The 50,344-nt window shown below is 70.9% G+C and carries 50 protein-coding genes, 2 tRNA genes and 1 pseudogene (1 of these 53 only partly in view); 24 read left to right on the top strand and 29 right to left on the bottom strand.

Features of this window, described 5'->3' with window-relative positions; genetic code table 11:
- Positions 1–609 precede the first annotated feature (609 nt).
- A pseudogene (locus ISG29_RS21895) lies at positions 610–1,671 on the top strand (recombinase family protein); the annotation flags it as partial.
- A 646-nt stretch (positions 1,672–2,317) separates the two neighbouring features.
- On the opposite strand, the gene ISG29_RS18390 reads toward ISG29_RS21895, so the two are convergent.
- From ISG29_RS18390 to ISG29_RS18350, 9 genes are all read right to left on the bottom strand, one after another.
- Positions 2,318–2,393, bottom strand: a tRNA-Ala gene (locus ISG29_RS18390).
- A 71-nt stretch (positions 2,394–2,464) separates the two neighbouring features.
- Positions 2,465–2,641, bottom strand: coding sequence for a DUF1059 domain-containing protein (locus tag ISG29_RS18385; protein WP_194504905.1), 177 nt, complete (start codon positions 2,639–2,641; stop codon positions 2,465–2,467).
- Positions 2,611–3,495 (bottom strand): histidine kinase dimerization/phospho-acceptor domain-containing protein, encoded by an 885-nt coding sequence (locus ISG29_RS18380; protein WP_194504904.1) that lies wholly within the window; start codon positions 3,493–3,495, stop codon positions 2,611–2,613. Before ISG29_RS18380 ends, ISG29_RS18385 begins: the two co-directional genes overlap by 31 nt.
- Before the next feature lie 47 nt (positions 3,496–3,542).
- Complete coding sequence (sepX, locus tag ISG29_RS18375) at positions 3,543–4,460, bottom strand: divisome protein SepX/GlpR (RefSeq protein ID WP_194504903.1); 918 nt, start codon at positions 4,458–4,460, stop codon at positions 3,543–3,545.
- A gap of 61 nt (positions 4,461–4,521) precedes the next feature.
- Positions 4,522–5,136, bottom strand: coding sequence for a GNAT family N-acetyltransferase (locus ISG29_RS18370; protein WP_194504902.1), 615 nt, complete (start codon positions 5,134–5,136; stop codon positions 4,522–4,524).
- Entirely contained in the window at positions 5,133–5,627 is a 495-nt protein-coding gene (locus tag ISG29_RS18365; protein ID WP_328829790.1) for a MogA/MoaB family molybdenum cofactor biosynthesis protein, read from the bottom strand. Before ISG29_RS18365 ends, ISG29_RS18370 begins: the two co-directional genes overlap by 4 nt.
- On the bottom strand, positions 5,624–6,112 hold the full coding sequence (gene moaC, locus ISG29_RS18360) for a cyclic pyranopterin monophosphate synthase MoaC (protein WP_194504901.1): 489 nt from the start codon (positions 6,110–6,112) through the stop codon (positions 5,624–5,626). The genes ISG29_RS18365 and moaC overlap by 4 nt, the downstream gene beginning before the upstream one ends.
- Positions 6,112–7,344, bottom strand: coding sequence for a molybdotransferase-like divisome protein Glp (gene glp, locus ISG29_RS18355; protein ID WP_194504900.1), 1,233 nt, complete (start codon positions 7,342–7,344; stop codon positions 6,112–6,114). Before glp ends, moaC begins: the two co-directional genes overlap by 1 nt.
- A 13-nt stretch (positions 7,345–7,357) precedes the next feature.
- Positions 7,358–8,740, bottom strand: a complete 1,383-nt coding sequence (locus ISG29_RS18350; protein ID WP_194504899.1) for a UTP--glucose-1-phosphate uridylyltransferase — start codon at positions 8,738–8,740, stop codon at positions 7,358–7,360.
- 23 nt (positions 8,741–8,763) lie between these two features.
- Here ISG29_RS18350 and ISG29_RS18345 point away from each other — a divergent pair, with 23 nt between their 5' ends.
- Complete coding sequence (locus ISG29_RS18345; protein WP_194504898.1) at positions 8,764–9,357, top strand: 5-formyltetrahydrofolate cyclo-ligase; 594 nt, start codon at positions 8,764–8,766, stop codon at positions 9,355–9,357.
- On the opposite strand, the gene ISG29_RS18340 is transcribed toward ISG29_RS18345, so the two are convergent.
- The gene (locus ISG29_RS18340) at positions 9,332–11,974 is read right to left on the bottom strand and encodes a penicillin acylase family protein (protein ID WP_194504897.1); all 2,643 of its coding nucleotides are present in this window, start codon (positions 11,972–11,974) and stop codon (positions 9,332–9,334) included. The two genes, ISG29_RS18345 and ISG29_RS18340, sit on opposite strands and share 26 nt — an antisense overlap.
- Positions 11,975–12,070: 96 nt before the next feature.
- Here ISG29_RS18340 and ISG29_RS18335 point away from each other — a divergent pair, with 96 nt between their 5' ends.
- The 3 genes from ISG29_RS18335 to ISG29_RS18325 all read left to right on the top strand — a co-directional run bounded on the left by ISG29_RS18335 (position 12,071) and on the right by ISG29_RS18325 (position 13,631).
- Entirely contained in the window at positions 12,071–12,454 is a 384-nt protein-coding gene (locus ISG29_RS18335; RefSeq protein ID WP_194504896.1) for an FmdB family zinc ribbon protein, read from the top strand.
- Positions 12,455–12,517: 63 nt separating this feature from the next.
- Positions 12,518–13,186, top strand: a complete 669-nt coding sequence (locus ISG29_RS18330; protein WP_194504895.1) for an RcpC/CpaB family pilus assembly protein — start codon at positions 12,518–12,520, stop codon at positions 13,184–13,186.
- A gap of 97 nt (positions 13,187–13,283) precedes the next feature.
- Positions 13,284–13,631 (top strand): MscL family protein, encoded by a 348-nt coding sequence (locus tag ISG29_RS18325; protein WP_194504894.1) that lies wholly within the window; start codon positions 13,284–13,286, stop codon positions 13,629–13,631.
- 82 nt (positions 13,632–13,713) lie between these two features.
- On the opposite strand, the gene ISG29_RS18320 is transcribed toward ISG29_RS18325, so the two are convergent.
- Together ISG29_RS18320 and ISG29_RS18315 are read right to left on the bottom strand one after the other, a co-directional pair.
- Positions 13,714–13,893 carry a hypothetical protein gene (locus ISG29_RS18320; RefSeq protein ID WP_207793323.1) on the bottom strand — a complete coding sequence of 60 codons (180 nt, stop codon included), beginning with the start codon at positions 13,891–13,893 and terminating at the stop codon, positions 13,714–13,716.
- Entirely contained in the window at positions 13,890–15,059 is a 1,170-nt protein-coding gene (locus tag ISG29_RS18315) for an LCP family protein (protein ID WP_328829784.1), read from the bottom strand. The genes ISG29_RS18320 and ISG29_RS18315 overlap by 4 nt, the downstream gene beginning before the upstream one ends.
- Positions 15,060–15,551: 492 nt before the next feature.
- Here ISG29_RS18315 and ISG29_RS18310 point away from each other — a divergent pair.
- Positions 15,552–15,624, top strand: a tRNA-Arg gene (locus ISG29_RS18310).
- A gap of 32 nt (positions 15,625–15,656) precedes the next feature.
- On the opposite strand, the gene ISG29_RS18305 is transcribed toward ISG29_RS18310, so the two are convergent.
- Complete coding sequence (locus ISG29_RS18305; RefSeq protein ID WP_194504892.1) at positions 15,657–16,679, bottom strand: amidohydrolase family protein; 1,023 nt, start codon at positions 16,677–16,679, stop codon at positions 15,657–15,659.
- Between the two features lie 94 nt (positions 16,680–16,773).
- On the opposite strand from ISG29_RS18305, the gene ISG29_RS18300 reads away from it, so the two are divergent.
- Complete coding sequence (locus ISG29_RS18300; protein ID WP_207793322.1) at positions 16,774–17,523, top strand: TetR/AcrR family transcriptional regulator; 750 nt, start codon at positions 16,774–16,776, stop codon at positions 17,521–17,523.
- A gap of 47 nt (positions 17,524–17,570) precedes the next feature.
- On the opposite strand, the gene ISG29_RS18295 is transcribed toward ISG29_RS18300, so the two are convergent.
- Positions 17,571–18,731, bottom strand: coding sequence for an epoxide hydrolase family protein (locus tag ISG29_RS18295; RefSeq protein ID WP_207793321.1), 1,161 nt, complete (start codon positions 18,729–18,731; stop codon positions 17,571–17,573).
- A gap of 108 nt (positions 18,732–18,839) precedes the next feature.
- Here ISG29_RS18295 and ISG29_RS18290 point away from each other — a divergent pair, with 108 nt between their 5' ends.
- Entirely contained in the window at positions 18,840–19,466 is a 627-nt protein-coding gene (locus ISG29_RS18290; protein WP_194504890.1) for a TetR/AcrR family transcriptional regulator, read from the top strand.
- A 75-nt stretch (positions 19,467–19,541) separates the two neighbouring features.
- On the opposite strand, the gene ISG29_RS18285 is transcribed toward ISG29_RS18290, so the two are convergent.
- On the bottom strand, positions 19,542–20,717 hold the full coding sequence (locus ISG29_RS18285; protein WP_194504889.1) for a saccharopine dehydrogenase family protein: 1,176 nt from the start codon (positions 20,715–20,717) through the stop codon (positions 19,542–19,544).
- Positions 20,718–20,775: 58 nt separating this feature from the next.
- Positions 20,776–22,431 (bottom strand): DUF3500 domain-containing protein, encoded by a 1,656-nt coding sequence (locus ISG29_RS18280; protein ID WP_194504888.1) that lies wholly within the window; start codon positions 22,429–22,431, stop codon positions 20,776–20,778.
- A gap of 154 nt (positions 22,432–22,585) precedes the next feature.
- On the opposite strand from ISG29_RS18280, the gene ISG29_RS21765 reads away from it, so the two are divergent.
- Positions 22,586–24,034, top strand: coding sequence for a HupE/UreJ family protein (locus ISG29_RS21765; protein WP_194504887.1), 1,449 nt, complete (start codon positions 22,586–22,588; stop codon positions 24,032–24,034).
- A gap of 37 nt (positions 24,035–24,071) precedes the next feature.
- Here ISG29_RS21765 and ISG29_RS18270 read toward each other — a convergent pair whose 3' ends face one another.
- Complete coding sequence (locus ISG29_RS18270; RefSeq protein WP_194504886.1) at positions 24,072–24,752, bottom strand: hypothetical protein; 681 nt, start codon at positions 24,750–24,752, stop codon at positions 24,072–24,074.
- Between the two features lie 77 nt (positions 24,753–24,829).
- Positions 24,830–25,231, bottom strand: coding sequence for a helix-turn-helix domain-containing protein (locus tag ISG29_RS18265; RefSeq protein WP_194504885.1), 402 nt, complete (start codon positions 25,229–25,231; stop codon positions 24,830–24,832).
- 165 nt (positions 25,232–25,396) lie between these two features.
- Between ISG29_RS18265 and ISG29_RS18260 the strand changes: the two genes are divergently transcribed.
- Both ISG29_RS18260 and ISG29_RS18255 read left to right on the top strand, forming a co-directional pair.
- Positions 25,397–25,666, top strand: coding sequence for a DUF2277 domain-containing protein (locus ISG29_RS18260; RefSeq protein WP_194504884.1), 270 nt, complete (start codon positions 25,397–25,399; stop codon positions 25,664–25,666).
- Between the two features lie 25 nt (positions 25,667–25,691).
- On the top strand, positions 25,692–26,552 hold the full coding sequence (locus tag ISG29_RS18255; protein ID WP_328829777.1) for a Sir2 family NAD-dependent protein deacetylase: 861 nt from the start codon (positions 25,692–25,694) through the stop codon (positions 26,550–26,552).
- Here the strand turns inward: ISG29_RS18255 and ISG29_RS21395 are convergent.
- A complete protein-coding gene (locus tag ISG29_RS21395; RefSeq protein ID WP_194504883.1) occupies positions 26,529–26,963 on the bottom strand; it encodes a hypothetical protein in 435 nt (144 codons plus the stop codon). The two genes, ISG29_RS18255 and ISG29_RS21395, sit on opposite strands and share 24 nt — an antisense overlap.
- A gap of 205 nt (positions 26,964–27,168) precedes the next feature.
- On the opposite strand from ISG29_RS21395, the gene ISG29_RS18245 reads away from it, so the two are divergent.
- The 4 genes from ISG29_RS18245 to ISG29_RS18230 are packed head-to-tail and all read left to right on the top strand — an operon-like array spanning position 27,169 to position 30,684.
- Positions 27,169–28,131: an ABC transporter ATP-binding protein gene (locus tag ISG29_RS18245; protein ID WP_194504882.1), complete on the top strand. Its 963-nt coding sequence runs from the start codon at positions 27,169–27,171 to the stop codon at positions 28,129–28,131.
- A complete protein-coding gene (locus ISG29_RS18240) occupies positions 28,128–28,913 on the top strand; it encodes an ABC transporter permease (protein ID WP_194504881.1) in 786 nt (261 codons plus the stop codon). The genes ISG29_RS18245 and ISG29_RS18240 overlap by 4 nt, the downstream gene beginning before the upstream one ends.
- Positions 28,910–30,064: a sensor histidine kinase gene (locus ISG29_RS18235; protein WP_207793320.1), complete on the top strand. Its 1,155-nt coding sequence runs from the start codon at positions 28,910–28,912 to the stop codon at positions 30,062–30,064. The genes ISG29_RS18240 and ISG29_RS18235 overlap by 4 nt, the downstream gene beginning before the upstream one ends.
- Entirely contained in the window at positions 30,061–30,684 is a 624-nt protein-coding gene (locus tag ISG29_RS18230; protein WP_194504880.1) for a response regulator transcription factor, read from the top strand. The genes ISG29_RS18235 and ISG29_RS18230 overlap by 4 nt, the downstream gene beginning before the upstream one ends.
- An 84-nt stretch (positions 30,685–30,768) precedes the next feature.
- Here ISG29_RS18230 and ISG29_RS18225 read toward each other — a convergent pair whose 3' ends face one another.
- Positions 30,769–31,455 carry a metal-dependent transcriptional regulator gene (locus ISG29_RS18225; protein WP_194504879.1) on the bottom strand — a complete coding sequence of 229 codons (687 nt, stop codon included), beginning with the start codon at positions 31,453–31,455 and terminating at the stop codon, positions 30,769–30,771.
- 98 nt (positions 31,456–31,553) lie between these two features.
- Here ISG29_RS18225 and ISG29_RS18220 point away from each other — a divergent pair, with 98 nt between their 5' ends.
- From ISG29_RS18220 to ISG29_RS18210, 3 genes are read left to right on the top strand one after another with little or no spacing between them, the layout of a single operon-like run.
- Positions 31,554–32,918 (top strand): cryptochrome/photolyase family protein, encoded by a 1,365-nt coding sequence (locus ISG29_RS18220; protein ID WP_328829773.1) that lies wholly within the window; start codon positions 31,554–31,556, stop codon positions 32,916–32,918.
- Between the two features lie 46 nt (positions 32,919–32,964).
- On the top strand, positions 32,965–34,572 hold the full coding sequence (locus ISG29_RS18215) for a glycoside hydrolase family 13 protein (RefSeq protein ID WP_207793319.1): 1,608 nt from the start codon (positions 32,965–32,967) through the stop codon (positions 34,570–34,572).
- Positions 34,573–34,583: 11 nt separating this feature from the next.
- Positions 34,584–35,516 carry an alpha/beta fold hydrolase gene (locus ISG29_RS18210; RefSeq protein ID WP_194504877.1) on the top strand — a complete coding sequence of 311 codons (933 nt, stop codon included), beginning with the start codon at positions 34,584–34,586 and terminating at the stop codon, positions 35,514–35,516.
- Positions 35,517–35,554: 38 nt separating this feature from the next.
- Here ISG29_RS18210 and ISG29_RS18205 read toward each other — a convergent pair whose 3' ends face one another.
- Genes ISG29_RS18205 through flgN form a run of 5 tightly spaced genes read right to left on the bottom strand, consistent with a single transcriptional unit; the run spans position 35,555 to position 40,696 of the window.
- The gene (locus ISG29_RS18205) at positions 35,555–37,117 is read right to left on the bottom strand and encodes a helicase HerA-like domain-containing protein (protein ID WP_194504876.1); all 1,563 of its coding nucleotides are present in this window, start codon (positions 37,115–37,117) and stop codon (positions 35,555–35,557) included.
- Between the two features lie 22 nt (positions 37,118–37,139).
- On the bottom strand, positions 37,140–37,586 hold the full coding sequence (locus ISG29_RS18200) for a MarR family winged helix-turn-helix transcriptional regulator (RefSeq protein WP_194504875.1): 447 nt from the start codon (positions 37,584–37,586) through the stop codon (positions 37,140–37,142).
- A 24-nt stretch (positions 37,587–37,610) separates the two neighbouring features.
- Entirely contained in the window at positions 37,611–39,281 is a 1,671-nt protein-coding gene (locus ISG29_RS18195; protein ID WP_235960337.1) for an MDR family MFS transporter, read from the bottom strand.
- A 55-nt stretch (positions 39,282–39,336) separates the two neighbouring features.
- Positions 39,337–40,251 carry a hypothetical protein gene (locus ISG29_RS18190; protein WP_194504874.1) on the bottom strand — a complete coding sequence of 305 codons (915 nt, stop codon included), beginning with the start codon at positions 40,249–40,251 and terminating at the stop codon, positions 39,337–39,339.
- A 4-nt stretch (positions 40,252–40,255) separates the two neighbouring features.
- On the bottom strand, positions 40,256–40,696 hold the full coding sequence (gene flgN / locus ISG29_RS18185; RefSeq protein ID WP_194504873.1) for a flagellar export chaperone FlgN: 441 nt from the start codon (positions 40,694–40,696) through the stop codon (positions 40,256–40,258).
- Positions 40,697–41,056: 360 nt separating this feature from the next.
- On the opposite strand from flgN, the gene ISG29_RS18180 reads away from it, so the two are divergent.
- Positions 41,057–41,941, top strand: a complete 885-nt coding sequence (locus ISG29_RS18180) for a sigma-70 family RNA polymerase sigma factor (protein ID WP_328829769.1) — start codon at positions 41,057–41,059, stop codon at positions 41,939–41,941.
- A 272-nt stretch (positions 41,942–42,213) separates the two neighbouring features.
- Here the strand turns inward: ISG29_RS18180 and ISG29_RS18175 are convergent, their stop codons facing one another.
- A complete protein-coding gene (locus ISG29_RS18175) occupies positions 42,214–42,936 on the bottom strand; it encodes an SDR family NAD(P)-dependent oxidoreductase (RefSeq protein WP_194504872.1) in 723 nt (240 codons plus the stop codon).
- Between the two features lie 98 nt (positions 42,937–43,034).
- Between ISG29_RS18175 and ISG29_RS21120 the strand changes: the two genes are divergently transcribed.
- Positions 43,035–43,880: a LysR family transcriptional regulator gene (locus ISG29_RS21120; protein WP_194504871.1), complete on the top strand. Its 846-nt coding sequence runs from the start codon at positions 43,035–43,037 to the stop codon at positions 43,878–43,880.
- A gap of 67 nt (positions 43,881–43,947) precedes the next feature.
- On the opposite strand, the gene ISG29_RS21390 is transcribed toward ISG29_RS21120, so the two are convergent.
- On the bottom strand, positions 43,948–44,331 hold the full coding sequence (locus ISG29_RS21390; RefSeq protein ID WP_194504870.1) for an iron chaperone: 384 nt from the start codon (positions 44,329–44,331) through the stop codon (positions 43,948–43,950).
- A gap of 33 nt (positions 44,332–44,364) precedes the next feature.
- Here ISG29_RS21390 and epsC point away from each other — a divergent pair, with 33 nt between their 5' ends.
- From epsC to ISG29_RS18150, 3 genes are read left to right on the top strand one after another with little or no spacing between them, the layout of a single operon-like run.
- The gene (epsC, locus tag ISG29_RS18160) at positions 44,365–45,252 is read left to right on the top strand and encodes a serine O-acetyltransferase EpsC (RefSeq protein WP_207793318.1); all 888 of its coding nucleotides are present in this window, start codon (positions 44,365–44,367) and stop codon (positions 45,250–45,252) included.
- A 49-nt stretch (positions 45,253–45,301) separates the two neighbouring features.
- The gene (gene cysK / locus ISG29_RS18155; RefSeq protein WP_194504869.1) at positions 45,302–46,219 is read left to right on the top strand and encodes a cysteine synthase A; all 918 of its coding nucleotides are present in this window, start codon (positions 45,302–45,304) and stop codon (positions 46,217–46,219) included.
- A gap of 13 nt (positions 46,220–46,232) precedes the next feature.
- Entirely contained in the window at positions 46,233–47,258 is a 1,026-nt protein-coding gene (locus ISG29_RS18150) for a CobW family GTP-binding protein (protein ID WP_194504868.1), read from the top strand.
- A gap of 173 nt (positions 47,259–47,431) precedes the next feature.
- Here the strand turns inward: ISG29_RS18150 and ychF are convergent, their stop codons facing one another.
- Both ychF and ISG29_RS18140 read right to left on the bottom strand, forming a co-directional pair.
- On the bottom strand, positions 47,432–48,508 hold the full coding sequence (gene ychF / locus ISG29_RS18145; protein ID WP_194504867.1) for a redox-regulated ATPase YchF: 1,077 nt from the start codon (positions 48,506–48,508) through the stop codon (positions 47,432–47,434).
- A gap of 181 nt (positions 48,509–48,689) precedes the next feature.
- Positions 48,690–50,174, bottom strand: coding sequence for a SulP family inorganic anion transporter (locus ISG29_RS18140; RefSeq protein ID WP_194504866.1), 1,485 nt, complete (start codon positions 50,172–50,174; stop codon positions 48,690–48,692).
- A 149-nt stretch (positions 50,175–50,323) separates the two neighbouring features.
- Here ISG29_RS18140 and ISG29_RS18135 point away from each other — a divergent pair, with 149 nt between their 5' ends.
- Positions 50,324–50,344: the beginning of a MerR family transcriptional regulator gene (locus tag ISG29_RS18135; protein ID WP_207793316.1), read on the top strand. Its footprint extends 414 nt past the window's final position; the window shows 21 of its 435 coding nt (coding positions 1–21); its start codon is at positions 50,324–50,326; its stop codon lies off the right edge, out of view.

Raw genomic sequence — 50,344 nt, 5'->3', positions numbered from 1 at the left:
TATCTATCCGAGGAGTCCATGGCCCTGCTCGCCGACACCATGGATACTGAACACCGTGCCGCCATCAACAGCGGCGAGTAGGGCACCGAGGACCACCTCAAAGCCCACCACCCAACGGGGCTCTGTCACTGCGGCTACGCACGACGACGTCGAGGAACGCACGCGTTGCCGTCAAGCGTTACCGGCAAACGACAGCGAGACCACAAGTACTGGCGACATGCAAGAACCCCCGATGCCTACGGCAACGGGGGTCAGCGTGATGAATTCTTCTGGTGGCTCCTCCCAGATTCGAACTGGGGACACAAGGCTCTTCAGATCGTCTCCGACCCCTGTTGAAACACTCCCGACCCCCGTCGTACGAGCCCTATGGTCACGTACGAGACGCATGATCCTCGGACACGTTGCCGTCAACGGTTGCCGTCAGAATCTCGCAGCGCCAGCACACGAGGTCGAGCACCACGCGCCTGAATCTCGGCTCGATCAACTGGTGGCCGAGCGCGAAGCGTGGCGGGCAGCCCTCACAGCGATCAGACTGCGCGAACTCTAGCTCTCCCAGCGACTACTCCCTGCCACTCAGCTCGATGAACAGGCAGGTGGAGACCGTGCCGCATGAGCTTCCTGAACCGATTCCTGTCCCGTCGCCGAGGAGGTCACCTCATGTCCCAGCCCGTCTATGACCCAGCGCCACTCGCAGTGGCGTACCTACGGGTCTCCACCAAGGACCAGGCCAGCCGCGGTGGCCTCGCCGAGGGACTGTCCATCCCGGCTCAGCGCTCCGCGATCAAGGCCAAGGCCGACGCCATCGGAGCACAGATCGTCTGCGAGTTCGCCGACGCTGGCGAGTCCGGCCGCTCCGCCGACCGGCCCCAGCTGCAGGAGATGTTGACCTACCTGCGGGAGAACCCCGTCGACATCGTGCTGGTGCACAAGATCGATCGTCTCGCCCGCAGCCGAGCCGACGATGTGACCATCAACATGGCCATCCGCCAGGCCGGCGCCCGGCTGGTCTCGGTCACCGAAAACGTCGACGAGACACCTCAGGGGCAGCTCGTGCACGGCATCTTCTCCGCCGTCGCCGACTTCTACAGCCAGAACCTCGCCCAAGAGGTCGTCAAGGGCATGGAGCAGAAGGTGCGCAGCGGCGGCACCCTGAGCCGCGCCCCAATCGGCTACCAGAACATCCGCACCACCGTTAACGGCGCCGAAGCCCGCCAGGTGCAGATCGACGACGACCGCGCCGACCACGTCCGCTGGGCCTTCACCACCTACGCCGACGACCCCGACATGACGCTCACCCGGATGACCGAGCTGCTGGCCGAGCGCGGCCTGACCATCCGCGCCACCGCCAAGCAGCCCGAGCGGACCCTGCAGCGCAGCCACGTCCACCGGATGCTGACCAACCGCTATTACCTCGGCTACACCACCTTCCGCGGCGTCGAGTACCCCGGCAACCACCAGCCCCTCATCCCCGAGGACACGTTCCAGCGCGTCCAAGACAAGCTCGATCGCAACCGCGGTGGCGGCAACCGCGAGCGCAAGCACCTGCACTACCTCAGCGGCACCGTCTACTGCGGCGTGTGCGGGTCCCGGATGATCTACAGCGTCAACACCGGACGACGCGGCACCGCCTACGAGTACTACCTCTGCGCCGGACGCCAGACCAAGACCCGCAAGTGCCACATGCCCGCCCTGCCCGTCGAGCGCGTCGAGAAGGTCGTCGAACAGACCTGGCGAGCCGAGCATGCCGTCTGGCGCACCGAGGCCCTGCCCGCCATCCGCGAACGCCTCACCGAACACCTGCGCGCCATCCGTGATGACACCGCCCGCAACACGCTCACCTTGCAGCGGCAGATCGACAAGGTGCAGCGCGATCGCTACAAGTGGGCCGAGAACGCCATGGACGGCGTCGTGCCCGCCGATATCGCCCGCGAGAAGCAAGCCGCGCTCGCCCGCCAACTCGTTAATCTCGAAGCCGAGCTCAAGGCCTTTGAGGCAGCCGGCATCGACACCGACGCCACCCTCGAGCGGGTCATCGATCTGATCAGCGACCCAGCCCACGCCTACGCCGAGTGCAACCCCGGCCTGCGTCGCACCTACAACCAGGCCTGGTTCACCCGGATCTACATCGACGCCATCCCCGAGGACCGCCACCGACCGCTACGGGCCGATGCCGAGCGGACGATAATCGCCGACGCACTCGAGGCCAGCCGCGTCCTCACCGTCGCCGAACTGAGAAACGAAACAGCGAGCCCCGAAGGACTCGCTGTTGTCAGTTCGCTCCCGCTTCCCCGTGCAGGGGGTTTGATTAGTGAACCTTTGGTGGAGCTGAGGGGATTCGAACCCCTGACCTTCTCATTGCGAACGAGACGCGCTACCAACTGCGCCACAGCCCCAGTGCGCCCGAGGGCGCGGAGCGCAACGCTAGCACCAGGGTCGGCGAGGGCCGAATTCGGCCGCGGCGCACTCAGCAGGCGACGATGCGGCTCTCGACCTGGGCGAGCACATCGGGTGTGATCTCGTGCAGGTCGTGGTCGGCGGAAGCGTGGCCGGCGACCTCCGCGAGCAGCGCTTGCCTCGTATCGTTCTCGAAGCGGGCGCTGCAGCCGGGCATCACGTCGCCACAGGCGAGCTTGAAAGGCATGGAGGATCCTCGGGAGTCGGTGCGGAGGCGTCCGGAGCCACGAGACGGACCCAGAATACGGTGGTGGTGTCGTCCTGCTCGACGCCGATGGTGCCGCCGTTGGCGACCACCAAGGCACGCGCCAGGTAGAGCCCGACAGTAACCCCGGTGGAGTCGTCGTTGTGGTCGAATGGCTCGAAGAGTGCGGTGAGCAGCCACGGCGGGATCGGCGGGCCGCGCCGCACCACCTTCACCTCGACCATCGAGTCACCCGGCTCGACCTCGATCGTGCGGCGTGCGGGTTCCACCAGGCCGGCGGCGTCCCACAGGTCGCGCAGCACCCGGGCCAGCATGCCGCGGTCGCCCACGACCTCGACCGCGGCGTCCATCGCCTCGATGCAACCCAGCGGGAGCCCGTCGACCAGGCTGCCGACCCGACTGACCTGCGGCGTCACGCTGAGCCGCCCCAGGGCCGCGGTCGCCAGGTACTGGGCGTCGTCGACGCGGTGCGAGAGCACCTCCAGGGCGTTCACCAGCCGGGTCACGGCGGTCACGGCACGCTCAGCGGGCACTTCACCCTCGGCGAGCATCGAGGCCCAGCCGCGAGCCCGCGCCAGCGGCGTGCGCAACTCGTGCGAGAACGCAGTGAGAAAGCGGTCGCGCTGCGCCGCCACCAAGTCGTCGGGGCGGTTGGTCAGGTGCGCGGCGCCGGCCTCGATGAAGCCGCCGACCCACCGGTCCAGCAGCGCCTGCTCGAACCCCAGACGCTCGGCCACCTCGGGTGATGTCTCACCGGCCAGGACAGCCAGCACGGCGACGACGCGCGGATCCTCGGGCGCGGACCACCCGCCCGGCAGCACGCTCGGCTTCTCCACTGACCCTCCCGCGAAGGCCAGAGTACGCGCGCCCTTGCGGCCAGGTCTCAGGATCCGCTGGCGCGGCGCTGGTCGTCCTGCTCGCCTCGATCTGGCTTCTGCCGCTGGGCGTCCGCCTCGCGGGCGAGCGCGGCGTCGGCGTCGGTGCGCCCGGAGGTCCACACGCCGGTGGAGTCGAGGTCGATGGTGCGCACCGTGCGGCGGGCCGCCCGCGGCTTGGTGACATAGGTGGGCAGCTGCACCGGCAGCGGATCCCACAGACCCTCCTGGTCGGCGGCCTCGGCGTGCGCCCGGGCCTGCGCCTGCTGGGCGGGCGCGGCCTCGTGGGCCGCGGGCGCCTCGGCCGCCAGCGGTGCCTTCACGGCGGGCACGTCGGCGGTGCGGTCGTCGTCGTGACCACGACCGGGCCCGGACGGCGGGGTCGCACCCGGCCGCACGATGTCACCGGTGTCGGTGATCGCCGGGCCGGGGATGCGGGCCAACGGGCCCGCGAGCCCGCGCTCTCGCCGCACCATCAGCCGGCAGGCGACCAGCCAGGCCACCAGCATCGTGACCGGCACCGCGAGGTACCACCAGTGCACGACCGAGAGACCCGCGAGCAGCGTGACGGCGACGATCGCGCCCAGCAGGGCGAGCAGCACCCTGCGGCGTTTGCGAGCGGCCCGGTTGGCGGCCTCGCGACGCTGGTCGGCGGTGAGAACCCGCGGCGCGGGCGCCTCGACCGCCTCGGAGGAACCGGCCTTACGCTCCACGAGCGGCACCGACGTACGGCGCCCAGGCGTCACGACCAGCCGCGAGTCGGAGCGGTTGAGCGGCTCTCGCCGGGCCAGCACCCGCATCGTGTGCGAGAAGCGGTCGACCGACCGGCTGCGCACGACCTCGTCGTGGTGCTTGATGGCCTTGGGGACCAAGTAGACGGCCCAGGCCACGGCTAGGGCCACGAAGATCAGCGCGCTCAGGTCCACGGGTCACAAGGCTAGGCCCGCTACCGCACGCCGCTCCGGATGTAAACCCGTGTGTCGCGGATCAGTCAGGAGAGCCGGGCAGCCGGGCGACCATCCGACCCACACCCAGATCCTCCTTCGTGATGGCGAACAACCGGTGGTCGCGCCAGTCGCCGTCGATGTGCAGGTAGCGCGGCGCGTATCCGATCTCCCTGATGCCCAGCTTCTCGACGACTCGCAGGGAGTTGGAGTTCTCGGGCCGGATCGCGATCTCCAGGCGGTGCAGCCCGAGCCGGGAGAAGCAGTGGTCGATCACGAGTGCGACGGCCAGCGGGGTGATGCCACGACCGGCGTAGCGGCGGTCGAGCCAGTAGCCGACGGACGCCGACCGCGCGGAGCCCCCGACCACGTTGTTCACCGTCACCTGACCGGCGAACCGACCGTCGACCTCGACGACGAACGCATAGGTGGTGCCGCGGCGGGCCTGGCGCCGCAACTGCCAGACCAGCCGGGCGAACGACATCGGTCGGGGGTGGTCACCCGGCGGCGGGGTGGCGTCCCACGGGATCAGCCACGCGGCGTTCGCCTGCCGCGACCGGCGCCAGGCGGTGGCGTCGGAGTAGCGCAGCGGCCGCACCCGCAGATCGCCGGCCCGCAGGATGGCGGGCCAGGCGCCGGGCGCGAGCCGGGTCGTCAATGGTCGCTCCCCACGATCTGCTCCGCGGCGTGCACGACCACGTCGGCCAGCACCAACAGCCCGTCCTTGACCCCACCCCGCGAGCCGGGCAGGTTCACCACGAGGCACTCCCCCGCGACTCCGGCGACCCCGCGAGACAGCATCGCCGTCGGGATGCCCTGCTTGACGCCGTGGGCGCGGATCGCCTCGGCGATGCCCGGCACCTCGCGATCGAGCAGCGGACGCGTCGCCTCGGGCGTGCGGTCGGTCGGCGTCAGGCCCGTACCGCCCGTGGTGAGGACGACGCGAGCACCCGCCGCGACCGCGGCACCGATGGCCTCGCCGACGGGAGCACCGTCGGGCACGACGGCCGGGTCACCGACCGTGAACCCCCACTCGCGCAGGGCGTCGACGATCAGCGGGCCGGTCGTGTCGTCGTACACGCCGGCCGCAGCGCGGTTCGAGGCCACGACAACTGCGGCAGACAGCCCGTGGGCGTCGCCGCTGCTCACGGTCGGGTCCAGTCGCCGGAGCGGCCGCCGGACTTCGCCTCGACCCGCACATCGGCGATCACCGCTGCCTTGTCGACGGCCTTGACCATGTCGATCACCGTGAGCGCGGCCACCGAGACGGCCGTGAGGGCCTCCATCTCGACGCCGGTGCGATCGGTGGTCCGCACGGTCGCGGTGATCTCGACCGCGTCGTCGGCGACCTCGAGGTCGACCTCGACGCCGGAGATCGCGAGCGGATGACACAGCGGGATCAGCGCCGGCGTCTGCTTGGCGCCTTGGATGCCCGCGATGCGCGCGACCGCGAGAGCGTCGCCCTTCGGCACACCCTCGCCGCGCAGCAACCCGACGACCTCGGCGGAGACGAGCACCCGACCGGACGCGGTCGCGGTGCGGGCGGTGACCGCCTTCTCCGACACGTCGACCATGCGCGCGGCGCCACGCTCGTCGACGTGGGTCAGGCGGGGTGCATCCTGCGACGGGTCCATCAGTGACCGCCTTCGAGCCCGCTGTCGAGCGGGATGACGTCGACGCTCGACCCGGCGTCGAGCGAGGTGGCGTCCTCGGGCACGACGACGAGGCAGTCGGCGTTGGCAAGGTCGCCGACCAGGTGCGACCCGGCGCCGCCCACGGGCGTGACCGTGCCCTCGTCGGGCTCGAGGTGGCCGCGCAGGAACTGGCGGCGACCGGCGGGCGAGCCGACCCGATGGGTCAGCCGCGCCCGCACGACGGGGCGCGAGGCGGGCTCGAGGCCCATCATCGTGCGCAGCGCGGGAAGCACGAACATCTCGAAGGAGATGTAGCTCGACACCGGGTTGCCCGGCAGCGTGAAGATCAGCGTGTCGTCGTCTCCGACGCGACCAAAACCCTGCGGCTTGCCCGGCTGCATGGCCACGGGCCCGAACCACACGGTGCCCAGCGGGCACAGCGCCTCCTTGACGACGTCGAAGTCGCCCATCGACACCCCACCCGAGGTGACCACGACGTCGGCGCGCACGAGCTGGTCCGACAGCGCGTCGAGGAACGCCTTGGGCTGGTCGGGCACGATGCCGACCCGGTAGGCGATGGCTCCGGCGCGACGCGCGGCCGCGGCCAGCAGGTAGGAGTTGCCGTCGTAGATGGAGTCGTGGCCCAGGGGGTTGCCGGGTTCGCGCAGTTCCGAACCGGTGGAGAGGATGACCACCCGCGGCCGCGGACGCACCGCGATGCGCGCCCGGCCGGCCGAGGCGAGCAGTCCCAGGTGCCGTGGACCCAGCACGGTGCCGCGCTCGATCAGCAGGTCGCCGACCGAGACGTCGTCGCCGGCGCTGCGCACGTGCTGGCCCTCGTCGGGCGCGGCGTCGATGCGCACGTGCGCCACGCCCCGGTCGGTCCACTCGTACGGCACGACTGCGTCGGCGCCGCTCGGCATCGGTGCGCCGGTCATGATCTTGGCGGCCGTGCCGGGCGGCAGCGCGAGCAGCTGGGCGTTGCCCGCGCCGATCTCGCCGACCACCGGCAGGTGCACCGGTGACTCCTCGGTCGCGGTCACGACATCCTCGCGACGCACGGCGTAGCCGTCCATCGAGGAGTTGTCGAAGGGCGGCAGCGCGACGTCGCTGACGACGTCCTCGGCGGCCGCGAGACCGAGGGCGTCCATGATCGGCTGGGGGTAGGCGGGCAGGGGCTCGACTGCGGCGAGGATGCGTTCGAGGTGGGCGTCGACCGAGATGGGGTCCATGGGGCGGCCGGCGTCAGTCGGCCGAGGTGAGCACGGTGCCGGGCGCGACGCGGTGGCCCGCCTCGCCCTCGACGGTGACGTCGCCGACGATCTCGACCCCGGAGCCGAACGTCACGTCGCCGTTGACGCGCAGCGAGCTCGCCTTGCGCAGCGACGGGGCGCCTTCGGGGAAGTGCTTGTCGAAGTCGCCGACGAGTTTGTAGTGCGCGGGGTCGAGGTCGATGAACGGCACGTCGTGGCCGGCCTGGTCGAGCACGAAGTCGTCACCGAGGTCGTAGACGTCCGATCGCAGCACCAGCAGGTCGTTGGTGGTCTTCACCGGCACGAAGCGAGTCCGCTCGACCTCGATCAGCCGAGCACCCTCGAACACCTCGATCGCCGAACCCATCGCGGTCTCGACCTGGATCACCTCCGGCGAGGACTTGTCGCCGGGGTCGACGGTCTTGGTGTTGCGGATGAGCGGCAGCCCGAGGATGCCCTCGCGCTGGTCGAGCACCGTCTTGAGCGAGGCGAGGTCGATCCAGAGATTGTTGGTCGAGCAGTACCGGTGCCGCTCGAGGTCGGCCAGGGCCTCGGCGTCCTCGGGCAGGGTCTGCGCCGTCTCGCGCAGCACCAGCCGGCCGTCGGCCTTGCGGCGCGCGAAGTGCCCGCCCTTGCGGTCCGACGCCGTGCGCCGCACCGCCTCGATCGCGAACGGCGCGCCGCTCTCGGCGAACCAGCCGGCGAGCTTCGGGTCGGGCACGGCGCACAGGTTGTCGGAGTTCGACACGAAGACCCGCTCGTAGCCGGCCACGATGAGCTCGTCGAGCAGCCCCGTGCCGCGCAGCGCGGTGTAGATGTCGCCGTGACCCGGCGGGCACCACTCGAGGTCGGGATCCTTCGGCCAGCTCGCCGGGCTCAGGTCGGAGGCCAGGAGCTTGGGCTCCTTGTTCTGGAGGAACTCCAGCGGCAGCCCCTCGACCGGCAGGTCGGCGTAGCGCGCGAGCGCGGCCATCGTGTCGTCGGAGGTGCGGAAGCTGTTCATGAACAGCAGCGGCAGGGTGGCGTCGTAGGTGGTGCGCAGGTGCAGCACCTGCCGGGCGATCAGGTCGAGGAAGGAGAGCCCGCGACGTACGCACAGCAGCGACTTGGCGCGGTCCATGCCCATCGAGGTGCCCAGACCGCCGTTGAGCTTGATGACGGCGGTCGTGCGCAGCGCGGCCGCGGCGGCCTCGTCGGGAACCTCCAGGTCGGCCAGGCGCTCGATGTCGACCGGCTCGATGGCGGACTCGGGGATCATCCCCGTCTCACCGTGCTCCAGCAGCCGGTAGTAGTGCGCGAACGTGTCGATCGCGACCTCGTCGACTCCGGCGTCGGCCATCTTCGCCCGCGCCGCCTTCAAACCGGGGGAACCCATGCCGGCGATCGTAGGCTCCCGACGTGGGCTCCGCGCAAACTCCTGCCAAGACGGCCGTGCGGGACCGACTGCTCACCACCCGGCGTCGGCGTCCACTGGCCGAGCGCAACCAGGCGTCCGCCGCGCTGCGCGACGTGGTACTGGCCGCCCCCGAGGTGCGGGGCGCCGCGACCGTCGCTGCCTATGTGTCGGTGGGCACCGAACCCGGCACCGGCCTCCTTCTCGACGCCCTGCTCCGGGCCGGACGACGCGTGCTACTGCCGGTGCTGCTCCCCGACGGCGATCTCGACTGGGCCGTGCACACCGGCGACCGCGACCTCGTCACGGCATCTCGCGGGCTGCTCGAGCCGCGCGGACCCCGTCTCGGTCCCGAGGCCGTGGCCACCGCAGACGTGGTGCTGGTGCCGGGAGTCGCGGTCGACGCCGAGGGCTTGCGCCTCGGGCGCGGGGGCGGCAGCTACGACCGGGCGCTGGCCCGGGTGCCCGTCGGCACGTTCACGTGCGTGCTGCTCTACGACGACGAGCTGGGGGTCGAGGTGCCGGGTGAGCCCCACGACCGCCGGGTGCTGGCCGCCGCGACGCCGTCGGGCGTCATCCGGCTGGCGGACGGAGGGTGAGCGTCTCCCGTCCGGCGTCGGCGAGCGCGGAGCGGCCGAAGAGGAACGGGAGCATCTGGCCGGCGGCGTAGAGCGGGGTCTGGTCGTCGTAGTGGTCGGACTGCTCGTGCCCGGAGACGCCGGTGAGGTCGATCCAGACCGAGGCGTCCCAGTCGCCCGGCGTGGCGACCATCCGCATCGACGGCGCCGTGGTCACGGTGAAGCCTCGGGTCGCGTCCCAACCGGTGGCGTCGACCGAGCCCGGCCCGCCGCCGAGACCGCCGCCGTCGCGGTCGAGCAGGTCGTGGGCGGTGTCACCGAGCAGCCCCTCGGTCGGCGGCAGCGCCGAGGTGAGCTCCAGCCGGTGCTGGTGCCCCCAGGTCCAGTTCTCGGCGTCCCGCGCCTGGAGCCGGGTCAGGTCGTCGCGGGCCGCGAGCATGGCGGCCCGCACGATGTCGTCGCGGCGCTCGACCTGGAGCGTGTCGACGTCGTCCCACCACGGATCGTTCGGGCGGGCCAGGAGTCCTTCCATCGCGGCGTACCAGCGCTCGCCGCCGTCGGGGCGCGCGGCCGAGTACGCGGGCTCGGGCAACTGGTCGTCGAAGGTCCGGGCGAGCAGTTCTCGCCACACGGCGTTGAAGTACGCCGCCGCGGCCGACTGCTCCCCCTCGGCCGGCTGCGAGAGATCCCAGTCGGCCAGCAGCCGCTGCCCGTCCTGCTCGTATCCGGCCGGCAGGTCGACGTCGAGCAGCACCGGCAGCAGGGCCGAGGCGAACGGGCTCTGGGTGTCGGTCTGTATCGCGACCATGTCGTCGACGTCGAGGTCGTCGCGTCCCTCGAGCAGGTCGGCGATGCGGCGGGCTCGGTAGGCGGGGTCGGGGTCGGCGGTGAGCAGATACGGGTAGTCGTCGCCCACGGCGCGCTGGTTGGCCGCCACGACCACGCCGTCGGCCGGGTCGGTCACGAACGGCAGCGCCGAGTACGGCACCGGGTCGTCGGCCCAGACGTTCTCCGGGCGCCACCCCGCCTGCGGCCGGGTGCCGTCACCCGACAGCCGCACCGGGATGTCGCCGGCCGCCTGGTAGCCGATGTGACCTTGCGCGTCGGCCCAGACGATGCTCTGGCCCGGGGAGGCCCACGACGCCGCGGCGCGACGCACGTCGTCGCCATCGGTCGCGAGGTCGAGCCCCAAGATGGCGTCGAGGGTGGCCGACGGACGCAGCCCGGCCCACGACACCGCGACGCCCAACTCCTCGGCGCCGGCCTGGGATCCAGCTTCGGTCGGCAGCGCGGCACCAGCGTCGGGCAGCACGTCGGTCACCAGCGGGCCGTGGCGGGTAGCGCGCACGGTCACGGAGACGTCGGGCCCGTCCGCCACCTGGATCCGCTCGGTGCGCTCGCGCAGCGGTCGCCAGCGGCGCCCGACCTGAACGCGGTCGCCACGAAGACGCTCGACGAAGAGGTCGGTGACGTCGGCGTCGAGATCGGTCAGGCCCCAGGCGACGTCGGCATTGTGGCCGATCATCACGCCGGGAAGGCCCGGCGAGGAGAAGCCCGCGACGTCGAGCGGGCAGGAGCGCGAGACCGTCTCGCAGTGCAGCCCGATCTGCATCCACGGCCCCGGGATGCTCGTGCGCAGGTGCGGGTCATCGGCCAGCAGCGGCTTGCCGGAGGCGGTGTGGTCGCCGGAGACCACCCACGAGCCGCTGCCCACGCCGTCGCCCCGGCCGACGGTCTGCGGCAGTCGGTCGAGGGCACGACCCGCCCGCGTCACCGCCGTGAGGAAGGGGGCGCGGCGCGGGTTGCGGGTGCCGCCGCGCACGGCGTCCGGCTCGAACTGCTGGTCGACGACCACCCCTTGACCGACGATGGGCTCGGCGCTCGCGCCGAGCTGTGCCGAGGGGTCGAGCACCCGAGCGGCCATGCGGCGTCCGACCGCGCCCGTGACTAGGGCGCGCTCGATGTCATCGTGGGCGCCACCACCCAGATCCCAGGCCATCTGCGTCAGCCAGGCCAGGGAGTCGACGGGCGACCAGTCCTCCGTCCGGGGGCCGCCGCCGCGCAGGTCGAGCAGGGTGTACTCGATGGAGAGGGTCGCGGGTGAGCGGGTGTCGAGGTAGGCGTTGACGCCGCGGGTATAGGCCTCCAGGAACGCGCGGGTCTGCGGTGAGAGCAGCCCCAGCTCGCGCTCGGCCACGCGGCGCAGACCGAGGGTGCGGGCGGTCTGGTCGCCGGGCACCGCGTCGGCTCCGAACAGCTCGGCGAGCCGCCCGCTGGCGGTGCGGCGCCGCACGTCCATCTGGAAGAAGCGCTCCTGGGCGGTCACATACCCCTGACCCATCGCGAGGTCGTCGAGGGACTCGCCGTAGACCTGCGGCACCCCGTGCTCGTCGCGCACGATGCGCACGGGTGCGTCGAGTCCGGCCACCGTCTCCGTCCCGGAGCCGTCGGGCAACGGACGCCGCAGCACGCCGATCGCGATCGCCGCACCGGCCAGCAGCACCAGCACGAGCCCGACCGCCGTCCATGCCGTGAGGCGGAGGGCCGCGGGCAGCGCTTGGAACTCCTGCCAGGCCCGCGCGACGACTCGCCCGGGGCCCGGACGCGAGGAAGGTCGCGGCTGCTCGGTGTCGCTCATGACCCGGCCATTGTGCCGGGTCTGGATGGTCGCGGCCGACCGGCTACCATTGGCACTCGCACGACGAGAGTGCCAATTCACTCCAGAGAGACCCGGATGCCCACCTACCAGTACGCCTGCACCGCCTGCTCCCACGCCTTCGAGCAGGTCCAAAGCTTCACCGACGACGCGCTCACCGAGTGTCCCGAGTGTCACGGTCGACTGCGCAAGGTCTACAACGCCGTCGGCGTGGTGTTCAAGGGATCGGGCTTCTATCGCAACGACAGCCGCGGTCAGGACTCCACGAGCACGGGCTCATCCACGAGCACCGACTCCGGCTCGTCGAGTGCCTCAAGCTCGAGCGACTCCTCGAAGGGGACGTCGAGCACCTCCTCCAGCGGCTCCTCCGACGGGTCGTCCAAGGGAACGTCGAGTTCGTCCTCCGGCAGCTCCTCGGGCTCCTCGGGCTCCTCGACCAGCTCCTCGTCGTCGCGCAGCTGACGCCGCCTGGGGGCCTGTGGACGACGGCCCGCGGCTCGGGTCGATCCGGTCTACCGTGCCGGCATGTCAGCCACCGACCGGCCGTCCGACGACGTCGTGGCCCGGCGCGGGCGCCGCGTCCGCGTGCGACGGTTGCTGCGCCGACACGTGTGGGCGCACCGCCGCACGCTCGCCGCGCTGTGCGCCGGGCTCGCGGTGGCCGCGGGGTTGCGCGAGGTGGCACCCGCCCCGCCCCCGGTCACGACGCTGGCCGTGGCCGGTCGGGCCCTGCCCAGCGGTCACCGGGTCGTGGCCACCGACCTGCATGAGGTGGCGTTCCGACCCGGCTCGGTGCCACCGGATGCCCTCGTCGACCCGGTCGGGGTGGTGCTCGCCGCGCCGGTCTCGGCCGGCGAGGTCGTCACCGCGGCTCGCGTGATCGGCGGGCCGCTCGCAGCCCCCGGCGAGGTGGCCGTGCCTGTGCGACTCCCCGACGCCGCCATGGCCGGCCTGCTGCACGTGGGCGACCGCATCGACCTCATCGCCACGGACACGCAGCAGCAGACGACCTCCGGGGTCGTCGCCTCCGACGTGCCGGTGCTCGCGCTGCCCTCGGAGGAGACCGACGCAGCAGGATCCGCGAGCGGAGTGCTGCCCGGCCGCCTGGTGGTGGTCGCGCTGCCGCCCTCGCAGGTGCCCACGGTGAGCGACGCCTCGGTCCGGACCTTTCTCACCTACGCCTGGAAGCACTAGCATCCCGTGTCGGGGGTGCGGGCCTGCGGCTTGCCATCTCCTGGGCGGGCCGCCCGGCCCGTCGTCTCGGATCACAGAAAGGCTGCGGGACTCCGCGATGAGTGGTTTCAAGAATTTCATCCTGCGAGGCAACCTCGTCGACCTCGCGGTCGCCGTCATCATCGGTACCGCATTCGGCCTGGTCGTCACCACCTTCACCAACTGGCTCACCAGTCTCATGCCCGACACCGCATCGAGCATCTTCAGCAACGAAGCGAACTCGTTCGGCGCTTTCCTGAACGCCGTCGTGTCGTTCGTGATCCTGGCCGCGGTCGTGTACTTCTTCGTCGTGACGCCCTACACCAAGGCGAAGGAGCGCTACTTCCCGAGCCCGCCCCCGGGCACCCCGGAGGACATCGAGCTGCTGCGTCAGATCCGCGACGCGCTCGTGAAGAACCCCGCCTGATCCACCCCGGGCGACACCGCTGAGCGACGGCGAGACGCCGCCCCATGGGGCCGCGTCCCGCCGTCCTCGATCGTGCGGTGGCTCAGGAACCGTGGTGTGGCGGAATCTGGTCGCGCAGCCAGGCCTCGCGGTCGCGCTGACCTCGCCGTTCCTCGGCCGAGTCGGAGTCCGGCCGCTCGTCGGTCGTGGTGGCGGGCTCGGAGTCCCCGAAGACCTCGGCGAGCCGACGGCTGCGCCGCCACCCCTCGTCGTCGCGGGTCACGAGGTGCACAGACCAGCGGCCGCCAGCGCCTCGTTGCTGGCGGTGGGCGCGTTGCCACCGTTGCCGCCCTTGGCGCCACCCGACGACGACGCCGAGGGGCTCTCGCTGGGTGACTCGCTGGCTGACTCGCTGGGTGACTCGCTGGGGTCGCTCTGGCCGGGCACGCTGGCGGCGCTGATCACATCGACCTGAAGCCGCTTGGTCAACGGCTCGTCCTCGCGGATCCGGCGCCACATGACCTTGGCCGAGCGCTTCCACACCAGCCGGTTCGGATCCTGCGGGTCGGTCTTGATCGGGCTGGTGATGAACTGGATGTCGTCGAGGCTGATGCCACGGAACTCGTAGCCGAGTTGAGCGATCTTGGCGAGGTTGCCGAGGCCGTCGTCGAGGGTGAGCGACTTGGTGGCGGAGTCGAGGAAGCCGAGCAGCCGGGTGGGGTGCGCCAGGGTGTCGCTCGAGAGCACCTGGTGGGCCATCGAGGCGATGAAGGCCTGCTGCCGCTTCATCCGGCCGACGTCGGAGCCGCCGGAGACGGCGTACCTCTCACGCACGTAGTTGAGGGCTTGGCGCCCCTCGAGCTTGCGCGTGCCAGCCTCGAGGTAGATGCCGTGCGCCCGGTCGTCGATCGTCTCCGGGATGCACACCTGGACGCCGCCCACGGCGTCGACCATGCCCTGGAAGCCCTCGAAGTCGACGACGACGAAGTGGTCGAGCCGGATGCCCGTCAGCGACTCGAACTGCGACACGGTGCAGGCCGGTCCGGCGAGCTGGAAGGCCGCGTTCCACATCTGGTAGGTGGCGGCGGGGATCTGCGTGCCGCTGCTGGTCTTGCACGCCGGCCGGTCGACCATCAGGTCACGCGGGATGCTGATGCCGTAGGCGCGGGTGCGGTCGGCGGAGAGGTGCAGCAGGATCGTGGTGTCCGAACGCTGTCCCCCGCCGGTGAGACCGTCGATGTCGTTGCCCTTGCCGTCGCGGGAGTCCGAACCCATGATCAGCACGTTGAGCGGATCCTGCGGGCCCTGGACGTCCACCTTGTCGGGGCGCGGGCCGACCATCTGGTCATTGATGTCGATGACGGTGAGGTTGCCGTTGTAGTGGCGGTAGAGGTAGATCACCGAGAGCGCGGAGATCATCGCCAGCGCGAGCACCGTGCCACCGACCACCTTGAGCACCGTGTATCGACGGCGCTTGCGTGCGCGGCGACGCCCGCGCCGAGGTTCGGGCGCGGGTGAGACTGGCCGCACGCCGGGATCGGCTTCGCTCACGGCTCACCTCAGGGTCTGGAGTGCTCGTTCCTGAGCGCACCTGGCAGTGGATCGCACCGGGGCGCGCGGTGAACATACCGATGCCCACCAAGTCCGATTGTCGCCGCCCTGCGGCAGGTCGCCAACTCCGGGGCCCGATCAGGACTCGTCGACGACCCGCGCCTCGACCACCGGGTGCGCCCGCACCAGCGCCCTGGCCGCCTCCACGACGGACCCTCGGGTGAGCGTGCGGGCCTCGTGACTCGGGCCCAGACCGGCGCCGCCGGCGATGCGCCCCCGTCCACGGGTGGGTCTTCCGCTTCGTCGAGATGACGCGTGGTCTCCCGCTGAATCGACATCGCGCTCCCGGCGTCCGGACCGGCACCGACCGTCTGGCACGATGCCATCCAAGCCCCAGTAGCTCAGTGGATAGAGCAGCCGCCTCCTAAGCGAAAGGTCGCAAGTTCGACTCTTGCCTGGGGCACCGCAGCCCTCGTCGCTTCGCATTCCGCCGCCTCAGCTGGTCGAACCGGTGAGGCGCTCCCAGTTGCCGGAGCCGATGGCGCGCTTCTCCTCGTGCGTGAAGGGGGCGTTCTCGAGGAACGACCTGGCCACACCGTGAGATGTATCGAGGTAGGGGAATCCGCCGGGTCGGGTGCCGAAGGTGTAGGGGAAGTCGGTCGAGTAGAGCATCCGGTCGGTGCCGACCACCTCGGCGGTCCAGCGGAGGTAGCGGTCGCTGACCGTCCCGCTGCCGGCGATCCAGAAGTTGTGGGTGAAGTAGTCCAGCAGGGGCCGAGGCAGCCGGGCGTTGTGGGCCATGATCCCGATGTGGTCGAGGTAGAACAGGATCACCTCTCCCCAGTGGCCGGCGATCACCTGCAAGCCGGGGTGGCGATCGAAGACACCGGAGAAGATCATCCTGAGGTATTGCACGCCGAGGTCGTAGTACCACCCGAGGCCCGCAGTGGCCAGGCCCATGCCGGTACCGCCGAGGCCGGAGTAGTAGGCGTCGATGACGGGTTGTCGCGGTGTCTGCGGATGGAAGTGCAGGGGCACCGCGAGCTGCTCGGCCGTGCTGTACAGGTCGTCGAAGGCCGGATCGTCAGCCAGCCGCTCGCCGGTGCGGCCATAGAGCATGGCCCCAGGGAAGCCGAGCCGGGTCACGGCTCGCTCCAGCTCGGCAGCGGCTGCTTGCGGGTCGGGAGTCGGGATCGCAGCGAAGGCCTGCAGTCGGTCGGGATGCTCGGAGACGATCGCGGCCAAGGTGTCGTTGGCGTCACGCGCCACCGAGACGGCATCGGCCGCAGCGAGGTTCTGCACCCCCGGGCTGTTCAACGAAAGGACGGCGAGGTCGATGCCCTGGTCATCCATGAAGGCCAGGCGCTCCTCGCCGGTGCTGCGCAGTCGCCTGGCGAACGGCTCGTCCCCCCACCCCGCGTGCGGGTTCGGCGAGACACCCGCTGCCTCCCATGCTCGCAGCACCGACGGCAACGCAATGGTCTCCTCGACTCCCACGATCGTGATCTTCTCCGACATGCGTCCTCCAGTCGTCCCGCTCATTATCGTCGGTATCATCTTTACGTTTCCATCGATACTATCAATGAAAACCGGCGTTGACTATCATTGATTCGTGACATCAGGCCCCAGCACATTGCCGCCCGCGCCGCCCTCCTCGATGCGCGAGAGCGTCATCGCAGCAGCCGGCGAGTTGCTGCGAGAAGGAGGCGCACGCGCGGTGACGACGCGCGCCGTGGCCGATCGCGCAGGAGTCCAGGCACCTACGATCTATCGGCTCTTCGGCGACAAGGACGGGTTACTCGACGCGCTGGCCGAGGAAGCCGTCATAGCCCTCCTCGAGGCCAAGCAGGGATCCCGCGCGGCACCCAGCGAGGACGGCGACCCGAGTGACCCCGTGGAGGCGCTGCGGGCGGCATGGCGAAGCCACGTGGCATTCGGACTGGCCAACCCCGATCTCTATGTCCTGATGAGTCAACCCCGTCCGGGCGGCCCCTCGCCCGCGATGCTGCGCGGGATCGAGCAGCTCCAAGGGCACATCCGGGCGTGCGCCGTGGCCGGAAGGCTCGCCGTCTCCGAACGGCGTGCGACGGAGATCATCCATGCGGCCGGGCACGGAGTCGTCCTCGCGCTCATCGGACAGGTCGCCACCCAGCGAGACCTCGCCCTCTCCGACACCATGCTCGAGGGCGTGATCAGCATGGTCGTCACCGACACGCCGGGCTCGCATGCGCACGCCCCGGCTGGTGCGCTGTCCGCTCTCGTGCACGTCCATACCATGGTCGACGAGCTCGACCCCCTCTCCCGGGCCGAGCGGTCACTCCTCGCCGAGTGGCTGGCACGGAGCATCGACCACCTGCAGTGACGAGGGGCCATCCCGGGCTCGGGCGACGGGTGGTCCGGCCACTCATGTCATGCGTGGGCTCCCAGGCGGATGCCGCGCAGTCCGGCTCGGATCTCCTCGACGAGGATCTCGGGTTGCTCCAGGGCGGCGAAGTGTCCGCCCCGGTCGGCTTCGGCGTAGTGGACCAGGTCGGCGTACCTGTCCGCGATCCAGGTTCTGGGAAGCCGTGGGATGTCGGCGGGGAACACGGTCACTGCCACGGGGAGGCTCAGCCTGGGGCCGGCCATGGTCGCCGTCCGATTCTCCCAGTAGATGCGGGCAGAGGACGCGGCGCTGTTGGTGTACCAGTAGAGGGAGATGGCGTCGAGCATCGTGTCGGTGTCGAGCACGTCCTCGGCCAGCCCGTGGTTGTCGGTCTTGGACTGGAACTTCTCATAGATCCAGGCAGCCTGGCCCGCGGGCGAGTCCGCGAGTGCGATGCCGACGGTCTCGGGCTTGGTGCCCTGGACGTGATTGGACCCGCCGAGCTCGCCGACGTAGCGGGCCAGAGTGTCCACGGCGTACTGCTCATCGGGCGAGAGGTCATCGGAGACGACCTCGGGGAAGGCGTAGGGAGTGTTGAGGTGGATGCCCAGCAGGCCGTCTGGGCGCATGTCGCCGAGCGCGGTCGTCACGACGGAGCCCCAGTCGCCGCCTTGCGCGGCCCAGGACGAGTAGCCCAGGCGCCGCATCAGCTCGACCCAGGCTGCGGCGATGCGCGCGACGTCCCAACCCGTGTCGCGCGGCTTGCCGGAGAAGCCGAACCCGGGAAGCGACGGGATGACGACATCGAAGGCGTCCTCCGGCTGCCCCCCGTGCGCCACGGGGTCGGTGAGGGGCCCGATGAGGCCCATGAATTCGACGATCGAGCCCGGCCATCCGTGGGTGAGGAGGAGCGGCAGGGCGCCCTCGTGGGGTGAACGGACGTGGATGAAGTGGATGTCGAGCCCGTCGATCTCGGTGAGGAACTGCGGATGCCGGTTGAGCTCGTCCTCGAAGCGGCGCCAGTCGTAGCGGTGCGCCCAGTGCTCGACCAACGCCTGAGCGTGCTCGAGCCGGACACCTTGAGACCAGTCGTCGACGGTCTCCGGGTCCGGCCACCGCGTCCGCGCGAGTCGCTCGCGGAGATCGCGGATCTCGCCCTCAGGGACCGTGACCCTGAAGGGCCGAACGGAAAGAGCCTGCTGCATCGTCATCGTCTCCTGACCTCTCGGCACTCAATCGCTTTGCACAACACTGTGCAATGCACACCGATGTGCAACATACGTCGATGCACACGCTTGTGCAAGGATGCCGGCATGGACGCTTCAGCTTCCCGGTCCACGGCCACGGCGGAGACCCGCGAACGGATCCTCGAGGTCGCCCGTGACGTGCTGGGCGGTCAGCCGGACGCCGGGATGGGTGACATCGCCGCTGCCGCCGGAGTGGTCCGCCGCACGGTGTACGGCCACTTTCCCAGCCGCGCCGCACTGGTCCGCACGCTCGCCGAGCGAGCGGCGCGCGACATCGTCGAGGTGATATCGGAGGTGAAGGCCTCCGACGAGCCGGCAGCGGACTTGTGGACCGAGTTCGTTCGACGGCTGTGGCCGGTGGCGCATCGCTACCGGGTGCTGCTGGCGTTGAGACGAGGCGAACTCGGCGAAGAGATCCACGCCCTGCTGACCCCGGTCGACCAGTCACTCGCCGAACTCGTCGAACGGGGACAGCGGTCCGAGGTGTTCGCTCGGCATTTGCCCCCCCAGCTGTTGGGGCAGCTCGCGTACGCCGCTGTCTTCACCGTCGCGGACGCCGGGCGCACCCAGCCCGACCTCGATGTCGACACGGCGGTGGTGGCCAGCCTGCTGCTGCTGGGCGTGCCTGAGCAGCACGCCCGTGACCTATCGACGCGGCGCCGGTCCTCCCCGTCCTCGTCCCTGCGCAGCTAGCCGCCTCCAGCACATGAAAACTCGTGACGGGTCACATGAAAACTCGTGACGGGTCACATGAAAACTCGTGACGGGTCAGTCGAGGGTCTCGAAACGCATGCCCCGGGCGCGGAGGCGGTCGAGGAGGTTCTCCCCCATCGCCTGCGCGGTGGTGACGCAGCCGGCTGTCCAGGGGTTGTCGTCGAAGGCCAGGCACAGTGCCGATTCGGCGAGCATCTTCGCGGTCTCGTCGTAGCCCGGGTCGCCACCGGAGACGCGGGTGCGTACCTGGCGGCCGTCGCCCTCGGCGACGAAGTCGACGGTGAACCACGACTTCTCCCGCCGCGCGGGCGAGGGCCCCTCGCCCTGCTTCACCCGCTTCTTGAGCGCGTTGCGCAGCGGTGGCACCTGGGCCGCGAGGGCGATCGCCCCGACGCCGGCCGCACCGCCGGCGGCGTAGCGCAGCGTCTTGGTGCCCGCGAAGTGGGAGTAGCAGAAGTCGGGTCCGTACTCCGGCAGCGCCGCGGCGCTGCGCACGACGACGAACGGGTCGATGGTGGGCATCGGCAGCAGGTAGTAGCCGGTCACGGCGTCCTTGTGCGGCTTTCCCGACACGGCGCGGGCCTTGCGGCCCTCCGGCCTCGGCTCGACGCGACGGCGCTCCTTGAGGGCCGCACTCATGGCGCGGGCGTTGGAGAAGGCCCCCAGTGCGGAATGGAAGGTGCCGCCGGAGAAGCTCGCCCCGGCCCGGACGACGCCACGCATGGTCACGGGCCCGGTCGCGGCCAGCTCGCGCACGGTGTAGAACGCGCCGAGGTCGTGTGGGACGGAGTCGAAGCCGCACGCGTGCACGATGCGGGCGCCGCTGCGCTCTGCGGCAGCGTGGTGCCGCACGTACATGGTGTCGACGAACTCGGGCTCGCCGGTGAGGTCGACGTAATCGGTGCCGACCTCGGCGCAGGCGGCCACCAGCGGCTCCCCCAGCTCGCGGTAGGGGCCGACGGTCGTCGCGATCACGCCGCACTGCCGCGCGAGCTCGGTCAGGGAGGCCGGGTCGCCGCTGTCGGCCTGCACGAGCCTCAGGTCGGCCAGGTCGGGATTGATCTCGACCAGCTCGGCCTTGACCGCCTCGAGCTTGGCGATGTTGCGGCCGGCCAGGGCCCAGCGCAGACCGGCCGGCGCGTGCCGCGCCAGGTAGTGGGCGGTCAGTCCACCGGTGAAGCCGGTGGCACCGACGAGGGCGAGGTCGAGGGGCGTGTCGCGCAGAGCCATGCGCCCATGGTGTCAGGGCCCACTGTCGAGGACGAGCCCCAGGACCTCCGAGAATCCTTCAGGCTCGCCGCGAGAGGATCCGCAGCCGCAGCAAGGCGCTGCGCGAGCCGACGAAGTCGCTGCTCGGGACGAGTACGGCCCGCACGCGGTGCACTCCGACCGCAAGCTTCGGCAGACGGATCCGCAGCGTGCTCCCGGCCTCGTCCGCGGTGACCCGGACCCGCCGGAGGATCCGCCCGTCGACCTTGGTCAGCACTCGACCCGAGACGGCCGGCGACGCCGGCCCCGCTGTGAGGACCAACGTGGCGCGATGGCCGCGAGCGACCCGGGCCTTGGCCAGCCGTGCGGCGATCGAGCTGTCGCGCTGGGCGATCGAGACCGGTACCGCAGAGGAGGTGGAGGCGTCGACGGCGTCCGATCCCTGGTAGGCGGCGGTCAGCGTGTGGGTGCCCGCCGACAGCGTGTCGGGCAGGTCCAGGGTGACCGAGCCGGACGAGAGCGTGCCCGTCGCCAGCACCGCGTCGTCCTCGTCGAGGAGGCTGACGTCTCCGGTCGGAGTGCTGTCGTCGGCGGCGACGACCGACACGGTGGCCGTGCCGGGGTCGCCGTACGTGCCGCCCGGCGCGCTCAGACTGGTCTGCGAGGTCACCGACGGGGTGCTGGTGCTCTCGCCCGCCAGGTAGTCGTACGACTTGTCGCGGAACACGGTGTGCTGGTGCACCTGGTTGGAGTAGACCACGCCCGCCTGGTGGATGTACTCGATCCAGACCCGCGGACCCGAGACGCGGACGTAGGCCTTGCCGGTGGGGTCCGTGGTGTTGCCCCAGCCGACGTAGGTCTGGTCGTAGGCCGACTCGTAGGCGGCGAGGTAGTCGTCGGCCACGTCGTCGGGGAAGTCGTCGACCCACTGCTCGATGACGCCGGTGACCAGATCCTGCTGAGCGCTGCTCAACGAGCTCACGAGCACCCCCTGGTCGGCCGGGTAGGCGGTGGAGTCGGTGTTCGCGCCCTTCACGACATCGGAGAAGGTGCCCGAGATCTTGGCTTGCCCCAGCTGCGTGCTGTCGAGGGAGTCCAGGAGGGCGAAGACCGCGGACTTCTCACCGGCCAGGGGCGAGTAGCTGCTGTTGGCGGCGGTGAAGGTCTGGGGCTCGACACCGATGAACTCCGGCGTCACCGCCACCGCGTCGCCGTCGAAGTCGGCGTTGATCGCCATGTGGTGCCCCCCGAACTGCACGAAGAAGGGGCTCGACGTGGAAGGCGTGCCGAAGAAGGCCAGGTAGTAGAGGCCGGAGCCGTACCCGTTGCCGCCGGCAGACTTGAGGTTGTCGTCGGCGAGTCGGATCTGCTCCTCCTGTGCGTACCCCTGGTCGGAGAGCTCGGCCGCCACGACGTCGAGGGCCAGCTCCCGCTGGGTCGAGGTCAGGTCGCCGAGTTTGAGGCCGTTGCGGCCGGACCCGACCGGCAGGTTCGACCAGGCCGACTTGGCCGAGTCGTCGTAGTCGTAGGTCAGCGTCTGCACCTGCGCGCTGCTCAGCGAGTCGATGAAGGCGTCGGCCGCCTCGACGACCGCAGCCGTGGTCGAGCTCGCCCCCGAGGAGGCAGCCCCCGTGGTAGCGCCGGTGGACGAGGCGGCAGCCAGGGCGTGACCCGTGGCTCCGAGAAGGACCGTTGCGACGGCCAGCGGCACGCAACGGAGCAGTCGTGTTGTCATGCCACAGAGCCTAAGAAAGTGCTGAGCCGGATCGATGTCACAGCGCTGTGGATGCGCTGTGAGATCGGCGCCGGCGGCCCCTTAGCCCTATGGGGATGCTGTGAGCACGGCCTCCGGGGCTCTCCCTCGGCCCCTCGCCCCTCATCATGGGCCGGTGCCCACCCTCGGCCCTGCGCTCCGCCCCGCTCGCGTCCGGCACCTGCTCGTGCGGCTCGCGGCCGCGCTGGGTGTCGGCGCGGCCCTCCTGCTCTGCCTCGGCGGCCTGGCGCCGGCATCGGCGCATCCCTCGCCATGGACGACCGTGGTCGTCTCGCCCGGCTCCGAGGCCGTGACCCTCGATGCCCAGATCCCGATCGAGGAGTACGAGCTGGCCACGGGCGAGAGCATCGCCCCCACGCCGAACGGCGTCGAGGCCGCCGCCGCCGGCCTCGCCCGGCGCGTGGCCCGCGACGTCGGCGTCGTCGTCGCGCCGCAGGACGTCCCGGCCGGTTCCACAGGGATATCGACGCAGGGCGGGGTGCTGCTGGAGCCCCGGGTGGTCGAGGTGTCACTGGGGCACGTCGGTGGCTACCCGTCTCTCTCGGTACGGCTCTCGGTGCCCACCGCGGGGCCCGCGCACCGGGTGGCGCTGAGGTGGCTGCTGGTCTCACGCGAGGTTCCGAGCCACAAGGCCTACGTCTCCTCGCTGGCCGGCGGCAGCACGACGCTGGTCGGTCTCGCCACCCAGGCCGACCCGTGGGTCGAGGTGATCGGCACGGGCGCCCGCGGTACCGCGCACCCGGTGGGACTACGCACCATGATCGGCACCGGCATGCGGCACATCGCCGGGGGGTACGACCACCTGCTCTTCTTGACCATGCTCCTGCTGCCGGCCCCCCTGGTCGTGCGCGGACGACGCGGCCCCGGAGGCGACGCGACCGCCCCGGGCGCCCCGCGGCGCGGGGTGATCGCGACGGCTCGGCTGGTGGCCGGGATCGCCACGGCCTTCACGCTCGGCCACTCGATCACGTTGGCCCTGGTGTCCTTCGGCCTCCTCGACGTGCCGGGCAAGCCCGTCGAGATCGCGGTGGCCGTCTCCATCGTGGTCGCCGCCGTGCACGCCGTGCGCCCGCTCGTCCCCCGTGGCGAGCTGGCCATCGCGGCCGGCTTCGGCCTCGTGCACGGCTGCGCGTTCGCGACCACGATCGTGGAGCTCGGCCTCGACCGCGCGCACACCCTGCTCGCCGTGCTCGGCTTCAATCTCGGCATCGAGCTGGCCCAACTGTGCGTCGTCGTCGCGACCGTGCCGCTGCTCTACCTGGCCTCGGCCAGTCGGGACTACGCCTACCTGGTCCTGGCCGTCGCGGGCGCCGGGAGCGTGTGCGCCCTGGACTGGATCCTCGCCCTGCTCCGAGACACTCCCCCGGCGCTGGCACCGGTCTTCGACACCCTCTCCGACCACCCGGTGTGGTCCTGGGCGGGCCTGGCGGCGCTGTGCCTCTCGCTCCACCTGACCCGCTCGGCGAGTGAACCCGCGATGCCCGCCGGCCGTGCCGACGCAGGTCGAGCGGCACGGAAACGGACCAGCCCCAGGATCCGTGCGGATCCTGGGGCTGGTTCCTGACGGACGAGGGTGCCGGCTCGCCCGGAGACCGACGACGTCAGTCGCCGACCTTCTTGGCGGCCTCGGCGGTCGCGGTGGCGGCCGAGGAGGCGGTCTTCTTGGCGGCGGTCGAGGTGGCCTTGGCCGACTTCTTGGCGGCCGGCGCGGACTTCTTCGCCGTCTTCTTGGCGGTGGTGGTGGTCTTCTTGGCCGTCGACTTCGTGGCCTTCTTGGCCTGGGTCGAGGTGGTCTTGGCCTTCGAGGTGGTCGTCTTCGCGGCCTTCTTGGTCGCGACGGTCGACTCCTGCTTGCGGATGCGGGCCACGAGCACCTCACCGCGCTTGGCGAGGTCGTCGTAGGCGGCGGTCGCGGTGGCGACGTTGCTGTCGACCAGACCCTGCACCTTCGCCGGGTAGGCCTTCGCCTCGCCCTGGAGCTCGGCGACCCTGGACTCGATCGCGGAGCGACGGGTCTTGGCCTCGGCGGAGAGCACGTCGACCTGCGCGTTCACGAACTTGGTGGTCTGCTCACGCAGCGCCTTCGGCTCGAAGTCGAAGTCGGAGACGGACTTCTGCACGTCCTCGAACCGGCCGTGCACGTCCTTCTGGATCTCGGTGACGCGCTTGCCTGCGTCGGTGACGTAGCCGCGGACGGTCTCGACGGCGAGGTCGACGACGCCCACGCCGGCGTGCAGACCCTTGGTCGCCTCGGTCTTGATGTTGAACGTGGCCTTGGCCATGGTGTCGCTTCTCCTTCTCGTCGGATCCAGCGGATCCGTCTCGGGTGTCGACCGGGCGGGCGCCCGGCCGTCGGGGGTTACTGCTCCTCGCCCTGGCTCGAGGCATCGCCATGGTCGGCGAGCCCCGCGTTGAGTGCGAGGAAGGACTGGTAGACGTCGAGCAGCGTCTGCTTCTGTCGCTCGGTGAGCTGGCCGTCACCGAGCACCGCGAGCTCCACCGAACCGCCCAGACTGTCGTCGAGGCTGACGATCCCGGCACGGAGGTAGAGCTGCTCGGCAGAGATGCGCAATGCCTTGGCGAGTTGCTGGAGCACCTCGGCGGACGGCTTGCGCAGTCCGCGCTCGATCTGGCTGAGGTACGGGTTGGAGACGCCGGCCTGCTCTGCGAGCTGCCGCAAGGAGAGTTGGGCGGTGACGCGCTGCTCCTTGAGGTACTCGCCGAGAGTCTCGACGGTCTTGGTGACCTTTCCCTTGGCCATGACCCCATAGTGCTTGCTCTTGCTAGCACTTGCAACCTCTGCAGGGTGTGCATCGAGTCACAGGCTCGGAGTTTTCTCTACTCCACATGATGATTCTTCTTCCGTCGCACCGCTAGCAGTGGATAGCACCCCATCACTCCCGCCCTGCGGTCGTAGGCTGCGACCATGTGCCGGAACATCCGCCAGCTCCACAACTTCGAGCCCCCGGCGACCACCGACGAGGTCACCGCCGCCGCGTTGCAGTACGTGCGCAAGGTCAGTGGTTCCACCAAGCCCTCGCAGGCGAATCAGCCGGCCTTCGACGCCGCGGTGGCCCAGATCGCCGCCTCCACGAGAACCCTGCTCGACGCGCTCGTCACGCACGCGCCGCCCAAGGATCGCGAGGTCGAGGCCGAGAAGGCTCGGGCCCGCGCCGCCGTCCGCTACGCCCGATGAGTCGGGCGAGCAGGGTGGGCTGGGCGTGAGCGACCGGGCGGAGGCCGCACTCGGCCTGCTGACCGATCGGCCGCTCGTCGTGCTCACGGGCGCCGGCCTCTCCACCGACAGCGGCATCCCGGACTATCGCGGCCCGGGCGCGCCGCGGCGCAGCCCCATGACGTTCCAGGAGTTCGTCTCCGGGCCGGCCGCGCAGCGCCGGTACTGGGCCCGCAGCCACCTGGGGTGGAGCCGGATGCGGCGCGCCGACCCCAACCCCGGGCACCTGGCCGTGGCTCGGCTCGGAGCCTCCCTGGTCATCACCCAGAACGTCGACGGCCTCCACGAACGGGTGGGCACGACCCCCCTGGTCGCCCTGCACGGGCGCATCGCGGACGTGGTGTGCCTGGCGTGCCGCCGGACCTCGGCCCGGTCCGCACTCCAAGACGAGCTGGATCGACTCAACCCGGGGTGGGTGGCACGGCACGCCCACGTGGCGGTCAACCCCGATGGCGACGTCGAGCTCGAGGAGGACTTCGGCGACTTCGTCGTGCCCGCGTGCCGTTGCGGCGGCGTGCTGAAGCCCGACGTCGTGTTCTTCGGCGAGAACGTGCCGAGGGAGCGGGTCGCACACTGCTACGGGGCGGTCGAGGCGCTGGCCGAGGGCACCCGGCGTGGGAGCTTGCTGGTCGCTGGCTCCAGCCTGGCCGTGATGAGCGGCCTGCGCTTCGTCAAGCGCGCCGCGAGCCTCGACGTCCCGGTCGTCATCGTCAATCGTGGCAGCACCCGCGGCGACGACCTCGCGACCTCTACGGTCTCCGCCGGGTGCAGCGCGTTCCTCTCGGCCCTCGCGGAGCGCCGGGCGTCGGCTCGCACCTCGGACTCAGCGCGAGGTGCCGTCTCCTAGCCCGGCATCCGGGTCGCGCCCGCGCTCGTCACGCAGGCGCGCGAGCATCGCCAGGAGCTCCCGCTCGGAGTCGGAATCGGAGTCGGAATCGGTGTCGGACTCGGAGTCCGGCTCGGAGTCGGCGCCCTGGTCGGAGTGCGGGTTGCCGTCGCGCTCCCACAGGCGACGGACGTGCTCGGGAGGCAGGCGGGCACCGAGGCGCAGCACATAGAGCGTGTCCTCGAGCTCGAAGTGCAGTTCGACCACCGTGGCGGCGTGGAACTCGCCGTCGGGGTCGACGAGCACCAGCTCCTCGTCGATCTCCAGACCTCGCCGCAGCTGGGAGTCCCGGTGCGAGATCACCAGCGTGCCCCCGCGGCCGTCACCACGCGTCAGGTGGACGGCGCGCGTCGTCAGCGCAACCATCTCCATGCGCTCCGTCCCCCCTGGCGGCCCGCTCGCCGCCCGCGTGCCGGCTCCCCCAGGCGCCGGACGTCCCGACCAGACTAAGGACGCATGCCTACCCCGACAACCTCCCATCCGGCGAGCGCAGCGAGCAGGAGGCCTGACATCCGTCACGCTCGACCGGTGACGGACGTGCTGGTCGCTGCGATGCCGCTCACTGGATGCTGAGGGCATGACGACTTCCACCACTTTCGCCGGCCGCCCGCCGGCCATCCGACTCTCGGGCGTCGGCAAGAGATTCGGCGGCACCGGCCGCTCGGACGGCGTGCTCGCCGTCCATGGTCTCGACCTCGTGGTCGAGCCCGGCGAGATGGTCGCGTTCCTCGGCCCCAACGGCGCCGGCAAGACGACGACCATCGACATGGTGCTCGGCCTCTCCCAACCGACCAGCGGTGACGTGAGCGTCTTCGGCATGGCGCCGCGCGATGCGGTCTCTCGCGGGCTCGTCGCCGCGGTCATGCAGAGCGGCGGACTGCTCAAGGATCTCACCGTGCGCGAGACGCTGCGCTACACCGCAAGCCTCTTCGCGGCGTCCCGGCCGGTCGACGAGGCGCTGGCGGCCGCGGGCATCGGCGACCTCTCCGGACGCAAGGTGGGCGCCTGCTCGGGGGGCGAGCAGCAGCGGGTGCGCTTCGCCATGGCCCTGCTCTCCGACCCGCAGCTGCTGCTCCTCGACGAGCCCACGACGGGCATGGACGTCGAGGGCCGGCGCGCGTTCTGGGCCACCATCCGAGACGACGCCGCGCGCGGCCGGGCGGTCGTGTTCGCCACGCACTACCTCGAGGAGGCCGACCGGTACGCCGACCGCATCGTGCTCATCGCGCACGGTGAGGTCGTGGCCGACGGCACCGGGGCCGAGATCAAGGCGCTGGCCTCCGGGCGGACCGTGCGCGCGGTGCTGCCGGGCGCCGACCTCGCGGCCCTGCATCGGCTGCCCGGGGTCGAGCGGGCGACCACGCAGGGCGACATGATCGTGGTCCGGACGTGCGACAGCGACGCCGTCGCCCGCTATCTGCTCACCGAGACCGGCGCCCGCGACCTCGAGATCGAGACGCACGGACTCGAGGAGGCGTTCGTGACCCTCACCAGCGATACCCGACCCCAGGCCACCAGCACCGAAGGAGCACTCGCATGAGCACGCTCGAGACCGACCCGGCCACGCGCCGCGTCCCTCCCCTGGGCGGCTTCAACCGCACCCTGCTCGGCATCGAGCTGATGCGCGTGCTGCGCAACCGGCGCACCGTGATCTTCGCCCTCGCGTTCCCCGTCGCGATGTTCTTCGTGTTCGGCTCCGGCGACCAGGGCGAGCAGAAGGTGGGCGTCGGCAACGTCGCGGCGTACATCATGGTGTCCATGGCTCTCTACGGCGGCGCGCTCATCGCGGCCGCGACCGGCGCCGGTGTCGCCACCGAGCGCGCCCAGGGCTGGTCGCGCCAGCTGCGCACCACACCCCTGCATCCAGTGGCCTATGTGTTGGTCAAGGCCCTCGTCGCCCTCAGCGCCGGCGTGGTCGCCATCGTCGCCGTCAACGTCGTCGGTGCCGCCAAGGGCACCGTCGACCTGCCCCTCGGCGCCTGGATCGCCTGCGGCCTCACCACGCTGGTCTGCATCCTCAGCTTCGCCGCCCTGGGGGTCTTCGTCGGCTACCTCGTACCCGGTGAGAACGCCATGCAGATACTCGGTCCCGGTTTGGCCCTGCTCTCCTTCCTCGGGGGGCTGTTCATCCCCCTGGACCAGTACTCCGCGGTCATCCGCGACATCGCCTACTGGACGCCGATGTACGGAGTCGCCGAAGTCGCGCGCGCCCCGCTCACCCACGAGCTGCCGTGGTTCGCGATCGTCAACGCGCTGGCGTGGCTCGGCCTCTTCGTGGCCGGCGCCGCGTGGCGGATGAGCGCAGACACGGCTCGCGTGTGACCCAGCTGTCGAGGTATCGGCGTCCCTTCGGCTCGCCCCCGGACGGTGAGGGGCGGCCGTGGCAGCGCGGCGGCCTGTTCGCCACCGTCTGGATCCTCTTCCTCCTCCAGCCGCTCGGCGCGGCGTGGCAGCGACGGGACTCCCTCGGGGGTTGGGTCGGCCTGGTCGCCGTGCTCGCCTTCGCGGCGGTGTACCTGCGGTTCTTCTACGCCGTGCGCAGCGGCCGCTGGACAGCCCGCACCCCCGATTCGCGGCTCGCGGCGACGACGGTGACGCTCGAGATCGCGCTGGGCGTCGTGATGTGCCTGAGCGTCGGGCAGACCGGCACCGCGGCGGCGGTCTACACGTGCGTCACCGCGATCATGGCGTTCGAGGGCCGCCTCGGCATCGTGCTGGCCGGCACCATCGCGGTCACGACCTTCGCCGCGACCGTGCTCGTGCCCGGGTGGTCGGTCGATGCCGGCCTGCTGGTCGCCATGCTCGCGGCGTCGATGGCCATCTGGGGCATCACCCGGATGCTGAGAGCCAACGCCGAACTCCAGTTGGCCACCAACGACAACCAGCGGCTCGCCCTCTCCGAGCATCGCAACCGGTTCGCGCGCGACCTGCACGACGTGGTCGGGCACTCCCTCACGGTCATCGCCCTCAAGGCCGAGCTGGCCCGCCGCCTGGTCGACACCGACCGCGACCGTGCCATCGCCGAGCTCGACGACCTCGAGCGACTCTCCCGCGAGGCGCTCGACGACGTGCGACGCGCCGTCGAGGGGTATCGCGAGATCTCGCTGACCGGTGAGCTGGCGCGGGCGCGGCTGGCCCTCCAGGCCGCCGGCATCGAGACCGACCTGCCGGAACCTGCGCACCTGGGCACGGTGCCCGACGACCTCGCGGAGCTGTTCGCGTGGACCTTGCGCGAGGGCGTCACGAACGTCGTCCGGCACAGCGACGCGCGGCGCTGCACCGTGACGGTGCGGTCGACCAGCCTCCGCGTGGCCGACGACGGTCGCGGGGTTCTCGATGTCGGTGGCGCCGGTGCCTCGCCCACGAGCGGCAGCGGCCTGGCCGGGCTGAGCGACCGTGCGGCGGCCGTGGGCGCCATGCTCTCCACCCGGGCGCTCTCGCCCGGCTTCTGCCTGGAGGTGAGTCGGCCGTGAGCAGCAGCGCCGAGCCGATCAGGATCGTCCTGGCCGACGACCAGGATCTCGTGCGGGGGGCGCTGAGCGCCCTGCTCGGCCTAGAGCCGGATCTCGAGGTCGTGGGCGAGGCCGGCAGCGGCGAGGCGGCCCTGGACCAGGTCGAGCGATACCGCCCCGACGTGCTGCTGCTCGATGTCGAGATGCCGGGCATGGGCGGCATGGACGCCTGCGCCGAGGTCGTGCGGCGCTTCCCAGACACACGGGTGCTCATCGTGACCACCTTCGGGCGGCCCGGCTTCCTGCACCGGTCCGTGCGCAGCGGGGCGGCCGGTTTCGTCGTCAAGAACACCCCCGCCGCACAGCTCGCGGACGCCGTCCGCCGGGTGCATGCCGGCTTGCGGGTGGTCGACCCGGCCCTGGCCACCTCGTCGCTGGTGCTCGGCGAGTCGCCGCTCTCCGAGCGCGAGACCGAGGTGCTGCGCGCTGCCCGCGACGGCGCGTCGGTGGCCGCCCTGGCCCGCACCTTGCACCTCTCTGAGGGCACGGTGCGCAACCATCTCTCGGCCGCCATCGGCAAGACCGGCGCCGAGAACCGAGCCGGCGCCTGCCGCCTCGCCGAAGACAACGGCTGGCTGTAGTCACTCGCGAGGGGTCGCGAATCGTGCCTCGAGGGGTCGCGAATCGTGCCTCGAGGGGTCGCGAATCGTGCCTCGAGGGGTCGGTCAGAGGCGGCTGACGAAGATGTGCTCGGCGGCCTCGGGCACGATCTCGGCGCTCTCGCCGCCGGACCCGATGAGGACGCCGTGAGGCGTGGCCACCACCGTGACCGTGCACTCGGGCCGGGCACCGACGCGCCGCAGCGCGCTCATGAGCTGCTCGTCCTTCTGCATCTCCTCGGCGATGCGACGTACCAACACCTGCTGCTCGGCATCCGCGGCGACGTCGGAGAGCGCCTCGACACCGGTCATGAATCCCTCGCCGGGCTCGGTCTGCCCAAGCTCGTCGAGACCGGGGATCGGGTTGCCGTACGGCGACTCCGTGGGACCACCGAGCAACTCGAGCAGACGCTTCTCGACCGTTTCGCTCATCACGTGCTCCCAGCGGCACGCCTCCTCGTGCACGAGCTCCCAGTCGAGGCCGATGACGTCGGTGAGCAGTCGTTCGGCCAGGCGGTGCTTGCGCATGACGCGGGTGGCCAGGACCAGCCCCGTGTCAGTGAGCTCGAGGTGTCGGTCGCCCTCGACCGTGAGCAGCCCGTCGCGCTCCATGCGCGACACCGTCTGAGACACGGTCGGGCCGGACTGGTGCAGGCGCTCGGCGATGCGTGCCCGCAGCGGCACGATTCCCTCCTCGACCAGCTCGTAGATGGTGCGCAGGTACATCTCGGTGGTGTCGATCAGGTCACTCACGCGCCCATCCTCCCATCGACGTGCCGCGTCGGCACCACTCGGAGCCTTCACCCCACCGGAGCCTGCGCCGCTGGTCCGCACGCTGGCAGGGTGGACGGGTGCCTGCCGTCATGTGGTTCCGCCGAGATCTGCGCCTGCGCGACAACCCGGCCCTGCTCGCCGCGGCCGAGTCGGGTGAGGTGCTGCCGCTCTTCGTGCTCGACCCCCGACTGTGGGGGCCGGCCGGGCCCAGTCGTCGCGCCTACCTGGGCGCCTCGCTGCGTGCGCTCGACGCCTCACTGCGCCAGCGTCAGGCGGGTCTCTCGGTGGTGCGCGGCGACCCGGTGCGTCGGGTGGTGCTCGCCGCACGGGCGGTGGAGGCCGACCAGGTGCACATCGCCGCCGACTACGGTCCCTACGGCGCGCAGCGCGACGACGACGTCGAGCAGGCCCTCGAGGACGCCGGTATCGAGCTCGTGCGCACCGGCTCGCCGTATGCGGTGGCTCCGGGTCGGGTCACGAACAAGACCGGCGACCCCTACAAGGTGTTCACCCCGTTCTCGCGCGCCTGGGCCGATCACGGTTGGCGCGGGCCGGTCGACGCGCCGTCCGGTTGCTCGTGGCTGGCGCTCGACGCGGAGCAGGACAGCACCACCGACATCCCCGCGCCCGACCTGCCCTCCGGTCTCGAGCTGCCCGACGCCGGCGAGGACGCCGCGCTCGCACGCTGGCAGGAGTTCCTCGACCGCATCGACCGCTACGACGACGACCGCGACAAGCCGGGCGTCAACGGCACCAGCCACCTCTCGGTGCACCTGAAGTACGGCGAGGTGCACCCCCGCACGCTGCTGGCCGACCTGGCCCAGCGGCGCTCGAACGGTGCGCGCACCTACCGCACCGAGCTGGCCTGGCGCGAGTTCTACGCCGACGTGCTGCACCAGCGTCCCGAGACGGCCAGGGAGTACCTCAAGCCCGAGTTCGCGAAGATGGACTACGCCCGTCCGGGTGCCGAGCTCGACGCCTGGACGCAGGGACGCACGGGCTTCCCGGTCGTGGACGCCGGCATGCGGCAGCTTCGAGCCACGGGCTGGATGCACAACCGGGTCCGCATGATCGTGGCCAGCTTCCTGGTCAAGGATCTGCACCTGGAGTGGCAGCACGGCGCCCGGCACTTCATGCACTGGCTCGTCGACGGCGACCTCGCCTCCAACCAGCACGGCTGGCAGTGGACGGCAGGCAGCGGCACCGACGCCTCGCCGTTCTTCCGGGTCTTCAACCCCACCACTCAGGGCAAGAAGTTCGACCCGCCCGGCGACTACATCCGACGCTGGGTCGAGGAGCTGTCGGACCCCGACCAGGTGCCCGACCCGCACGAGCCGGACGACGACACGCGCGACCTGGTCGGCTACCCACAGCCCCTGGTCGACCACAAGGAGGAGCGCCAGGAGGCGCTGGACCGCTACCAACGCATCAAGAACAGATGAGTTTACCGGTACACGAATCCGCGCCTCGTATGCCACGATGGGCCGCATGAGCACTCCCGTCGACACCGCGCCCTGGTGGCGTGACGCCGTCATCTACCAGGTCTACCCGCGCAGCTTCGCCGACGCCGACGGCGACGGAGTGGGCGACCTGCCCGGCATCACGGCGCACCTCGACCACTTGGCCGCGCTCGGCGTCGACGCCCTGTGGATCTCGCCGTTCTACCGCTCCCCGCAGAACGACCACGGCTACGACGTCAGCGACTACTGCGACATCGACCCGCTCTTCGGCAGCCTCGAGGACGCCGACGCGCTGCTCGCCCGCGCCCACGAGCTGGGCCTGAAGGTGGTCGTCGACCTGGTGCCCAACCACTCCTCGGACCAGCACGCGTGGTTCCAGGCCGCCCTCGCAGCGGGGCCCGGCAGCCCCGAGCGCGCGCGGTACATCTTCCGCGAGGGCCGCGGCCCCGACGGCGCCGAGCCGCCGAACAACTGGCTCTCGGTGTTCGGCGGCTCGGCCTGGGACCGCGTCCCGGACGGCCAGTGGTACCTGCACCTCTTCGACTCCTCTCAGCCCGACTTCGACTGGCGCAACCCCGAGGTCGGCGACATGTTCGTCGCCGTGCTGCGGTTCTGGCTCGACCGAGGCGTCGACGGCTTCCGCGTCGACGTGGCCCACGGCCTCTTCAAGGAGGAGTCGCTGCGCGACCAGGTGCGCGACGAGAGCGCCACGCGCGGCCCGTCGGCCGGCGAGAACGCCGCCTCGATGGTCGAGCGCACGCTGGCCGACGAGCCGATGTGGGACCAGCCCGAGGTGCACGACGTCTACCGCCGCTGGCACCAGGTCCTCGCCGAGTACGACGGTGACCGGATGACCGTCGCCGAGGCCTGGACCCAGACGCCGGAGTCGATGGCGCGTTTCGTGCGCGACGACGAGATGAGCCAGGCCTTCAACTTCTCGTGGCTGCTCGCAGCCTGGACGGCGCCCGCGTTCGCCGACGTCATCACCAGCACGTTCGACGCGTTGGCCGAGGTCTCCGCGAGCCCCACGTGGGTGCTGTCGAACCACGACGTCGTGCGGCACGTGACCCGCTACGGCGGTGGCGACCAGGGCCTGGCGCGGGCTCGCGCGGCGACCCTGACCATGCTGTCGCTGCCCGGCTCGGCCTACCTCTACCAGGGCGAGGAACTGGGCCTGGAGCAGGTCGACGTGCCGCCCGAGGCCCGTACCGACCCCAGTTGGCTGCGCACCAAGGACACCGACAAGCCGGAAGTCGGCCGCGACGGCTGTCGGGTGCCGATCCCGTGGGACGGCACCGAGCCGCCGTACGCCTTCGGCCCCGGCACCGGGCAGCCGTGGCTGCCGCAGCCGGCCGGTTGGGGCGCGGCGAGCGTCGCGGCGCAGGCGGCAGACCCGGCCTCCACGCTCGCGTTCTACCGCCAGGCGCTCGCAGCGCGGCGCACCCTCGACGCCCATGCCCGTGAGGTCAGCGACCTCGCCGTCGACGGTGAGGTGCTGACCTTTCGCCGCGGTGACGTGACCGTCGTCCTCAACACCGGCTCCACACCTGCTCCCCTGCCGGCGGGCGAGGTGATCATGGCCAGCGGTGCGGTCGACGACAAGCTGCCCGCCGACACCGCCGTGTGGGTGCGCTAACGTCCAGCGCCGTGAGGATCCGCACCGCCTTGGCCCTGCTCGCAACCGCCGGCGTCGCCGGGGTCGTGGCCACCTGGCCCCGCCCCGGGCAGGCGGTGGCCCGCGCGAGCTTCGCGCTCGCCGAGCGTCAAGCGGGGCTGAGCCGGCACACCGCGCACGTCAACGGCGTGCCGATCAGCTACCTGGCGGGCGGGCCGAGCGACAAGCCCGTGCTGCTGCTCGTCCACGGCTACACCGCAGACGCCTCCACCTGGGCCGCCTTCGCCCGGCACCTCACGCGCGACTTCCGCGTGATCGTGCCCGACCTGCCGGCGCACGGCCGCACACCGTTCACCTCCGGCGCCGGATACGGCGCACCGGCGCAGGCCGAGCGGGTCGCTCGCCTCGTCACCGGACTCGGCATCTCACGCGTCCACGTCATCGGGAACTCGATGGGCGGCTTCATCGCCGCCCATCTGGCGCTCGCCCACCCCGACCTGGTCGCCTCCCTGTGCCTCTGCGACGCCGCGGGCGTCGTGTCGACCCCCAGCGACGCCGAGGCGGCGCTGCAACGGGAGGGTGCGAACCCGTTCCTGCCCACCGACACCGCGGGCTACCTGCGCTTCTACGCCCTGGTGATGTCGCGGCCACCCTTCGCGCCACGCCCGATCGTGGCCGCGATGGGCGCCGACCACATCGCCCGTCGCGAGAGCTACGCCGAGGTGTTCGAGGACTTCTACCAGCGCGACTACCTCACCGAACGGCTGGCGGAGATCACGACCCCGACCCTGGTGATGTGGGGCGCCGAGGACCGCATCGTGCACCCCGACACGGCCGTCGCGTGGGCCGCCATCGCCGACGCCGAGAGCATCGTCTACGACGGCATCGGCCACCTGCCCTACGTCGAGATCCCCGCGCGCAGCGCCCGCGACTGGCGCGCGTTCGTCCAGCGCCATCTCGACTGACGGCACGACTGACGGCACGACTGACGGCCGACTGAGGCTCAGCGCCGCCGGGCCGCACCGAAGATGCCGCGCACGATCTCGCGGGCGGCCGTGCGGGCGGCGTCCTGGAAGACCTTGGAGCCGACGACCTTCTCGACGGTGCTCTGCTCCTGCTTGGGCGGCGCCTGGGACGACGGCTTCTGCGCCGGGACGTGCCGTTCGGCCTCCTGGGTCGCCGCGCCCTGCTCGACCTTGGCGGCCAGCTTCTCGCGGGCCGACTCGCGGTCGATCACCTCGGTGTAGACGGCGTTGCGGGGGCTGGCGGCCACGACGGCGCGCATCGCGTCGGGCGTCGCCGGCGCCATGAGCGATTGCGGTGCCCGCAGCTTGGTCCACGCCACGGGCGTCGGTGCCCCGCGGTCGTCCATCATGGTCACCACCGCCTCTCCGATGCCCAGACCGGTGAGCACGCGGCCGAGGTCGTCGTAGCCCGAGTACGGGAACGTGTTGACGGTCGCCTTGAGGGCCTTCGCGTCGGCCGGCGTGTGCGCCCGCATCGCGTGCTGGATGCGGGATCCGAGCTGCCCGAGCACCTCGTCGGGCAGGTCGGTGGGATTCTGGGTCACGAACACGATGCCGACGCCCTTGGAGCGGATCAGCCGCACCGTTTGGGCGACCTGGTCGAGGAAGGCATCGGAGGCATCGGCGAACAGCAGGTGCGCCTCGTCGAAGAAGAACACCAGCGAGGGCAGGTCGGCGTCGCCCACCTCGGGCAGGTCGCCGTAGAGGTCGGCGAGCAGCCACATCAGGAAGGTCGAGAACAAGGCCGGGCGGTCCTGCACCCCGGGCAGCTCGAGCAGCGAGACGACGCCGCGGCCGTCGTCGGCCCGGCGGAGCAGGTCGGCGGTGTCGAGCTCGGGCTCACCGAAGAACTCATCGGCGCCTTGGTCCTCCAGGGTGATGAGCGAGCGCAGGATCACCCCGGCGGTGGCCGAGGACAGACCACCCAGCCCCTTGAGGGCGGCCTTGCCGTCGTCGGAGAGCAGGTGCGTGAGCACGGCGCGGAGGTCGGAGAGATCGAGCAGCGGGAGCCCGGCGGAGTCGGCGTAGTGGAAGACCAGCCCGAGGCTGGACTCCTGGGTCCTGTTCAGACCGAGCACCTTGCTGAGCAGCAGCGGCCCGAACGAGGTGACGGTGGCCCGCACCGGCAGCCCGATGCCGCGGCCACCGAGGGCGTAGAGCTCGACGGGATAGCCGGTGGGCTGCCAGTCCTGGCCGATCTGCTGCGCGCGAGCGCGCACCTTCTCCGACTCCGCTCCGGGTGCGAGCAGCCCGGAGAGATCGCCCTTCATGTCGGCGGCGAAGACCGGAACCCCGGCGGTACTCAGCTGCTCGGCCATCTGTTGGAGCGTCTTGGTCTTGCCGGTGCCGGTGGCGCCGGTGACCAGCGCGTGCCGGTTGAGCATGCCGATCGGCGCGCGTACCGGTGCGTCGGCGACGACGGTGTCGGCGTCCAGCATCAGCGCGCCGAGCTCCATGGCCGCCCCGGCCACGACGTAGCCGGCCCTGGCCTGCTCGACGAGGTCGTCGGCGCGCTGCTGCGCGCCTGCGGCGTCCGTCATCGTGCTCCCCCAGTCGAGACGCTCAGCCCATGCCGAGCGCGTCGTTGTAGCGCCCCATCACTACCGCGAGGGTGTCGAGGTCGTCCTCGTTCCAGCCCGCCAGCCTTTCCGAGAGCCACTCACGTCGCTTCACGTGCATGTCATCGAGCCGCGCCACGGCGTCCGGGCTGGCCGAGAGCAGCGACGCGCGCCCATCGTCGGGGTCAGGAGTGCGCTCCACGAGACCGAGCTCGACGAGGTGGCTCACCTGCCGGCTCACCGCGCCCTTGTCGATGTGGAACAGGTCGGCCACGCTCGAGGCACGGGCCGGTCCGACATCGGCGAGATGCGCGAGCAACAGGTAGGCGGCCGGCTGGAGATCCGGATGGACGGCGGCGGCGCGCTCGTGGATGAGGCGGCGGACCCTGCGGATCAGGACGCCGACCTCCTGCTCGAGTCGCATGAGGGACTCAGCCCGTGGTGCTGTCATCGCGCGCCACCCTAGCCGGGTTTCTCAGGGGCGGTCGGTCTCGGCGCGCCCCGCAGCACCCACGAGCGTCGTCTCGACCAGCTCGGCGGTGGCCTCGGGGGACGCGTCCGCCACCTGGCGCTCCATCGCGGTCAGCTCGGTGTTGCTGGTGCGTAGCGGCACCTCCTCGATGAAGGAGACGCAGAGGAGAGCCAGCAGGGCGAACGGCGCCGCCAGCATGAAGATGTGCCCGAACGACTCGCCGAAGGCCTGCTCGAAGACGGATCGCACCGGGGCCGGAAGGCTGGCGAGGTCCGGGATGCTGTGGCTCTCGTGCGTCTGGCCGGGGTCGACGCCGAGCTGGGTCAGACCCTCGTTGACCTTCGTGGAGACCTGGGTGGCGAGCAGGGCGCCCATGACGGACACACCGACCGAACCACCGATGGAGCGGAAGAAGGCGACCACCGAGCTCGCAGCACCCAACTGCGCCAGCGGCACGCTGTTCTGGACCGCCAGCACGAGGTTCTGCATGGTCGCACCCACACCGATGCCGAGCAGTGCCATGAAGGAGCCGACCTCGACCAGGGAGGTGGACTCGTCGATCGTGCCGAGCAGGACCAGGGCGACGGTCAAGAGGGCGGCCCCGCCGACGAGCCAGCGTTTCCACCGGCCGGTCGCGGTGATGACGCGCCCGGTCACCAGACTGCTGAGGGAGAGACCACCGACCATGCAGATCGACATGAGTCCGGCCTCGGTCGGCGTCATGGCGCGTGCGGTCTGGAAGTACTGACTGAGGTAGACGGTGCCCGCGAAGAGCGAGACGCCCACGAAGACCGACGCCGTGGTGGCGAGGGCGACCGTGCGGTCGCGGAACAGCTGCATCGGGATGATCGGCTCGTGGGCCACCTTGATCTCCACGAGCACCGCGGCAGCGAGCAGCACGACTCCGGCGGCCACGAGCACACCGGTCGTGACCGAGGCCCAGGCGAACTGGCTGCCGGCCAGGCTGACCCACACGAGCACGACGCTGATGCCGGCGACGATGAGCGTCGACCCCAGGTAGTCGATGCGCACCTCGCGCTTGACCGTCGGCAGGTGCAGGGTCTTCTGGAGCAACACCAGGGCGAGTGCGGCGAAGGGGAGCCCGATGAAGAAGACACCGCGCCAGCCGAGCGCGGAGTCGACGACGACGCCGCCGATGAGCGGGCCGGACACCGTGGCGGCCGCGAACACCGCTCCCAAGTATCCGCTGTAGCGGCCGCGCTCTCGCGGCGAGACCATCGCCGCGATGACGATCTGCACCAGGGCGGAGAGGCCACCGATGCCGAGTCCCTGAATGGCGCGCGCCGCGATCAGCATGCCCATCGAGGACGAGAGGGACGCCACGACCGAGCCCACCACGTAGATGACGAGGGCCAGCTGCACCAACAGCTTCTTGTCGAAGAGGTCGGCGAGCTTGCCCCACAGGGGCGTGGTGGCGGTCATCGTCAGCAAGGTGGCGACGACCACCCAGGTGTACCCGGTCTGGCTGCCGTGCAGGTCGGAGACGATGCGCGGGAGGGCATTGGTGACGACCGTGCTGGAGAGCATGGCGACGAACATCGCCAGGAGGAGCCCCGAGAGGGCTTCCATCACCTGCCGGTGGGTCATGGGCGCCGCCGGCTCATGGGTCGTGGCGAGGGACGGCGGGGGCACGGCGGGCGTCTGGTGCGTCATGGCTCTCTTCACGAGGAAAGAAGGTTGCGATAGCGCAACTATATTCCCGGGGCCGTCAGCGGAGGAAGTCCAGCAGGCTGCGATGTAGGTCACGCTCGCTGCGAGGCGTCGCCCGGGCTCCGTCGCGACCTCCACGGCGGTCCGGCGAGCTGGCCGCCTCGCGGGCCGCGAGCAGCAGGTCGACGCGCTCTTGCGCTGCGCGCACCTCGACCTCGGAGCACCCTTCGTGTGACGCGCGGCTCAGCGCGAGCCGAGCCCACTCCAACCTCAGCTCGAGCTGGAGACGCCCCGGCGCGCTCGAGCCCGGGGTCTCGACGGGCCCCGACGAGACGCCAGGCGAGCACACCTGATCGGTGAGTCGGTCCAGCACCGCTGCGACCCGTTCGTGCACCTGGCCGGACTCGGCGTAGAGCCGTGGCGCGACCGCGACCTCGACCATCGCTGCGGCATCGGCCTCGGGCAACCGCCGCAGGGTCTCCTCCGCACGCGTGAGGTCCAGTCGCCGCTGCCAGGCGGTGCGAACGAGCGTCGCCACCACCACGTCGAGCCGATCGAGCAGCGACACGTACCCGGCAAGAGCCGCGGGCAGCTCTCCGTCGTCCTCGCCGCTCGCGGCAGCGACCGGCTCGAGCACCTCGCCGAGCCAGGGCACCTCGTCGGCTACCACCTCGGCATGCCTGGCCAGGACGTCGCGCTGCCTTTCTCGGGCCTCGACCAGATCGGAGGCGGTGGCGGCGCCCGGTGTCGCCAGCGCGCGCACCAGGCAGATCCCGACGCCGTCGGCGCGCCCGGCGTCGAGCTCGGCGCGCAGCAGCTTCACCCGGTCGGCACGTCCGCACGCGACCCCGAGCGCGTGCTGAGCGCGCTCGACCCGCGCCGATGCCCGGCGATCGGCCTCGCCGGCGTTGGCCGACCGGTCGGGAAAGGGGATCAGTGAACCCGAGGCTCCGACCGGCCCGGGTGTGGTCATGCACTCACCCCTGGCCCTCGACCAGCGGGGAGCCGAAGGAGACGAGGTCACCGAGATCGGCGAAGGCGTCGAGCGCGTGCTGGGCGCCGCTGCTCAGCAGATCGCGGTTGGTCGCCGACACCGCGCCGACCCGGCGGGTGAGCTCGTGGAAGGCATCTCGGTGATCGACGAGGATCGTGCGCCAGGGCTCCTCCGCGATCTCGGCCAGCTCGGCGAGCGACGCTCCCGGGTCGCAACCGAGCTCGGCGGCCACCTCGGTGGCCGCGACCCCGCGGAGTACCTCGGTCTCGCGCAGGAGGTCCAGCACGGCGTCGACGTCACGGGCGGCCCGGGCGAGGTTCACCGTGCGGTTCGCGGCGAGCATCAGCTGCTCCACCTCCAGCCGGTAGAGGAGGGCCTCCAACAGCTCGCGCTCACGCCAGAGCATGAGCGACAGCTTCTCCACGCGGGGCTCCCAGGGAAGGAGGGGCGGCCGAGGGCTCCGGCCCGAGCGACGGAGACAACGCACCGTCCGACGTTCCAGTCGGCCTCACGGGGGTGCACCTGAGAAGATCCAGCAGCGAGCAGGAACGGGCCGGCGACCGCAGTTCCACCAACTTTCCACACGCTCACTGGACTGGACCTTCGTCCGTTCTTGGTAGTCACATCGGGCTAGTCCCGCTGAAACGCCTGCGCGGTGATCAGAATCTGTATCACAGTGATGCCCGACGGACCCCCCGCAGCAGCCCCACCCAGGTTGCCCCGCACCCCGTCGCCGATCGATCACCAGGGAGGGTGATCGACGCCCTCACCCAAGGAGACCGGCGTGACCCCTAGCGCCCAGGCCCACGACATCCGTCCCCCGACAGATGTCACGACCGCCCCGATCCTCGACGACGCCGGCCGCGAGCAGCTGATGGTCGACCACATCCCCCTCGTGCACCACATCGTGCGCGAGACCCTGACCCGCGTCCCGGCGCATGTGAACCGCGACGACCTCAAGTCGGCCGGGCTCACCGCACTGGTCAGGGCCGGCCAGGCCTTCGACCCCGAGCGGGGTGCCCCCTTCACCCGGTACGCCGCCAGCCGCATCCGCGGAGCGATCCTCGACGAGCTGCGCCAGGTCGACTGGGCCAGCCGTTCGGTCCGCCGCCGCGGCCGCGACCTCGAGCGAGTGCGCACCGAGCTGACCAACAGCCTCGGTCGCGCGCCGTCCAACACCGAGGTCGCCGACGAGCTCGGTATCTCGGTCGCCGAGATCGACTCCAACGACAGCGACGTCGCCCGGGCCAGCGTGCTCTCGCTCCAGGCCTCCGAGGTCGCCCTCGAGGACGTGCTGGTCTCCTCGACCCCTGCGCCGTCGGAGACCGTGGAGCACCGCGAGCGCCTCGAGTACCTCGTGGCCGCGATCTCCGAGCTGCCCGAGCGGCTGCGCGTCGTCGTCCAGGAGTACTTCCTCGCCGAGCGACCGATGGCCGAGATCGCCGAGCAGCTCGGTGTGACCGAGTCACGCATCTCGCAGATCCGCGCCGAGGCGCTGACCCTGCTGCGCGACGCCCTCAACTCCGCGCTCGACCCCGAGCTGCTCGTGGCGCCGAACCGACCGAACGGCTGCGCGGCCCGCCGTCGTCAGGCCTACTTCGACGCGGTCGCCGAGCGCCACGCCACGGGTCGGCACCTGCACGCGGTGCCGGACGCCGCCTCCGCCTGACGACGCCCGGACCGAAAATCCGTTGTGTCGGCCTCCGGTACCGGCGTACCTTCGGGGTACACGGGAAAGGAGGTGGTCCGAAGAATGATTTCTTCAAGGACGCGTGAGGTGGCTGCCCGCTAGCAGCCGCTGAGGACGACTACCGCAGCATCCGCTGCTGGCGAATCCCCAGCAGTCACCCGACCCGCAGGCGCCCGGACACCGTCCGCCGGGCACGGCTCCGACATCGTTCGGCGTCACGCCTGCGGGTCGCCCGTCATTTCGGGGGCCTCTCACCAGGGCCGGGTGCCCTCGTCGTCGCGGAAGGTGCCGCTAGGACCGTTGTCGGGCAAGGTGGCCAGCTCGAGGAAGATCGCGGCACCCTGCTCGGGTGTCCGGAAGCCTTGGTGCTCGTTGAGGTCCGTGGCCACGTACCCCGGACAGCCCGCGTTGACGAGGATGCCGGTGCCGGCCAGCTCCTTGGCGTACTGCACGGTCATGGCGTTGAGGAAGGACTTGGACGGCGAGTACGCACCGGAGAGCGGGCCGACCGGATCGGCCTGAGCCGTCTGTAGCGCCAGCGATCCGACCGAGCTCGACACGACGACGAGGCGCGGCGACGCGGCCCGACGCAACAGCGGCAGCATCGCGTTGGTCACGCGCACGACTCCGACGACGTTGACGTCGACGACGGCGTGCAGCTGCTCGGGGGTGACCCGGCTGGGCTCCTGAGGCATGCCACCGCTGATGGCGGCGTTGTTCACCAGCACGTTCAGGCCGCCCTGCGCCTCCAGCTGCTCGGCCGCCGCGGCGACACTGCCGTCGTCGGTGACGTCGAGCGGCACGCCGAACACGTCCAGCCCTTCGGCTCGCAGGCGGCCGACCGCCTCCTCACGGCGAGTCGTGTCGCGCGCACCCACGCCCACACGCAAGTCCCGCCGCGCCAATCCCCTGGCGATCTCGTAACCGATTCCCTTGTTGGCGCCGGTGACCAGCGCCGTCCTCTTCTGCTCCATGTCTCCATCGTTCGACGGCCGGCGTGGGCCTCCAACACCGACCAAGTCCGTTGCCATACCTTTTCGGTATGACTGCTGGTGGTGCGTAGGCTGAGCACGTGGAGACTCGCGAGCTGCGCTACTTCGTCGCGGTCGCCGAGGAGGCGAACGTCGGGCGCGCGGCCGACCGACTCGGCATCGCGCAGCCGCCGTTGTCGCGGGCGATCGCGCGGCTGGAGCGGCGACTGGGGGCCACCCTCTTCGACCGCACGCCGCGTGGCATGGACCTCACCGACGCCGGCCTCACGTTGCTGAGGGAGGGGCGGGTGGCCCTCGCCGCGATGGAGGCGGCCGAACGGCGCACCCGACGCACGGCCCAGACCCCCGGCGAGAGCCGCATCGTGCTGACCGCCAAGCCCGGCTCGGCCGGCGAGGTGATGGTCAAGCTGCTCGACGCCTACGCCGCGGAACCCGACGCCGTCGACGTCGAGGTCGTCTTCAGCCCGCCACGCCACCAGGCGCTCATGCTGCGTGACGGGCGGGCCGACGTCGCACTACTGCACCGGCCCTTCGACGACCTGAGCGGCTTCGACGTCGAGACCCTGCTGGTCGAGGACCAGGTGGTGATCGTGCCGGCAGGCCACCCGGCCAGCCAGCGGACGTCGATGACCGAGGCCGAGGCACGGTCGATCTCGGATCTCCCCTGCCCGCGCTGGCCGGAGATCGACGGCAGCTACCCCGACGGGCCGGGACCGGAGATGCGCGACCTGACCCAGATGGTGCAACTGGTCCGCCTCGGTCGCACCGCCATCGTGCTGCCGGAGTCGGTGCAGGCCTACGTGCGCGACGGCGTCGCGGTGGTCTCGCTGGTCGACGCGCCGCGCGTGACCACGGTGCTGGCCTGGCCCCCACACAGCACGTCGGTCGGCGTCGCCGGCCTGGCACGCACGGCCGCGCGTCTGTGAGTCCGATCGAGAGGGCCGATGGCGAGAGGGCCGATGACGAGAGGGCCGATGACGAGAGGGCTGGCGCTCAGCCCGACCAGGTCGATCCGGTGCGTTCGAACTCCGCCAGCCGCGCCCCGATGAGCGCGACCAGCAGATCCTCGGGCAACGGCCGGTCGTAGGGCAGCTTGACGAAGCCCTCGCCCGCCTCGTACCCGGCGGCTTCGACCGCAGCCCTCTGGTCGGCGAACTGGTGCGTCGGGAAGCGCAACGAGCAGTGCGCCTTGAACGCCTGGAGCATCCACAGCCGCACGTCGTCGCGGTGGAAGGCCGGGTTGTTCCAGGCGAGCTTCTCGGTGAGGTCGGGGGCGGCGGCCAGGCTCAGCTCGCGCAGTCGCTCGAGGTGCGGGCGTGCGGCGTCGGAGAGCTGGGCGTAGTAGTCGTCGAGGGAGGCACGCTTGGGTGAGGGCACGCGCTCACCGTATCGGCGCGTACCGTCGGCGTCGTGCCTCCTGGAGATGACTCCCGCCGGATCCCGTCGGACCTGGCCGAGCAGATCGCAGCCGACCGGGCGGCCTATCGGTTGCCGACGCGCCTCCCCGACGTCGCCGAGCGACTGATCCACGCCTACCTCGCGTTGCTGTTCCCGCACTACACGCGCGACGCCGGCTGTCGCGCCGAGCAGGTGCCGGCCGACGTCGAGGCGCTCGTGGCTCTGCTCGAGGAGGCGCTCGACCTGCCCGGGGTCGACGCCGGCGACCGCGCCGACCTGGTGAGCGACGTCCTCGCCTCGATGTCGAGCATCCGCTCGGCGTTGCTGCTGGACGCCGAGCAGACGGCCGCGGGCGATCCGGCGGCCGAGGGGGTCGACGAGGTGATCTTGGCCTACCCCGGCTTCTTCGCGACCGCCGTGCACCGCCTCGCGCACCGGCTGTACTCGCTCGAGGTGCCGCTGCTCCCCCGCCTGCTCGGCGAGATCGCGCACCGGGCGACGGGCATCGACATCCACCCCGGCGCCACGATCGGCGCCCGGTTCGCGATCGACCACGGCACGGGTGTCGTGGTCGGCGAGACCTGCGTGATCGGCGACCGGGTGCGGCTCTACCAGGGCGTCACGCTGGGCGCGCTCGTGGTGGAGAAGTCGCTGCGCAGCAGCAAGCGCCATCCGACGGTCGAGGACGACGTCGTGGTCTACTCCGGCGCCACGATCCTCGGTGGCGACACCGTGATCGGCGCCGGCAGCCGCATCGGTGGCAACGTGTGGCTCACCCGCAGCGTGCCGCCCGGATCGTTCGTCGCCACCAGCGCCGGCGTCGACAAGCGCCGCACGAACGGTGACCGCCCGGGCGGGGGTGGGGAAGAATCCGCACCCGCGCTGGAGTTCCACCTCTGAGCACGACAACGATCACCCAGAACGTTCAACGCAGAACTCAGGAGGACGCGTGAAGGTCGACAGCATTCTCGCCACGATCGGCAACACCCCGCACGTCAAGCTCAGCCGCCTCTTCGGCGACCGGGTCGACGTGTGGCTCAAGCTCGAGCGGGCCAACCCGGGCGGCTCCATCAAGGACCGCATCGGCCTGGCCATGATCGAGGCCGCGGAGGCCGACGGCCGGCTCACGCCGGGCGGCGAGATCGTCGAGCCGACGTCGGGCAACACCGGGATCGGCCTGGCCATGGCCGCCGCCGTCAAGGGTTACCCACTGACCCTGGTGATGCCGGAGTCGATGTCGATCGAGCGTCGCCGGCTCATGGCCGCCTACGGCGCCACCTTCGAGCTGACGCCCAAGGAGCTCGGCATGAAGGGCGCGATCGCCAAGGCCGAGGAGCTCGTGGCCGAGCGCGACGGCGCCTGGATGCCGCAGCAGTTCGAGAACCCCGCGAACATCGACGTGCACAAGCGCACCACCGCGCAGGAGATCATCGCCGACTTCGAGGACGGCATCGACTACCTCATCACCGGCGTCGGCACCGGCGGCCACATCACGGGTGTCTCCGAGACGCTCAAGGAGCAGTTCCCGGCGATGCAGACCTTCGCGGTCGAGCCCGCCAAGAGCCCCGTGATCTCCGGCGGTCAGGGCGGCCCGCACAAGCTCCAGGGCATCGGTGCCGGCTTCGTGCCGACCAACCTGCACACCGACACCCTCGACGGCGTGATCCAGGTCAGCGAGGAGGACGCGTTCGGCTACGCCCAGCGCATCGCGCGCACCGAGGGCATCTTCGTCGGGCCGTCGTCGGGTGCCTCTCTCGCCGCGGTCGCCAGCAAGCTGCCCGACCTGCCCGACGGCGCCACCGTGCTCGCGTTCTGCTACGACACCGGTGAGCGCTACCTCTCGGTCGAGGGTCTCTTCGACGCCTGAGCCGCGCTCGCCGATGTCTGCTGCTGTCCGCCGGGTGCCGGTCATCGCCCTGACCGGCCACCTGGGCGCCGGCAAGACGACGGTGCTGAACCGTCTGCTGCGCACCCCGGGGGCACGGCTCGGCGTGGTCGTCAACGACTTCGGCTCGATCAACGTCGACGCCGGGCTGGTCAGCGGCCAGATCGACCAGGTCGGCTCGATCGCGGGTGGGTGCGTGTGCTGCCTGGAGGACGTCGGTGAGCTCGACGCCGCCTTCGACAAGCTGGCCCGCCCCGAACTGCGTCTCGATGCGATCGTGGTGGAGGCCAGCGGCTTCGCCGAGCCGGGTCCGCTGGCTCGGCTGATCCACTACAGCGAGGCGGCGGTGCGACCGGCCGGCCTGGTCGACGTCGTCGACGCGGTCGAGCACTTCGAGACCGTCGACACCGGCGGTCACCCGGCGGTGCGGTTCGCCGTCGCGACGCTGGTGGTGCTCAACAAGTGCGACCTCGTGTCGTCCGAGCGATTGGAGCGGATCGAGCAGCGCATCCGCGAGGTGAACCCCAGCGTGCAGATCGTGCGCACCTCGCACGGCGCCGTCGACCCGGCGCTGCTGCTCGACGTCGCCTCGCACGAGGATCCGCCGGACCAACTGCCCATCGGCGCACTGCTGCGCCAAGTGGCCGAGGAGGCCAGCGAGCACGGCCACGAGCACCGGCATGCCCGCTCGGTGAGTGTGAGCGCCGACGGGCCCACCGACCCGGGTGCGTTGCTCGACCTGCTCGACGATCCGCCGGCGGGCGCCTACCGCATGAAGGGCGTCGTCCGGATCTCGTCTGGGCGCGCGATGCGGGCTTACGCCGTGCATGTCGTGGGTGGTCGGGTCGACGTGCTGCCCGCCGCGCACCCGACGGACGGCGCGGGCCACCTCGTCGCGATCGGCCTCGACCTCGATGAGAGCGAGGCGCTGCAGCGGATCACGGCCGCGCTGGCTCCGGTCGAGCGGCCGGACCTCGAGGGGCTGAAGCGGTGGCGGCGTCGGGAGCGGCTCAGCCGGTAGCGGCGTCGACGGACCGCAGACCTCGACCACGCGGATCGGCAACTGATCCCCATGACGCAGACGCGACCGCGAGCGTGAACCCCCACGTGCCCGTCTTCGTCGACGACGTGCAAGCGGCCTACGAAGCCGGTAGGCGTCCGGTCGATGACGTGGCGGACGGGTCGAGGGGCTTCTCAGACGTTGAAGCGGAACTCCACCACGTCGCCATCCGCCATCACGTAGTCCTTGCCCTCCATGCGCACCTTGCCGGCCTCCTTGGCCTTCTGCATGGAGCCGGCGGCGACCAACTCGTCGAAGCCGACGATCTCGGCCTTGATGAAGCCGCGCTGGAAGTCGGTGTGGATGACGCCCGCGGCCTCGGGGGCGGTGTCACCCTTGCGGATCGTCCAGGCCCGGGTCTCCTTGGGGCCGGCAGTCAGGTAGGTCTGCAGGCCGAGGGTGTCGAAGCCGACGCGGGCGAGCTTGTCGAGGCCGGGCTCGGTGACGCCCATCTCGGCGAGCATCTCGCGGGCCTCCTCGTCGTCGTCGAGCTCGACGAGCTCGGACTCGAACTTGGCGTCGAGGAAGATCGCCTCGGCCGGTGCGACGAGGTCGCGCATCTGCTGTTGCAGTGCCTCGTCGGCGAGCTCGTCGGCGTCGCAGTTGAAGACGTAGATGAACGGCTTGGTGGTGAGCAGCGACAGCTCGCGCAGCAGCGAGAGGTCGACGTCGGTGGCGATGAGGCGGTCGCCGGCCTCGAGGTGACCCAGCGCCTCCTTGGCGGCGGCGACGACCGGGGCCAGCTCCTTCTTGCCCTTGGCCTCCTTCTCCAGCCGCGGAATCGCCTTCTCGACGGTCTGCAGGTCGGCGAGCACGAGCTCGGTGGAGATGGTGTCGATGTCGGAGGCCGGGTTGACCTCGCCGTCGACGTGGGTGACGTCCTCGTCGCGGAACACGCGGGTGACCTGGCAGATCGCCGCCGACTCGCGGATGTGGGAGAGGAACTTGTTGCCCAGGCCCTCACCCTCCGAGGCGCCGCGCACGATGCCGGCGATGTCGACGAACTCGACCGTCGCGGGCAGGATCTTCGCCGATCCGAAGAGCTCGGCGAGCACCGGCAGCCGCTCGTCGGGCACGCCCACGACGCCCACGTTCGGCTCGATGGTGGCGAACGGGTAGTTCGCCGCGAGCACGTCGTTCTTGGTCAGGGCGTTGAAGAGGGTCGACTTGCCCGCGTTGGGGAGTCCGACGATGCCGATGGTGAGTGCCACGGGCCGCGAGTCTAGGTCGCCGTCCGCCGGGCCTCCCAATCACGCGTGACCGCTCGCGCCGGCCAGCCGACCCCTGTCACGCGGCGTCGCGCATGTAACGCGGTGTTGCGTGGACTCGTCACGCGATATAGCGCGTGCCCAGCCGTCGTAACACCGCGTTACAAGGGGCGGGCGGACCGCGTCAGTGCGAGGCGAGCTGACCGGTGAGCCGCTCGTGCCGCTCGGCACTGGCGTCGTTGAGGCCGACGATCTCGACGCTCTTGCCGTACCGCTCGTACTTGGTGGCGATGGCGTCGAGCGAGGCGACGGTGGAGGCGTCCCACACGTGGGAGTCGGTGAGGTCGATGACGACGCGGTCGGGGTCGTCGGCGTACTCGAACTGGGTGTAGAGGTCGTTGCTCGAGGCGAAGAACAGCTCCCCGGTGACGCGGTAGACGGCGGTCGCGCCGCCGGTGGTGTCCTCGACCAGCTCGCGGTGGGTCTCGGTGAGGTGCGCGACGCGACGGGCGAAGAGGGTCATGGCGGTCAGCACGCCCACCACCACGCCGATCGCGAGGTTGTGCGTCAGCACGGTGACCACGACGGTCGCGAGCATGACCGTGGTCTCCGACTTCGGCATCCGCCGCAGCGTCGAGAGCCGGATCGAGTGCCAGTCGAAGGTACCGACCGAGACCATGATCATCACGGCCACCAGCGCGGCCATCGGGATCAGCGCGACGATGTCGCCGAAGCCGACCACCAGGATCAGCAGGAAGGTGCCGGCCAGGAAGGTCGAGAGCCGGGTGCGGGCGTGCGAGGCGCGCACGTTGATCATCGTCTGACCGATCATCGCGCACCCGCCCATGCCGCCGAAGAAGCCGGTGATGAGGTTGGCCGCACCCTGGCCCCACGCCTCCCGGGTCTTGTCGGAGTGGGTGTCGGTGATGTCGTCGACGAGCTTCGCGGTGAGCAGCGACTCGAGGATGCCGACGAGCGCCATCGCCAGCGCGTACGGCGCGATGATGCGCAGCGTCTCGGTCGTGAACGGGACGTCGGGCACGAACCACGCCGGCAGGCTGTCGGGCAGCTGCCCCTCGTCGCCGACGTCGGGCACGTTCACGCCGGCCAGCAGCACGAACGCCGTCAGCGCCACGATCGCCACGAGCGGCGCCGGGATCACGCTGTTGATGCGCGGGAAGCCCACGATCACCGCCACGCCGACGGCGATCATCGGGTACACCGCCCACGGCACGTCGACCATGTGGTCGATCTGCGCGCTGAAGATGAGGATCGCCAGCGCGTTGACGAACCCGACCATCACCGAGCGCGGGATGAACCGCATCAGCCGGGCCACGCCGGCCAGCGCGAGCACGACCTGGATGAGCCCGCCCAGGATGACCGTGGCGATGAGGTAGTCGTAGCCGTGGTCGCGCATGACCGGCGCCACCACGAGGGCCACCGCTCCGGTCGCGGCCGAGATCATCGCCGGCCGACCACCGAGGAACGAGATGGCGACTGCCATCGTGAACGACGCGAACAGCCCTACCTGCGGGTCGACGCCGGCGATGATCGAGAAGGAGATCGCCTCGGGGATGAGCGCGAGGGCCACCACGAGGCCGGCGAGCACCTCGGTGCGCAGCAGGCGGGGCGAGCGCAGGGCATCGCGGACAGTGGGCTGGGCAGACATGCGGGACTCCGTTCGCGGCCGGCAGGCGCTCGGTCGTGGACTGGTCGGGCGATGGATCGGGGAGAAGTTCTGGCAGGCTCGGCTCCGTCGCCGGAGGCCCTGAGACGAGGCTAACCTTCCGTTGCGTCAGGGTTGGCATCGTCGGCGACGTGAGAGAGGACACCATGGGC

It is taken from the genome of Nocardioides acrostichi, from assembly GCF_015319165.1.
Taxonomy (GTDB): Bacteria; Actinomycetota; Actinomycetes; order Propionibacteriales; family Nocardioidaceae; genus Nocardioides; species Nocardioides acrostichi.
This window is presented reverse-complemented; position numbering and strand designations above follow the sequence as displayed.

What these genes read in the sequence shown, in the direction of transcription:
- ISG29_RS18245 (WP_194504882.1), top strand. Translation starts at nt 27,169, where the DNA reads ATGACGACTTCCACCACTTTCGCCGGCCGCCCGCCGGCCATCCGACTC.
- ISG29_RS18260 (WP_194504884.1), top strand. Translation starts at nt 25,397, where the DNA reads ATGTGCCGGAACATCCGCCAGCTCCACAACTTCGAGCCCCCGGCGACC.
- ISG29_RS18270 (WP_194504886.1), bottom strand. Translation starts at nt 24,752, where the DNA reads ATGGCCAAGGCCACGTTCAACATCAAGACCGAGGCGACCAAGGGTCTG.
- ISG29_RS18340 (WP_194504897.1), bottom strand. Translation starts at nt 11,974, where the DNA reads ATGAGCGACACCGAGCAGCCGCGACCTTCCTCGCGTCCGGGCCCCGGG.
- ISG29_RS18280 (WP_194504888.1), bottom strand. Translation starts at nt 22,431, where the DNA reads ATGACAACACGACTGCTCCGTTGCGTGCCGCTGGCCGTCGCAACGGTC.
- ISG29_RS18195 (WP_235960337.1), bottom strand. Translation starts at nt 39,281, where the DNA reads ATGACGCACCAGACGCCCGCCGTGCCCCCGCCGTCCCTCGCCACGACC.
- ISG29_RS18335 (WP_194504896.1), top strand. Translation starts at nt 12,071, where the DNA reads ATGCCCACCTACCAGTACGCCTGCACCGCCTGCTCCCACGCCTTCGAG.
- ISG29_RS18205 (WP_194504876.1), bottom strand. Translation starts at nt 37,117, where the DNA reads ATGACGGACGCCGCAGGCGCGCAGCAGCGCGCCGACGACCTCGTCGAG.
- ISG29_RS18330 (WP_194504895.1), top strand. Translation starts at nt 12,518, where the DNA reads ATGTCAGCCACCGACCGGCCGTCCGACGACGTCGTGGCCCGGCGCGGG.
- ISG29_RS18305 (WP_194504892.1), bottom strand. Translation starts at nt 16,679, where the DNA reads ATGTCGGAGAAGATCACGATCGTGGGAGTCGAGGAGACCATTGCGTTG.
- ISG29_RS18150 (WP_194504868.1), top strand. Translation starts at nt 46,233, where the DNA reads ATGTCTGCTGCTGTCCGCCGGGTGCCGGTCATCGCCCTGACCGGCCAC.
- glp (WP_194504900.1), bottom strand. Translation starts at nt 7,344, where the DNA reads ATGGACCCCATCTCGGTCGACGCCCACCTCGAACGCATCCTCGCCGCA.
- ISG29_RS18140 (WP_194504866.1), bottom strand. Translation starts at nt 50,174, where the DNA reads ATGTCTGCCCAGCCCACTGTCCGCGATGCCCTGCGCTCGCCCCGCCTG.
- ISG29_RS18295 (WP_207793321.1), bottom strand. Translation starts at nt 18,731, where the DNA reads ATGCAGCAGGCTCTTTCCGTTCGGCCCTTCAGGGTCACGGTCCCTGAG.
- moaC (WP_194504901.1), bottom strand. Translation starts at nt 6,112, where the DNA reads ATGGACCCGTCGCAGGATGCACCCCGCCTGACCCACGTCGACGAGCGT.
- ISG29_RS18190 (WP_194504874.1), bottom strand. Translation starts at nt 40,251, where the DNA reads ATGACCACACCCGGGCCGGTCGGAGCCTCGGGTTCACTGATCCCCTTT.
- ISG29_RS18350 (WP_194504899.1), bottom strand. Translation starts at nt 8,740, where the DNA reads ATGGGTTCCCCCGGTTTGAAGGCGGCGCGGGCGAAGATGGCCGACGCC.
- ISG29_RS18240 (WP_194504881.1), top strand. Translation starts at nt 28,128, where the DNA reads ATGAGCACGCTCGAGACCGACCCGGCCACGCGCCGCGTCCCTCCCCTG.
- ISG29_RS18175 (WP_194504872.1), bottom strand. Translation starts at nt 42,936, where the DNA reads ATGGAGCAGAAGAGGACGGCGCTGGTCACCGGCGCCAACAAGGGAATC.
- ISG29_RS18285 (WP_194504889.1), bottom strand. Translation starts at nt 20,717, where the DNA reads ATGGCTCTGCGCGACACGCCCCTCGACCTCGCCCTCGTCGGTGCCACC.
- ISG29_RS18215 (WP_207793319.1), top strand. Translation starts at nt 32,965, where the DNA reads ATGAGCACTCCCGTCGACACCGCGCCCTGGTGGCGTGACGCCGTCATC.
- ISG29_RS18200 (WP_194504875.1), bottom strand. Translation starts at nt 37,586, where the DNA reads ATGACAGCACCACGGGCTGAGTCCCTCATGCGACTCGAGCAGGAGGTC.
- ISG29_RS18265 (WP_194504885.1), bottom strand. Translation starts at nt 25,231, where the DNA reads ATGGCCAAGGGAAAGGTCACCAAGACCGTCGAGACTCTCGGCGAGTAC.
- ISG29_RS18385 (WP_194504905.1), bottom strand. Translation starts at nt 2,641, where the DNA reads ATGCCTTTCAAGCTCGCCTGTGGCGACGTGATGCCCGGCTGCAGCGCC.
- ISG29_RS18325 (WP_194504894.1), top strand. Translation starts at nt 13,284, where the DNA reads ATGAGTGGTTTCAAGAATTTCATCCTGCGAGGCAACCTCGTCGACCTC.
- ISG29_RS18290 (WP_194504890.1), top strand. Translation starts at nt 18,840, where the DNA reads ATGGACGCTTCAGCTTCCCGGTCCACGGCCACGGCGGAGACCCGCGAA.
- ISG29_RS21395 (WP_194504883.1), bottom strand. Translation starts at nt 26,963, where the DNA reads ATGGAGATGGTTGCGCTGACGACGCGCGCCGTCCACCTGACGCGTGGT.